A 56,631-nucleotide genomic window follows, 5' to 3' on the forward strand; every position below is an offset into this window, starting at 1 on the left:
CAGGGTGAAGGTCAGGCCATTGTGGCCGGTGACCGCCAGGCCCTGGGCATTGGTCAGGGTCACGGTGTAGGTGATCTGGCCACCTTCGGTGACGGTGGTCTTGTCCGCAGATAAGGTGGCGACAACTTCGCTGATGGTGTCGGTGATCTGAACCGAAGCATCACCGCCCAGCTCGAGGTTTTCGAAGGTTTTGCCGTCAACGGCGGCATCGGTGATGCCGACGGTCAGGGTGTCGCCGTCCTTGAAGACGTCGTCGCCCTGGGCTTTTGCCTTGTACTCGGTTTCGGTCTGGCCGGCCGGAATAACGACCTTGTCGCCGTTCGAGAGGGTGACGGTGAGGTCATGGTCCAGCTTCTGGCTGACTTTGACGGTGAACGCTGGCTGCTGGTCTTCGGTGACACCGCCTTTGCCAACGATGGTGACGGTGACTTTGTCGCCTTCGTTGTCGGTGCCCGGAGTGCCGGTACCCGGCTCGTCAGTCACAGTCGTGGTGATGGTGTTATCACCGAGGGTCAGCTTCTCGAAGTTGTCGTCGCCGACCACCGACTCGATCTTGTTGACGATGCTCGGCTGACCGCCAACGAACACATCGTCCGGCGCCGTGATGGTGAAGGTGCCACTGGCGCTACCAGCTGGGATGGTGACCTTGGTGCCATCGGTGAGGGTGAAGGTCAGGCCGTTGTGGCCGTTGACCGCCAGGCCCTGGGCGTTGGTCAGGGTCACGGTGTAGGTGATCTGGCCGCCTTCCGAAACCGTGGTCTTGTCGGCGCTCAGAGTCGCAACGACTTCACTGACGGTATCGCTGATCTGCACGGTGGCATCGCCACCGAGTTCCAGCTTCTCGAAGGTCTTGCCGGCAACGCTGGCGTCGGTCACGCCGAGGGTGACGGAGCCCGCGTCCTTGAATACGTCATCGCCCTGTGCAGGCAGGCTGTAGGTGGCCTCGGTCTGGCCCGCGGCGATGACCACGGTGGCGCCGTTGGACAAGGTCACGGTCAGGTCATGATCGAGCTTCTGGCTGACCGAAACGGTAAAGGTCGGCTGTTCGGCCTCGGTCACGTTGCCATTGCTGGCGATGCTCACGGTCACTGTGTCGATGCTGTCGCTGATCACGGTCTGCGTCGGCGTCGTGTCGGGCTCCAGCTTTTCGAAGTTGCCGCCGGTGGCGCCGGTGATGCTGGTAGAGACCGTGCTGCCATTGACGAATACATCGTTGGCCGGGGTCTGGAAGTCGACGCTGCCGGTCGACTCGCCCGCCTTCACGGTGATGGTCTGGCCATTGGACAGGGTGACGGTGACCTCGGTCTGGGCCGGGTTGGTCAGGGTCACGGTATAGGTGATCACGCCGCCCTCGGTCACGCTTGGGGTAGCGGTGAGGGTCGCTGTGGTCGTATCGACCGAGTCGGTGATGGTGGTCTGTGCCGGTGTCGGGTTTGCTACCAGGTTCTCGAAGTTGCCGCCCGTTGCCCCCGTGATCGTGGTGCTTACGTTGCTGCCGTTGTTATAGACATCGTTTGGCGGAGTCTGGAAATCGACACTGCCAGAAGACCTGCCCGCCTCGATGGTGACGGTCTGTCCGTTGGACAGGGTAACGGTCACTGGAGTCTGGGCTGGGTTGGTCAGGGTCACGGTGTAGGTGATCACGCCGCCTTCGGTCACGCTTGGCGTGGCGGTCAGGGTGGCGGTGGTGGTGTCGACGGTATCGGTGATCTGGGTCACCGCCGGCGTGGTGTCCGGGGTGATGATCAGTCCGTTGCCACCGCTGGTACCGGTGATGGTCGCGGAGATCTGGCCGCCATCGATATAAGGCGTGTCGTTGGCCGGAATGTTGACGTTGACGGTGCCGGTGGTCTGGCCGGCCGGGATCACGATGACCGCGCCGTTGGACAGGGTCACGGTCAGGTTGGTCAGCGGAGGCTGGCCGACGGTGGCGGTATAGACGACCACGCCACCCGCCTCGGTGATCGAGGGGGTGGCGCTCAGGGTCAGGCCTGTGGTGAGCGGTACATTGGTGGTGATGGTGTTGTTCGCATCCAGCCCGCCCACTTCCTCGCTACCTTGCCCCGTGGCGAAGCCTATGGGGCCGGTGGGGAAGCCGATGCTCGGGTCGACCACTCCGGCGGTCTCCTGCAGCATCACGAAGCTGTGTCCGCCGCCGACGGAGCCGCCGCCTGCCGCCGAAGGGCCGGCCGCGGTGGCTTCCAGCTCAGTGGTCGGGTCGGCGCCGGCGGCGATGGCCTGTTGCAGCTCTTCGACCGAGGGCGCTGCCTGTGCGGTGGCCTGGCTCAGGTCGGTGCTGCTGTCGGGGGTGTCGGCGCTCCACTGGGTCTCGCGACCCAGGTCGAGCAGGCGGCCATCGGCCAGTTCCAGGGTGACCGCGCCGCCCATGCCGGTGTCGACCTGCTCGCCGGCAAACAGACGGTCGCCTTCGATCAGTACGCGCCGGATGCCTTCTGGGGAAACTGCGATGACTTGGCCAACAATGCTTTTGACGATGGCAACAACAGTGCTCATTGGACTCTCCGGACTACCCGTTCAGTTGGCTTCCATGCCTGGCCGGCATTCGAAGGCGGCGACTGATGGAATGTTTCAATAATGTTTTGACGCGCTTTTGCGTCAATTTTACGTCTATAACTATTGGCGATTAACTTTATGCCAAACTATTGACCTTCTGGCTGCCATCCTAAACAATCGCCAACCTAATGTCACATTGATATTTGGCGACCTACAGCCCTTTCTTTCGTATTAATCGCACTGCCTATTCGGAAGCTTCCTACTCAAGGATCAGGGTTTGCCATTTTCCAGGGCAGGCACAGCTTCGGCTGTGATTTGGGACAACAGCTCTCTCGGGAACCAGTAAAAATGCGTGCGTCACTGCTCACCGCTCTTCCTTTCGCTCTCGCCGCCTCGTTCGTTCAAGCACAAACCTTGCCCGAAGCCATGCAGAAGGCGCTTGAGGTGCATCCAGAAATCCAGGCCGGCGTGAACGCCCGCGTGGCTGCCGACCATCAGCTGCGCGCCGCCCAGGGCGGCTATTTGCCGCGGGTGGATGTGACCGCCGGTTATGGTCGCGAGGGCACCGACAGCCCAAGCACGCGCAACCGCTGGGAGACGCTGAACCGTGGCGAGTCGGCCATTCGCTTGCGGCAGATGGTTTTTGACGGTTTCGCCACCTCCAGCGAAGTAGGGCGTCAACAAGCTACCGTCAATGCCCGCGCCTATTCCCTGCTGGGGACCTCCGAGCGCACCGCGCTGACCGTCGCCCAGGTCTACCTGGACGTGCTGGCCCGCCGCGAGATGGTGCGCCTGGCCGAAGACAACCTGCGCAACCACGACCGGATCCTCGACCAGATCAAGCTGCGTACCAGTCGTGGCGTGGGTCGCATGGCTGACCTCGACCAGGCCGAGGCGCGCCAGGCCCAGGCCCGCAACAACCTGCTCACCGAGCAGACCAACCTGGCTGACGCCAACACCAACTACCTGAGCGTCGTCGGACAAATGCCCGACCAGTTAAGCACGCCAGCGCCGTTTGTCGACCTGCTGCCGGCCTCGCTCGACGAGGCGCGTCATCAGCTGGTCGAGGACAGCCCGATCCTGCGCTCGGCCGAATCGGACATCGCTGCCGCTGAAAAGCAATACGAGGCTGCGAAGTCTACGTTCTATCCGCGTTTCGATGCCGAACTCGGACGAACGGCAGACAACAACCTCGATGGCGCCGTCGGCCACAACAACGAATGGCAAGCCATGCTGCGCATGAACTTCAACCTGTACGCCGGCGGCAGCAACAAGGCGGACCTGGAGTCGAAGTCGTACCTCGCCAACCAGGCGCTGGATATTCGCAACAACGCCTTGCGCCAGCTCAATGAGGAGTTAGGCTTGGCATGGAACGCTATGGAGAACGCCAACGCCCAGGTGCCGATCGCCCAGCAGTACGTCGACCACAGCAACCGCGTGCGCAGTGCCTACCAGCAGCAGTTCGGCCTGGGCGAGCGAACCCTGCTCGACCTGCTCGACAGCGAGAATGAAACCTTCACCGCCCAGCGTCGTCTGGTAGAGGTGAAGAACACACAAATGTTTACTCAGTACCGAATCAAGGCGACCATTGGCCAGCTGCTCAAGAGCCAGGGTGTCGTAGCCCCGATGGCATCCGTTGTGCAGAATGACCTGAAACCCAAGGTGAACCTGCCAGGCATGAACTGAACAGGCGCGCCTTGACCTAACCCGCAAGGATGAAGAGAGCGCCGCGTGGAATCCGAAGTCAGTCGAGTCCAACTCAGCCACGATCCACGCAGTCAGCATGACGACCCGCTGCTGGACAGTCTGCTGACCCTGTGTGTCCTGCATCAGAAACCCGCCAGTCGGGCCATGCTGACCACCGGGTTGCCCTTGCCCTCGCAACGCCTGACCGCCGAGCTGCTGCCCCGTGCCGCCGCCCGGTCGGGGCTGCAGGGCCGGCTCCTGCAACGCAAGCTCGAGCAGATCCCCAGCATCGCCATGCCGGCGATGCTGCTGCTAAAGGAAGGTCGCTGCGCCGTCCTGCTCGGTTGGGAGAACGAAGACACCGCCCGCCTGCTGCTCAGCGAGAGCGATGGCGGCGAGGTACACGTCACCCGTGAGGCGCTGCTTGGGGACTACAGCGGCAAGGTGTTCTTCGCCCAGCCGCAGCACAAGTTCGACGTCAACCACGGCAACCTGATCCCGCGCGCGCGCTCATGGTTCCGCGACACGCTGCTGCGCAGCAAATGGCTGTACATCGATGCCATCGCCGCCAGCCTGGTGATCAACCTGATCGCCCTGGCCGCGCCGCTGTTCGTGATGAACGTGTACGACCGCGTGGTGCCCAACCAGGCCACCTCGACCCTGTGGGTGCTGGCGATCGGCATCGCCGGCGCCTATGTCTTCGACCTGATCCTCAAGGGGCTGCGCAGCCTCTGCCTTGACCTGGCCGGCAAGAAGACCGACCTGATCATCTCGGCGACGCTGTTCGAGCGCATCGTCGGCATGGCCATGAAGTACCGGCCAGCGCGGGTCGGCAGCTTTGCCCAGAACATCCATGAGTTCCAGGGCCTGCGCGATTTCCTCGCCTCGCTGACCCTGACCAGTCTGATCGACCTGCCGTTCACCCTGCTGATTCTGATGGTGATCGCCATCATCGGCGGGCACCTGGTGTGGATTCCGATCCTGGCCTTCCCCTTGGCCCTGGGTATCGGCTATGCCCTGCAGAAGCCGCTGATGGCGACCATGGAACGCACCATGGCGCTGGCGTCCGAGCGCCAGTCGAGCCTGATCGAGACCCTCGCCGGGCTGGACGCGGTCAAGGTCAACAACGCCGAAAGCGAGCGCCAGTACATGTGGGAGCAGACTCTCGGCACGCTCAGCCGCCTGGAGCTGCGGGTCAAGGTGCTGTCGGGCCTGGCGATGAACATCACCGCGCTGATCCAGCAACTGGCCGGCGTGGCGATGATCTGCGTGGGCGTCTACCTGATCATCGACGGCAACCTCAGCATGGGCGGCCTGGTGGCCTGCTACATGCTCAGCGGCCGTGCCCTCGGCCCGCTGGGCCAGCTCAACGGCTTGCTGGCCCGCTACCAGCAGGCCAAGGTGACCATGGTCGCCACCAACCAGATGATGGAGCTGCCACAGGAGCGCAACTTCGAGGAGCGTCCGCTGAGCCGCCAGGTGCTGCAGGGCGCCATCGAGTTCCGCGGCGTCGAGTTCACCTACCCGAACCAGCAGAACAAGGCCCTCAAGGGCATCAATCTGAATATCCGCCCGGGCGAAAAGGTCGGCATCATCGGCCGCAGCGGTTCGGGCAAGAGCTCGCTGGCCAAGCTGATCGTCGGCCTGTACGAGCCCGACAACGGTTCGCTGCTGGTCGACGGCGTGGACATCCGCCAGATCGACGTCAGCGAGCTGCGCCACAACATCGGCTACGTGCCCCAGGACATCCAGCTGCTGGCCGGCACCCTGCGCGACAACCTGGTCAGTGGTGCCCGCTACATCGAGGACGAACTCATCCTGCAGGCCGCCGAGCTGGCCGGCGTGCATGAGTTCGCCCGCCTGCACCCCGACGGCTACGAGCTGCAGGTCGGCGAGCGCGGGCAGAACCTTTCCGGTGGCCAGCGGCAGAACGTCGCCCTGGGCCGCGCGCTGCTGCTCAACCCGCAGATCCTGCTGCTTGACGAACCCACCAGTGCCATGGACAACACCGGCGAAGAGCGCCTGAAGCAGCGCCTGGCGGCGGTGATCGAAAGCAAGACCGTCTTGCTGGTCACCCACCGTGCCTCGCTGTTGTCGCTGGTGGACCGGTTGATCGTCATCGATCGTGGACAGATCGTCGCGGATGGCCCGAAAGCCGCCGTCATGGATGCGCTGAAGAAGGGGCAGATCAGTGTTGCATAAGCTGGATATCGGGCGTTTCAAAGACAACCTGCGCCGCTATTTCAAGGGCTCTGAATCGCTTTCCGGACAGCCTCTTCCCGAGGTCAACAAGGCGCTGATCGAAGACGCGCCGCGCGTGGTGCGCCTGACCATCTGGGGCGTGATCGCGTTCTTCCTGTTCCTGATCGTCTGGGCCAGCGTCGCGCCCATCGACGAGGTGACGCGCGGGGAGGGCAAGGCCATTCCGTCGTCCAAGGTGCAGAAGATCCAGAACCTCGAAGGCGGCATCGTCGCGGAGATCTTCGCCAAGGAAGGGGAGATCGTCGAGGTCGGGCAACCGCTGCTGCGCCTGGATGAAACCCGCTTTGCCTCCAACGTCGGCGAGACCGAGGCTTCGCGCCTGGCCATGGCCTTGCGCGTGCAGCGCCTGACGGCCGAGGTCGAGGACAAGCCGCTGCAGATCGACGAAGAACTGCGCAAGGCCGCGCCGAGCCAGGCCGCCAACGAACAATCGCTGTACCAGAGCCGGCGCCAGCAGTTGCAGGACGAGATCGGCGGCCTGCAGCAGCAACTGGTGCAGAAGCAGCAGGAGCTGCGTGAGTTCAATTCCAAGCGCGCCCAGTACGCCAACAGCCTGCAGTTGTTGCGTCAGGAGATCGCCATGTCCGAGCCGCTGGTGGCCCAAGGCGCGATCTCCCAGGTCGAAGTGCTGCGCCTGCGTCGCGCCGAGGTCGAAAACCGCGGCCAGATGGACTCCACCGCGCTGGCCATCCCGCGTGCCGAGGCGGCGATCAAGGAGGTCGAAAGCAAGATCGAAGAGACCCGTGGCAAGTTCCGCAGCGATGCCCTTACCCAGCTCAACGAGGCCCGTACCGAGTTGAACAAGGCCACCGCCACCAGCAAGGCGCTGGATGACCGCGTGCACCGCACCATGGTCACCTCGCCGGTGCGCGGCATCGTCAAGCAGCTGCTGGTCAACACCATCGGCGGGGTGATCCAGCCGGGCAGCGACATCATCGAGATCGTGCCGCTGGACGACACCCTGGTGGTCGAGGCGAAGATCCTGCCCAAGGACATCGCCTTCCTGCACCCGGGCCAGGAGGCCACGGTCAAGTTCACCGCCTACGACTACACCATCTACGGCGGGATGAAGGCCAAGCTCGAGCAGATCGGCGCCGACACCATCACCGATGAAGACAAGAAGACCACCTACTACCTGATCAAGCTGCGTACCGAGAAGAGCCATCTGGGCACGGACGAGAAACCGCTGCTGATCATCCCGGGGATGGTGGCCACGGTGGATATCATGACGGGCAAGAAGACCATCATGAGCTACCTGCTCAAGCCGATCATCAAGGCGCGCAGCGAGGCGCTGCGCGAGCGCTGACAGTCATTACGCGATCCCTGTAGGAGCGGCCTTGTGTCGCGAAAGGGCTGCAACGCAGCCCCAGGATCTGCGTCGAGACAGAGATCGCCGGGGCCGCTTCGCGGCCCTTTCGCGACACAAGGCCGCTCCTACAGGTCGGCGCATGGCATCAAGGCGCAACCCCTTCATATGTATATGACGTAACGGTATTTAAAATCCTGTTCTTATGACTTTATAGTCACCCCCACTGCGTACCCGCCGACCAATCGGCGCGCCGCACGACTCGAACCCACACGGGCAATCCCCGTGCGTTTCCGATCGTTGCGCGCCCTGAAGTCGCGCACTGCGTGGGAGTGAACAATGCCAGCCGCCTCGAACGCCTTGTCGACCATCGACAGCGCCCTGCCGCAAACCTTCGACATCCGCCCGTTCCCCGGCGCCGTCGGTGCCGAGATCATCGGTCTCGACCTGGCCCGTGCGGTCAATGCCGAGGATTTCACCCGTATCCACCGCGCCCACCTGGACCATCACGTCCTGGTGTTTCGCGACCAGCGCATCACCCCCGAACAGCAGATCGCCTTCAGCCGCCGTTTCGGCGAGCTGCAGATCCATGTGCTCAAGCAGTTCCTGCTCGCCGGCCATCCCGAGATCCTGATCGTGTCCAACATCGTCGAGGACGGCCGCAACGTCGGCCTGGGCGATGCCGGCAAGTTCTGGCACTCGGACCTGTCGTACAAGGAGCTGCCGAGCCTGGGCTCGATGCTGCATGCCCAGGAGCTGCCCAGCGAGGGCGGCGACACCTTGTTCGCCGACATGCACAAGGCCTGGGACGCGGTGCCCGAGGCCCTGCGCCGGGTCGTCGAGGGCCGCAGCGCCGCCCACTCCTACACCGCCCGCTACGCCGAGACCAAATTCGCAGGCAACTGGCGCCCGACGCTGACCGCCGAGCAACTGGCCCAGGTCCAGGAGGTCATCCATCCGGTGGTGCGTACCCATCCGGAGAACGGCCGCAAGGCGCTGTTCGTCAGCGAAGGCTTCACCACCCGCATCGTCGGTCTGCCGGATGACGAGAGCCGCGACGTGCTGCAACAGCTGTACGCCCTGAGCGTGCTGGAGCAGAACATCTACCGCCATCAATGGCAGCCGCACGACCTGGTGTTCTGGGACAACCGCTCGCTGATCCACCTGGCTAGCGGCTGCCCCGCGCACCTGCGCCGCAAGCTGTACCGCACCACCATCCAGGGCGATGCCCCGTTCTGACGACTGAGGAAATACACCATGCGCAACTCCATCAGCCGCCTGGCGGCAAGTATCGGCCTGGGTGCCAGTCTGGTCTTCGGCAGCCTGGCGGCGCCCACCATGGCCCACGCCGAAGGGCAGATCCGCATCGCCGAACAGTTCGGCATCGTCTACCTGCTGCTCAATGTGGTGCGTGACCAGCAACTGATCGAGAAACACGGCAAGGAGCAGGGCATCGACATCAAGGTCGACTGGGCCCAGTTGTCCGGCGGCGCAGCGATCAACGACGCGCTGCTGTCAGGCTCGGTGGACATCGCCGGCGCTGGCGTAGGGCCGCTGCTCACCGTGTGGGATCGAACCCGCGGCCGGCAGAACGTCAAGGCCGTGGCCTCGCTGGGCAACTTCCCGTACTACCTGGTCAGCAGCAACCCCAATGTGAAGACCATTGCCGATATCTCCGACAAGGACCGTATCGCGGTCCCGGCGGTGGGCGTATCGGTGCAGTCGCGCTTCCTGCAGTACGCCGCCGCCCGGCAGTGGGGCGACAAGGAATACAACCGCCTCGACAAGTACACCCTGGCGGTGCCGCACCCGGACGCCACCGCGGCCTTGCTGGCCGGCGGCACCGAGCTCAACGGGCACTTCTCCAACCCGCCGTTCCAGGACCAGGTGCTGGCCAACAAGAACGTGCACGTGGTGCTCGACAGCTACGACCTGCTCGGCCCCAACTCACCGACCCTGCTGTTCGCCACCGAGAAATTCCGCAAGGACAACCCCAAGACCTACAAGGCCTTCGTCGATGCCCTCGCCGAAGCCGCCGACTTCGCCCAGAAGGACAAGGCCGCTGCCGCCGACACCTACATCCGCGTGACCAAGGCCAAGATCGACCGGGAGGCGCTGATCAAGCTGATCGACAACCCACGGTACGAATTCACGGTCACGCCGAAGAACACCTACAAGCTGGCCGAGTTCCTCTACCGGGTCGGCGCGATCAAGAACAAGCCCGAGTCGTGGAAGGATTACTTCTTCCAGGATGAACGCCCGCTGCAAGGGAGCTGACAGCCGATGACCGCCCCATTGCCAGGCCACACGGCCAGCAACCTGAGCCGTGTCGCCAGCCCACCGCTGCTGGCGGTGGACAACCTGAGCCTTGAATACCGCACCGCCCAGCGCGTGGTGCGGGCCACTCACCAGGTCAGCTTCGCGGTCGACCGCGCCGACCGTTTCGTCTTGCTCGGCCCGTCCGGCTGCGGCAAGTCCACCTTGCTCAAGGCCGTGGCCGGCTTCATCGAGCCACGGGAGGGGCAGATTCTGCTCCAGGGCCAGCCGGTGCGCGGCCCGGGGCCGGACCGTATCGTGGTGTTCCAGGAGTTCGACCAGCTGCCGCCGTGGAAGACGGTGAAGCAGAACGTGATGTTCCCGTTGCTGGTGTCCGGCCAGCTCAAGCGCGGCGAGGCCGAGGAGCGGGCGCTGCATTATCTGGAGAAGGTCGGCCTGGCCGCCTTCGCCGACGCCTATCCGCATACCTTGTCGGGTGGCATGAAGGCTCGTGTGGCCATCGCCCGGGCACTGGCCACGCAACCGAAGATCCTGCTGATGGACGAGCCGTTCGCCGCGCTCGACGCGCTGACCCGGCGCAAGATGCAGGAAGAACTGCTGCTGCTGTGGGACGAGGTGCGCTTCACCCTGCTGTTCGTCACCCACTCCATCGAAGAGGCGCTGGTGGTGGGCAATCGCATCCTGCTGCTGTCACCGCATCCCGGGCGAGTGCGGGCGGAGGTGCACAGCCACCAGTACGACCTCGGCAGCCTCGGTGGCAGCGACTTCCAGGCCAGCGCTCGGCGTATCCACCGGCTGCTGTTCGACGAGGCCGACGCCTCGGAGCAAGCGGGTGACCTGGGCTTCAACGACATCCGCATCGCTTACTGACAGGAGCCAGGGCATGACGACGACCCCTGTACGCCAGGAATACGAAGTGCAGCTGCAGCCTTTGCCCGGCGTGCCGCTGGAGCGCGAACTGCCGGTGGCGCAACGGCTGTGGCAACAAGGCTGGCTGCGCAAGGCGCTGATCCTGGTGCTGCTGGCGGTGCTGTGGGAGGCGGTGGCCCGCTATACCGGCAACGACCTGTTGTTGCCGAGTTTCCTGCAGACCGCCAGCGCATTGTGGGAAGGGCTGCTGAGCGGCGAGCTGCCGGCCAAGGTCGGCGTATCGCTGGTGGTGCTGCTCAAGGGCTATGTACTGGGCATTGTCCTGGCCTTCGGCCTGACCAGCCTGGCCGTTTCGACCCAACTGGGGCGTGATCTGCTCGGCACCCTCACCTCGATGTTCAACCCGCTGCCCGCCATCGCGTTGCTGCCACTGGCGCTGCTCTGGTTCGGCCTGGGTGACAACAGCCTGATCTTCGTGCTGGTGCACTCGGTGCTCTGGGCATTGGCGCTGAACACCTACGCGGGCTTTCTCGGCGTGTCCGAGACCCTGCGCATGGCCGGGCGCAACTACGGGCTGCGTGGCTTGCGCCTGGTGCTGCACATCCTGGTGCCGGCGGCGCTGCCGTCGATCCTGTCGGGGCTGAAGATTGGCTGGGCCTTCGCCTGGCGCACGCTGATCGCCGCCGAGCTGGTGTTCGGCGCCAGCAGTGGCAAGGGCGGCCTGGGCTGGTACATCTTCCAGAACCGCAACGAGCTGTACACCGACAAGGTGTTCGCCGGATTGGCGGTAGTGATCCTGATCGGCCTGCTGGTGGAGGGGCTGGTGTTCAACACCCTGGAGCGGCTGACGGTGCGGCGCTGGGGGATGCAGCGCTAGATATTCGGGCCGATCGCGGGGCAAGCCCGCTCCCACACACAGAGTCAGGGTCATCGTGGGAGCGGGCTTGCCCCGCGATTGGGCCTCCAGTCACTCCAGGTATTGCGCCGCCGCACTGGCCAATGTCCGCGCGATCTCATCGCGAAGCTCTTGCGGCGCCTCCACCACCAGCCCATCCCCCTGGCTCAGCAGCCACCAGCGCAGCGGCCAGCCATCCGCCACCGTCGCCCGCAACCGGTGCCCCTGCTGCAGGGCGGTCAGCTGCATGTCGGCGGTCAGCGGCGCCTCGCGCAGACGGCGAGCCAGCAGGTCGCTGACCCACGCCTGCAACTCGATGCCACCCTCATGCCCGGGTTGCAACGACTCGCCGCGCAGATACCCCTGCAGATCGAAGTTCCCGCGCAATTCGGCGCCCGCGTTGGCTGACCAGTGCCAGCCAAAGGGAATGCTCTTGTCGTTGCGTTCCAGCGGGAAAATCAGCGACAGCTCGTTGAGGTCGCGTTCCACCGTGCGCTTGCTGATATTGAAACCCACGTCACGCAGGCGCCACACCAGTTCGGCGCTGGTGATCCCGGGAGAGCGGCTGGGCAGTTGGCGCAACAACGCCCATTGGCGGCTGAGGGTGGCACGGGTGGTGGCGAACGGCAAAAGGAAACGTCCTTGTCTAGGCTTGCCGGCATAGGATGGCGGCACGGGCAGGGCATGGCAATTGGCCACAGCCTGCTCAGATCAAGGAAGATGCAATTGGTTGCCTGAGATCAAATCGTTCGCGACAGGTTTTGTCGTGCCATCGCGCAGAATCACGCCTCATCACAGTGGAGGTTGGAGCTGTGGGTCGTTCAATGAGGATGAACATGTCTGCCGCCAGCAATATCCATTCGCTGCTCGCCCGGCTGCTACCCGAGCGGATCGCCCCGGCGCCGGCCCGTCCGGGGCAGCGCCATCGGCTGTTTGCCGGGATCGGCATTCCCAGCCAGCAGGCGCTGTGCGGTGAGCGTTTCGGCCTGATCGATCGCCTGGACGAAGCGGTCGACCTGCAGGCGGTCTACTACGATCTTTGCCGCCAGGCTCTGCTGGGCAACGTCGCGGCGCTCAACGACCTGGGGTGGATCTGGCTCAACGGCAAGTACTGGCGTGGCGATACCGTGCTGGCCGGCCACTTGCTGCGCATGGCCGCCCTGCAGGGCAATGCCGCGGCATGGTTCAACCTCGGCCAGCAGCATTACTTCGGCAAGGGGGTGGAGATCTGCTACGCCAATGCCGCCGAGTACTACCGCCATGCCTTCGAGCGTGGCATGCCGCTGGCCGCCGCCGCGCTGGGCGACCTGTACGAGGAAGAGGTGTGCGATGGCGCTCAGGACTGGCAGGTCGATCCAGGCGAAGCCTACCAGTGGTTCCTGCGCGGAGCCCGGCAGGGCGAGACGCGTTGCCGTTTCGAGGTGGGGTATCGGTTGCTGCATGGCCTGTATGTCGAGGCGGATATCCGGGCCGCGCTGTACTGGTTGGAGCTGGCGGCGGCGACCGGGGTGATGCAGGCCGCCGAGGAGCTGGCTGTGCATTTCAGCAGCCGCGACGTGGCGCGTTACCTGGGGTGGCGCGACCAGGCGATCAAGCTGGGCAGCACGCTGGCGCTGACCATGAAGCTGGAAGATCAGATCCAGCCTTGACGGCGTGTCCCCTGTAGGAGCGGCCTTGCCGAGGCGTCGGACCGGTCGGAAAGGGCTGCGTAGCAGCCCCAGGATTTCAGCGTTGATGCGAAGATCGCTGGGGCCGCTTTGCGGCCCTTTCGCGACACAAGACCGCTCCTACAGGGATCGCGTTATCCGACCGGATGGCGGGCAGATGAACAACCTTTCATCCACTCCCTCCGTCACCCCTGGTTGACGACAGGGGGTGGGCAGGGCGTATATTGATAGTTAGCAAACTATGAATATCCTCGGTTCCCACATGTCCCTCGACGCACTGCACCTGAAAATCAGCAGCGGTATGGTCGTGGCCGCCCGGCATTGGCGTCGCCTGTGCCAGGGGGCCCTGACCGGCTACGGCATTTCCGAAGCCTGCGCCGTGCCGCTGCTGATGATCGTGCGCCTGGGCGACGGCGTGCATCAGGTGGCGGTGGCCCAGGCGGCCGGGCTGGAAAGCCCGTCGCTGGTCCGCCTGCTCGACCAGCTGTGCAAGGCCGGCCTGGTGTGTCGCAGCGAAGACCCCTTGGACCGTCGCGCCAAGGCCCTGAGCCTGACCGTCGAGGGCCGCGCCCTGGCCGAGTCCATCGAAGGCGAGTTGGTGCGCTTGCGCCGTGAGGTGCTCCAGGGCATCGACCAGGCCGACCTGGAGGCCACGTTGCGGGTCATCCACGCCTTCGAGCAGGCGGACATGCTGCCATGAACGGTTTCTTCAGCTCCGTGCCCCCGGCTCGCGACTGGTTCTACGGCGTGCGCACCTTCGCCGCGTCGATGATTGCCTTGTACATCGCCTTGCTGATGCAGCTGCCGCGCCCTTATTGGGCCATGGCCACGGTCTACATCGTCTCCAGCCCGTTCCTCGGCCCAACCACCTCCAAGGCGCTGTACCGTGCCCTGGGCACGTTGCTGGGTGCAGGCGGGGCGATCCTGCTGGTGCCGCCGCTGGTGCAATCGCCGCTGCTGCTGAGCATCGCCATTGCCTTGTGGACAGGTACCCTGCTGTTCCTCTCGCTGAACCTGCGCACCGCCAACAACTATGTGCTGATGCTGGCCGGCTACACCTTGCCGATGATCGCCCTGGCCGTGGTCGACAACCCGCTGGCGGTGTTCGACGTGGCCTCGTCCCGTGCCCAGGAGATCTGCCTGGGCATCGTCTGCGCGGCGGTGGTCGGCGCGGTGTTCTGGCCGCGTCGCCTGGCGCCGGTGGTCCTCGGCGCGGCCGACAGCTGGTTCAGCGAGGCCATCCGCTACAGCGACACCTACCTCGCCCGTGAGGCCGGCACCGACAGGGTCGGCGGCATGCGCGGGACGATGGTCGCCACGTTCAACTCGCTGGAACCGATGATCGGCCAGCTCGGCCACGAAGGCGCCGGCCCCCACACCTTGAAGAACGCCCGTGAACTGCGCGGGCGGATGATCCACCTGTTGCCGGTGATCGATGCCCTCGACGATGCCTTGATCGCCCTCCAGGCGCGCGCGCCCGAGCAGTTCAGCCAACTGCAATCGGTGCTCGACGCTGCCCGTGAATGGCTCAAGGGCACCGCCGACAGCGCCTCGGTGGCCCGTTGGACCGCCCTGCACGAACAGATCGACCGCTTGCAGCCCGGCGCCGCGGCTCTCGATCAGCGCGCCGAGCTGCTGCTGTCCAATGCCCTCTACCGTCTGACCGAATGGGTCGACCTCTGGCAGGACTGCTGCAGCCTGCAGCATGCCCTGCGCAAGGACGACGCCACGCCGTGGCGCGCGGTCTACCGCCACTGGCGCCTGGCCCGCCTGACGCCGTTCTTCGACCGTGGCCTGATGCTCTATTCGGTGTTCTCCACCGTCACCGCCATCGTCGTCGCCTGCGGCCTGTGGATCGGCCTGGGCTGGAACGACGGCGCCAGCGCGGTGATCCTCGCCGCCGTGTCGTGCAGCTTCTTCGCCGCCATGGACGACCCGGCGCCGCAGATCTACCGGTTCTTCTTCTGGACCCTGATGTCGGTGATCTTCTCCAGCCTGTACCTGTTCCTGGTGCTGCCCAACCTGCACGACTTCCCGATGCTGGTGCTGGCTTTCGCCGTGCCGTTCATCTGCGTCGGCACCCTGACCGTGCAGCCGCGCTTTTACCTCGGCACCTTGCTGACCATCGTCAACACCTCGACCTTCATCAGCATCCAGGGCGCCTATGACGCCGACTTCTTCACCTTCATCAACGCCAATCTGGCGGGCCCCGTGGGCCTGCTGTTCGCCTTCATCTGGACCCTGGTGGTGCGCCCGTTCGGCGTGGAGCTGGCGGCCAAGCGCATGACCCGCTTCGCCTGGCGCGACATCGTCGAGATGACCGAACCGGCCACCCTGGCCGAGCACCGCCAGGTCGGCGTGCAGATGCTCGATCGCCTGATGCAGCACCTGCCGCGGCTGTCGCAGACCGGCCAGGACAGCGGCGTGGCCCTGCGCGACCTGCGCGTGGGCCTGAACCTGCTCGACCTGCTGGCCTACATGCCCCGCGCAGGCCAGCAGGCCCGCGAGCGTTTGCGGACGGTGATCGAGGAGGTCGGCGCGCACTATGCCGCCTGCCTGCGCGCCAACCGTCGCTTGCATGCCCCGGCCACGCTGCTGCGCAACATGGAGGGTGCGCGCCAGGCGCTGAACCTGGACGAACTGTACGAACGCGGCGACGCCCGCACTCACCTGCTGCATGCCCTGAGCGGACTGCGCCTGGCGCTGCTGCCGGGTGTCGAGGTGATGCTCGAGCCTGCCGAACAAACGCAACTGCCCCCCGGCCTCGACGGAGCGCCCCTGTGATCGGTGAACTGGATATCAGCGGGGTGTTCCTGCCCACGCTGCTGGTGATGATGTTTGGCACCTACCTGCTGTTCCTCGGGGTGCATGCGGTGCTGGTGCGCCTGCATTTCTACCGCCTGGTCTGGCACCGGGCGTTGTTCAACGTTGCTCTGTATGCCGTGCTGCTTGGCGCGGTGGACCACTTTTGCCGAAGCCTGATGCTGCCATGAAAAAACCTTTGCTGACCCTGGGCCGCGTGGTCCTGACCTTGCTGGTAGTGACCTTCGCCGCCGTGCTCGTGTGGCAGATGGTGGTGTACTACATGTTCGCCCCCTGGACCCGCGACGGCCATATCCGCGCCGACGTGATCCAGATCGCCCCGGATGTTTCCGGGCTGATCCAGAAGGTCGAGGTGCGCGACAACCAGACCATCAAGCGTGGCGATGTGCTGTTCACCATCGATCAGGACCGCTTCACCCTGGCCCTGCGCCAGGCCAAGGCGACCCTGGCCGAGCGCCAGGAAACCCTGGCCCAGGCCTCCCGCGAGGCGCAGCGCAACCGCAAGCTGGGCAACCTGGTGGCGGCCGAGCAGCTGGAGGAGAGCCAGTCCCGCGAAGCCCGCGCCCGTTCGGCGGTCAACGAGGCCCAGGTGCAGGTGGATGTGGCCCAGCTCAACCTCGACCGCTCGGTGGTGCGCAGCCCGGTGGATGGCTACCTCAACGACCGTGCCCCGCGCGCCCACGAGTTCGTCAGTGCCGGGCGACCGGTGCTGTCGGTGGTCGACAGCGCCTCTTACCACGTCGATGGCTACTTCGAAGAGACCAAGCTCGGTGGCATTCATATCGGCGACGCGGTGGACATCCGTGTGATGGGTGACAACACCCACCTGCGCGGTCGCGTGCAGAGCCTGGCGGCCGGCATCGAGGATCGCGACCGCAGCAGCGGCGCCAACCTGCTGCCCAACGTCAACCCGGCGTTCAGCTGGGTGCGCCTGGCCCAGCGCATTCCCGTGCGCATCGCCTTCGACGACGTGCCGGAAGACTTCCGCATGATCGCCGGGCGTACCGCCACGGTGTCGATCGTCGAGGGCCAGCGCCCATGAAGCGACTGATCCTGGCGGGGCTGTGCCTGTCCCTCGGTGCCTGCATGATGGTCGGGCCTGATTACCAGCTGCCCAAGGATGCCGCCGTGCAGCGCGGCGACCTCAATGGCCCGTTGCGCCAGGACGCCGACAGCGTGGTCTCGGCGCCGGTGCCCGAGGACTGGTGGCAGCTGTACCAGAATCAACGGCTCAACGAGCTGGTGCGTCAGGCCCTGAGTGCCAACACCGAGCTACGCGTGGCCGCCGCCAACATCGCCAAGGCCCGCGCCCAGGTAGAGGTGGCCGAGTCCCAGGGTGGCTTCAATGGCGGCGTGAAACTGGGCGCGCAGCGCCTGCAGGAGTCCGGCGAAGCGTTCCTGCTGCCGGAGAAGGTGCCGGTGGCCAACATCGGCGAAGCGATCATCAGCGCCAGCTACCAGTTCGACCTGTGGGGCACCCTCAAGCGCGGCACCGAGGCCGCCAAGGCCAACGCCGACGCGGTGCAGGCCGCCGCCGATACCGCGCGCATCACCCTGGTGGCCGACGTGGTCAAGGCTTATACCCAGGTGTGCTCGGCCAACGAGGAGTATCACATCGCCCATGAGTCGCTGGACTTGCAGCAGCAGAGCGTGCAGCTGACCCAGCGCCTGCGCGACGCCGGGCGTGGCGACGAGACCCAGGTGACCCGTTCGCAAACCCAGTTCAAGTCGTTGCGCGCCGAGTTGCCACGCTTCAAGGCCGAGCGCGAGGCCGGGCTGTACACCTTGGCCGCGCTGCTGGCCAAGCCGGTCGAACAGCTGCCTGCCGGTACCGCCGATTGCGCCGAGCTGCCGCACCTGGCGCAATTGATCCCGGTCGGTGATGGCGCGGCCCTGCTCAAGCGTCGCCCGGACGTGCGCCAGGCCGAGCGCCAGCTGGCGGCGGCCACCGCCACCATCGGCGTGGCCACCGGCGCGTTGTACCCGGATATCAGCATCGGCGCTCAGGTGGGCACCATCGGCATCCTCGACAACCTCGGCGAGCCTGCGACCAACCGCTGGGGCTTCGGCCCGCAGATCAGCTGGAACATTCCCACCAATGGCACCCGTGCGCGCATCCGCATGGCCGAAGCCTCGACCCAGGCGGCGCTGGCGCATTTCGACGGAGTGGTGCTCAACGCCATTCGTGAAACCCAGACCCGCCTGGCGCAGTACAGCGCGCTGCTGGACCGGCGCGACGCACTGGCCGAGGCGGAGCGCTCCGCCAAGGAATCGGCGGACCAGACCCACCTGCGTTACCAGGTGGGACGTGAGTCGTTCCTGGCGGACCTGCAGGCGACGCGGACCTATACCGACGTACGCGCGCAGCTGGCGGCGGCCAACAGTCAGGTGGCGATGGGACAGATCGGGGTGTTCCTGGCGCTGGGCGGGGGCTGGAAAGGCAGCGCTCAGCGCTGAGGTTCGCAGCCCTGCCACGGTCAGTAGACCTGGTATTTCTGTCAGTCGATGTCATCTGAGCAGGGGCGTAATCTAGCGTGACTGACAGCTTGCCCAGGAGATAGTGATGACTCGGACGGTCAGGCAAAACCAGTTGCTGACAACAGACTGGCAGGGATCGATTCTAAGCGCATGTCTGGCCCGCCAGCCGTGCCCCTTTGCCTATCCACCCTACGGGTTCCGCCATGTCGAACGGATTGACGACAGCCTCCTTGGTTTCAACGGGGAACGGCAGGAGCCCGTGATTGGTCATTACCTGCTGGGCCAAGGTTTCCGGCTATACAACCCGGTCCTGATGCGATTCAACAGCCCGGACAATTGGAGTCCATTCGGTGAGGGTGGTGTGAATGCCTATGCATATGTTCTGGGGGATCCTGTGAACCAGACAGACCCTTCAGGGCATATGGGAAAAGGTAAGAAACCCAAGCCTCAGAGGTCTACATCCTTCGAAATGAGACTTGCTGCACTCGGCCACGGCGGGCGGACACCAGTACCAGCCACTGACATGAATGTCAGATCTTCTGCAAAAACCAAGAAAGGTTCGGCAGTATCACGGCAGGCAGAAAGTGCGGAACCAACGAACAAAATCGTATGGGAAGTGAACACGAACCGGCAGCGTGACGTACGGCCATTGAACCGTGCGTCACAAGCCAAGTTCGATAATTTCCTGGCTTATGTGCCTGAGTATGGCATGTACGATGCTGCCACCATGGTGGGAGACACTAATCTTAAACTTCTGCAATCGGATCAGTGGCAGATTCGGCTCAGTCAATCGGAGCGTGTGACGTTCCGCCTACTCGAATCAACCGACCCCAAGACAGAGGTAATAACGAAGATGGTTGAAATCCGAGATGTAGGTGGCCACACCTAATGACTCGCAGCTTCTGGCGACAAATGTGGCATTAGCACGGGGAAAGCCGTAATTGAAAACGCCCGACCTTTCGGTCGGGCGTTGACTACCCTCACTGCAGAATTCGCGCCGGCTCATCCGGCGGCAGGTTGTCCCGGCCACGCGGCTGCTTCGGCTGCCCGGGCACCGAGCCGCCCAACTGCTCGGCCAACTGCTGCGCCACATCCTCGCCCAGCGCCTTCGATACATCACGCACCACCCGCGGACGGTTCAGCGTCACGCGGCGGTCCTGGCCCTTGACCAGCTTGGTGTCCTGCCCTTCACCCATGGCGGTGAACGCCGAGGTGATCTCGTAGGTGCGGGTGTCGATCAGGCTGAAGTCGGCGACCACCGTCAGGCCCAGCACCGCCGAGTAGCTGTCGGTGTGGTCCAGCGAGTTGATGTCCTGCTGGAAGTCGATGTCCGACAGGGTGCCGAACAGCACGTAGTCGGCGCCCTTGAACGCGCCGTTCTTGATGCGCCGGATCACGTCGTACACGTCTTCCTTCGAGTCGGCGGTGTAGGGACGGCCCTGGACCAGCTGGAACATGCCGGTCTTGAGGATCTCACCCTTGATGTCGCCCCCGAACTTGCGCAGCTCGGTCTGCTCGATGTAGCTGTTGAGGCTCTCGTACTCGCTGTAGCTCGACTGGCCGCTGGCGTGGTACATGCCAGCCTGGCCGCTGCTCTGGGCGTTGATGGTGTGGATGTATTCCTCCACCTGCGCTTGATAGGCCAGGTCGGTCACCGCCACCTTGGGGGCCGCCTGCGCGCCGAAGGCGCAGGCCAGGCCGATGATTGCCATCCATGCACGCATCGATCAGCGCTCCGTGGTCTTGCGGATTTCTTTTTCGTCCATCCACTCGGCCAGGCCGCTTTCCACGTCGACCAACTGCAGGCTGAACTTGTAGAACACGTCCTTGTAGTCGCTGCTGCGCTTGACGATCGAACTGATCGAGCCTTCCAGACGGTACTTGGCGGCGATCATGTTGCCGGTCTTGGCCACGGTCTGCTTCTTGTACAGGCCGCTCTGGTTCTGCAGCTTGAGCTGGTCGATCTGGCTCTGCATGTCGGTGTTGTCGCTGGCGAAGCGGGCAGCGCCGGACTTCATCAGCTGGGTCTTGATCGAGGTGGTGATCTCGCGGGTATCGATGTACTCGCTGGTCTTGTTCTTCACGTCGTACACCTGCACCACCGGGCGCCCGTGCAGCACACCGGACTGGGCCAGGGAGCGGGTCATGCTCTCGGCGATCATCTGCAGGTCGGTGGAGCCGAACTCGTTGGTCACCAGCTCGACGGCCTTGCTGTCGCCGTAGCTGATGTTCTTGCCGCCGAGGACCGGCGATGGGGTGCTGCAGCCGCTGACCAGGGCGATGGCGACGGCGGCGAGGGAAAGGCGTGCGAACATGGAACGTGCTCCTGAAAGGGGTTACCGGGTGTGGACTTCGAAACGGAAGTCACGGGCAGCAGGGGTCGGGGCGATGGCGGGCAGGATCTTGGCCTGCTTGCCGTACAGCGGCAGGGCTTTCCAGCTCTCCTCGTCGGCCACCGGGAAGCCATCGCTGCCCAGCCAGGCGAAGCGATAGAAGAGGGTCTGGTTGCTGCGGCTGGTGTTGGTCAGCGCCACGCTGACGGTGAGAAAGCCGTTTTCGCGGGCGACGCGCATCTGGCCGACCTCGATGTCATCCAGTTGGCCCATGGTCACCACCTTGCTGGCGGCGCTGCCGGGAGCCGGGGGTGGGGTGGCGCAGCCAGCCAGGAGGGCGATGGCGGCCAGGGCGAGGCATGTTTTGCGCATGTTCGATCCTTGCGGTTACTTGAGGCTGGCGACAGCCTGGGCTGTGGCCTGCGGAGTGACTTCGACGGCCGGGCCGCCAGCGAATACGCGGCTGCCGATCACCCGCAGGCTCACCACCTGGTAGGGGCGATCGACGTTCACCGTGACCTGGGTGCCGCCAAGGTTCGACGGCAGGTTCAGGCGGTGTGCGCCGGACTTGAGGCGAACCCGTGCCACCTGGGTCTGGTCGGGCAGGGTGCGCCAGGTGCGGGTGTCGGCGCCTTCGAGCACGGTGGAGGCCAGGCCTACCACCAGCCCGGCCATCGGGTTGGTCTGGTTCAGGTTCTTTTGCGCCACGCCACGGCTGATGGCGCGCACGCTGGTGCGCAGGATGATGCCCGGCATGTCGTCGCGCAGGGCGCGGCGCGACATGGCGCTGGTGCTGTTGAGCGCGGTCAGGGCCAGGGCCTTGTCGTCGAGGCGGATCTCGCTCAGGGGCGCGGTGGACGTGTCTTCGCGCATGATCGGGAACGACAGCGGGGTGATCACCAGGTTGTCCTGGATCGGTAGCGGGATCGGGATGCGGATCGAATCGCGGGCTGGCGCCAGGCCGCTCTGCACCACGATCAGCACGTCGCTTTCAGCGGCCTTGGCGCTGTCGTGGTCCAGTTCGAGCAATGCCTGCTCCAGCAGCGGCGTGTTCGGCCGCAGCTCGGCGGCCTTGCGGTAGCCTGGGGCGGCCAGGCCTTTCTCGCCGAGGGCCTCGTAGACGAAACCGGACAGGTAGTGACTGAACGCGCTCTGGTAGCTGTTCTTCAGGCCGACCACCTCCGGCGCGTCGAGACTGGCGATTGGATAGCCCTGCAGCTCCTTGTACTCGGTCTTGATGCCTTGCTTCTCGGCCTCCTGCTCGCGCTTGAGGTATTCCTTGTCGCGCAGTTCGGCAATGACCGCCTCGCGCTCGTGGGTCTTCTTGATCTCGGTGCGGGCGCCGTCGAAGTCGTTCTGTGCCAGCAGGTTCAGGGCCATCTGCGTGGTCAGCATGACTTTTTCGTAGTCGTAGCCCTCGTAGCGGCGCACCTTGTCGTTGACCAGGTAGCTGCCGAACTGGCTGAGGTACTTGTCGGTGTCGAGCTTGACCGACTCCTCCCACTGGAACACGACGCTGTCGGCGTGGCGCCAGGCCTCCTGGCTACCCTTGAGGTCGCCCTTGGAGCGCAGCAGCTCACCCTTCTCGAAGTAGTAGAGCAGGTCTTTCTGCTCGCCTTTGTTGTTGCTTTCCAGCAGGGCGAGGGCGGCCTCGACGTTGCCGGTGGCCAGCTGCCGGTTGGTCTCCTGCAGTTCGCTGTCGTAGTTGCGGAAAACCGAGCAACCGGTCAGTTGCACGGCGGCGACCAGGGTCGCGAGGGTCAAGACACGGGATAACATCGGACTACTTCTTTCCCTGAAACAGTTGAGCCGCTTTGGCGGGGCGGGATTATATCCAAAGTAGTAGCGCGGTGATGGCTAATTGATTCGCATTTTTACGTGGGTGCCATCATTCGCGGAAAAAGACGGGTCAATACGTTTTATCAGTCAATTTCGTTGCAGGATTTTTCATGAAATCTGCCCGCCAGCCTTGAGCGATGGAGAGTGGAAGTGAACAATGTTCTCTTTCGTATTCCCGTCGAGACTGGCCATGATTTCCCGTTCCCGTCTGCTTGCCCTGGTACTTGGTCCGGTGTTGGCGCTGTGCAGCTCCCTGACGTTGGCCGAGGCGCCCGCCGATGCGACCAAGGCGTTGCACCTGCTGGACTACATCGGTGCCGACTACCCGCCCACCGTGCGCGACGGCAAGGTGGTGGACGACGGGGAGTACCGCGAACAGCAGGAGTTCAGCGGTGTGCTGGCCGAGCTGATCAAGGGCTTGCCGGAGAACGCCGAGCGTGGAGCGCTGGAGCAGGGCGTGCAGCATCTTCGCCAGGCCATCGACCAGCGCCAGGATGGTGCCGGTGTCGCGCGTCAGGCTCGCCAGTTGGGTGCCCGCCTGGCCGTGGCCTACGAGGTCAGTCAGGCGCCGGTGATCACCCCCGATCCGGCCCGGGGCGCGTCGCTCTATGCGCAGAACTGCTCGATCTGCCACGGCGATACCGGCCTGGGCGATGGCCCCGCCGGCGTGGGCCTGGAGCCGGCACCGGCCAACCTGCGCAGTGCCGAGCGCCTCGACCAGTTGAGCCTGTTCGACCTGTACAACACCCTGGGCCTGGGCATCGAGGGTACCGAGATGCCCTCGTTCGCCGACCAGCTGGACGAGCGCCAGCGCTGGGACGTGGCGGCGTACATCGCCAGTTTCACCGCCGATCCGCAGGCGGCCAAGGGCGACAAGACCTGGAACCTCGCCGACCTGGCCCGCCAGACCCCGGCCGAAGTCGCCGCCAGCGAAGGCCCTGGCGCCGTGGCCGCGTTCCGCGCCCAGCGTGCCCAGCCGCCGCAGGTCAAGCGCGGGCCGGCGCAACTGCTCGAATACACCGCCAGCACCCTGGACAAGAGCCTGGCGGCCTATCGCGCCGGCGACCACGACCAGGCCTACGACCTGTCGGTGGCGGCGTACCTGGAAGGCTTCGAGCTGGTGGAGAGCTCCCTCGACAACATCGACACCCAGGCGCGCAAGGATACCGAGAAATCGCTGATGGCCTACCGTCAGTCGCTGCAGGACGGCCTGCCGGTGGCCCAGGCCGAACAACGCCTGGGCGAAGCCAAGGCGCATCTGGATGAGGCCGCCAAGCTGCTGGGCAGCGATGGCCTGAGCTGGTCGCTGAGCTACATCTCCGGCCTGTTGATCCTGCTTCGCGAAGGGCTCGAAGCAATCCTGGTGCTGGCGGCGATCCTCGCCTTCCTGCGCAATACCGGCCAGCAGTCGGCTGTGCGCAGCGTCAATATCGGCTGGGGCCTGGCGCTGGTCGCCGGTTTCGCCACCTGGGCCCTGGCGGCCTATGTGATCGACGTGGGCGGCGCCCAGCGCGAGTTGCTGGAGGGCTGCACGGCGCTGTTCGCCGCGGTGATGGTGCTGTGGCTGGGCGTGTGGATGCATGATCGGCGCCACGCCGCCGCCTGGCAGGACTACATCAAGCGCAGCCTGGTCAGTGGCGGCGGGCGCTTCGGCTTTGCCTTGCTGGCGTTCTTCTCGGTGTACCGCGAGCTGTTCGAGGTGATCCTGTTCTACGAAACCCTGTGGCTGCAGGCAGGGCCGGCCGGGCACCAGGCGGTGCTGGCCGGTGGCGCCACGGCGCTGGTGCTGCTGGTGGGCCTGGCCTGGGTGATCCTGCGCGGCTCGGCCAAGCTGCCGCTGTCGCTGTTCTTCAGCATCAACGCGGCGCTGCTGTGCGCGCTGTCGGTGGTGTTCGCCGGGCATGGCGTCAAGGCGCTGCAGGAGGCCGGTGTGCTGGGCACGCGGCCGGTGGCGTTCTTCGAGTTCGACTGGCTGGGGATCCATGCCGATGCCTATTCGCTGGGGGCGCAGGCGGTGGCGTTGCTGGCGATCGTGCTCCTGTATGGGCGCAGCTGGCTGGCCGGGAAGCGCAGGGCTGCCGCCAGCTAAGCTCGTGGGCGCGGGAATCGTGGGAGCGGGCTTGTCCCGCGATGACGGCAGGGCTGGCATAATGCACGTCAATCCAGGCCGCATCGCGGGGCAAGCCCGCTCCCACGAGGTTACTGGCCCGTAGTACAGGAACAATCCCAATGCGTATATGGATCGATGCCGACGCCTGCCCCAAGGCGGCCAAGGACCTGATCGTCAAGTTCGCCCTCAAGCGCAAGCTGGAGGTGGTGATGGTCGCCGGCCAGCCACAGATCAAGCCGGCCTTCGCCTGCGTGCGGCTGATCGTGGTGCCCAGTGGCATGGATGCAGCCGACGACTATCTGGTGGAAAACGCCGTGCCGGGCGAGCTGGTGATCTGCAGCGACGTGCCGCTGGCCGACCGCCTGATCAAGAAGGGCGTGGCGGCGCTGGATCCGCGCGGGCGTGAGTTCGACGAGCGCAACATGGGCGAGCGCCTGGCGGTGCGCAACCTGTTCACCGAACTGCGCGAGCAGGGCCAGGTCGGCGGTGGCCAGGCGCCCTATGGCGAGCGCGAGAAGCAGGCGTTCGCCAATGCCCTGGACCGGATCCTGACCCGCTTGTCGAAGGCGTAGCTGCCCGGGCCTGCTGCGCAGGCCATCGCGACACAAGGCCGCTCCTACAGGTTCAGCGCATTTCTGTAGGAGCGGCCTTGTGTCGCGAAAGGGGCGCAAAGCGCCCCCGGGGATCTACTGGTCGTTCTCGTGGGTCAGTTCCAGCACCCGGTCCACCAGCTTGTAGATACCGCCCGCCGCTTCGCTGATGGACTTGGCCTCCATGTACGCTGGGGTCGTCACCAGCTTGCGCTGCACGTCCTCGACGATGTCATGCACATCGCACTCTTCATGGGTACCGCCCATCTTGACCACCGCCGCCGCCGTGCCAGCGTCATTGCCGATGGTGCAGACCACGCCCGGCCCATAGATCTTTGCCGCCAGGGCCGGCGAGATGCAGATCAGGCCGACCGGCTTGCAGGCATCGGCGAATGCCTCGGCCAGGTCCAGCACGTCCGGTTGCACGGTGCAGTTGGCGCCTTCGACGGCGAAGTTGGACAGGTTCTTCGCCGCGCCGAAACCGCCTGGAACGATCAATGCGTCGAAGTCCTCGACCCTGGCTTCACGAATGTCCTTGACCTCGCCCCGGGCAATGCGCGCCGACTCCACCAGGACATTGCGCGATTCGGGCATTTCTTCCCCGGTCAGATGATCAATCACGTGCATCTGCGCGATGTTCGGCGCGAAGCACTGCACCTGGGCGCCACGCTGGTCGAGGCGCAGCAGGGTGATCACGCTCTCGTGGATTTCGGCGCCGTCGTACACGCCGCAACCGGACAGAATCACCGCAACTTTTTTCGTCATGCTCATTACTCCAGTGTCGAGGCGCTAAATGTCCTCTAGTTTGGCAGATGTATCCATGGGATTTGCCTCCCGGGCGGCCTAATCTTCATGGATGACCTTGGAGGTGGCCGTTCATGGACCTGATTCTGCTGGCCGTGCCGTTCTTCTTCGTGCTGATCGCGGTGGAGCTGATCGCCGACCGCGTGCGCGGGCGGCGCAACTATCAGCTCGCCGATTCGATCAACAGCCTCAGCACCGGCGCGCTGTCCACCAGCACCGGTCTGCTGACCAAGGGCGTGGGGCTGGTGACCTACGCGCTGGCCTGGGAACACCTGGCCGTGCTGCGGCTGCCGGCGGACGCCTGGTGGGTGTGGCTGGTCGCCTTCGTGCTCTACGACCTCTGCTATTACTGGCTGCACCGCCTGGGCCACGAGCGCAACGTGCTGTGGGCGGCGCATTCGGTGCATCACCAGAGCGAGGAGTACAACCTCACCACCGCGCTGCGCCAGACCAGCAGCGGCTTCATCTTCTCGTGGATTTTCTACCTGCCGCTGGCGCTGCTGGGCGTGCCACCGCTGGTGTTCATCACCGTGGCATCGCTGAACCTGCTGTACCAGTTCTGGGTGCACACCCGCCATGTGCCCAAGCTGGGCTGGCTCGAGTGGCTCTTCATCACGCCGTCCAACCATCGTGTCCACCATGCGCAGAATCCTCTGTACTTGGATCGCAACTACGGTGGCGTGTTCATAATCTGGGACCGGCTGTTCGGCACCTTCCAGGAAGAGGACGAACGCGAGCCGGTGATCTTCGGCGTGACCACGCCCCTGGCCAGCTGGAACCCGTTGTGGGCCAACGTGCAGTTCTACGCCCAGCTCTGGCATGACGCCCGGCGCGCCGGCAGCTGGTGGGACAAGCTGCGCATCTGGTTCATGCCCACCGGCTGGCGTCCGGCGGACGTGGCGGCGGCTTATCCACAGCCCAAGCAGGACCTGGGTGCGTTTTGCAAGTTCGCCATCCCGCTGGGCGGCGCGCAGCAGCTCTACGTGACGGCGCAGTTCGCGGTCTATGTGGCGCTGGGCAGTTATCTGATGGAGGTGGCGGAGCGGGTACCGGCCACGGCGCTGGTGCTGGGCTGGGCGGTGATGGCGTTCGGCCTGTTCGTGCTCGGTGCCATGCTGGAGAACCGGCCCTGGGCGGGGCGGCTGGAACAGCTGCGGTTACTGCTCAATGCGCCGGCTCTCTACCTGGCCGGCGCGTTCGGATTAGCGTTGGTCACGCCGTTGTTCTGGCTGCTGCTCGTGGTCTACAGCCTGCTCAGCCTCGGTGGCCTGGCTCTCTGCCGCCGCGCGGCGCTCGGCGCGGCTGTTGCGAAAGCGCCGGCGCAGCCAGAGCAGCAGGCCCAGCACCAGCAGGCCGCCGAGCACCCATAGCTCGTACTTCTTGATGCTGCCGAGCATGCCTTCGAGGATGGCGCCGAAGTGGTAGGCCGCCAGGCCCAGGGCCAGGGCCCAGACCGCGGCGCCGATGCCGTTGAGCAACAGGTAGCGGCGCGGCGGATAGCCCGACAGGCCGATGGCCACCGGCATCACCGTGCGCAGGCCGTAGACGAAGCGGAAGCTCAGCACCCAGATGTCCGGATGGCGGCGGATGTGTTCCAGCGCCCGGTCGCCCATGGCCTGCCAGCGCGGCTTGCGGGCAAGGATCTTGCGCCCGTGGCGGCGCCCCATGAAGTACCACAGCTGGTCACCGGCATAGCTGCCGCAGAAGGCCACCAGGACCACCAGCTTGATATCCATGTATTCGCGAAACGCAAGAAACCCCGCGAGTACCAGGATGGTCTCGCCTTCGAAGAACGTGCCGAGAAAAAGGGCAAAGTAGCCGAAATCGTTCAGGAATTGTTGAAGCATTTTCAGGCGTGCTGGCGAAATGAACGCGCAGCCTACCCCTTCGGGCGCGATCGGGAAAGTGTCCTAATGCGTCTCGACGTGAAGATCCCCTGCACGGACAATGACTGCGGCCACAAGTCGCAGGGTTGCCCTTAGGTGTAACACAGGCGTCATAATGGCCGCTTATAACTGTCGCGCTAGCCCGCCTGCGCGGGCTCAGGAGTCTGCCGTGAGCTTTACCCCCGCCAATCGTCTGTTTCCTGCCACTCGTCTGCGTCGCAACCGTCGGGACGAATTTTCCCGTCGCCTGGTTCGCGAAAACACCCTGACCGTCGATGACCTCATTCTTCCGGTATTCGTGCTGGACGGCGAGGGTCGTCGCGAGGAAGTGCCGTCCATGCCAGGTGTCGAACGCCTGTCGATCGACTTGCTGCTGGAGGCCGCACAGGGCTGGGTGGAGTTGGGTATTCCAGCGCTGGCGCTGTTCCCGGTGACCCCAACCGAGAAGAAATCCCTCGACGGCGCCGAAGCCTGGAACCCGGACGGCATCGCCCAGCGCGCCACCCGCGCCCTGCGTGCCCGCTTCCCGGAGCTGGGGGTGATCACCGATGTGGCCCTGGACCCGTTCACCACCCATGGTCAGGACGGCATCCTCGATGAAGAGGGCTACGTGCAGAACGACATCACCGTCGAGGCCCTGGTGCGTCAGGCGCTGTCCCACGCCGAGGCCGGCGCCCAGGTGGTGGCCCCGTCGGACATGATGGACGGCCGGCTCGGCGCGATCCGTCAGGCCCTGGAAGAGGCCGGCTACGTCAACGTGCGCATCATGGCCTACTCGGCCAAGTACGCCAGCGCCTACTACGGTCCGTTCCGCGACGCGGTCGGCTCGGCGCTGAACCTGGGCAAGGCCAACAAGGCTTCCTACCAGATGGACCCGGCCAACAGCGACGAGGCCCTGCACGAAGTGGCCACGGACCTGGCCGAAGGCGCCGACATGGTCATGGTCAAGCCGGGCATGCCGTACCTGGACATCGTTCACCGCGTGAAGGCCGAGTTCAAGGTGCCGACCTTCGCCTACCAGGTGAGCGGCGAGTACGCCATGCACATGGCAGCGATCCAGAACGGCTGGCTCGGCGAGGCCGTGATCCTCGAATCCCTCACCGCATTCAAACGGGCAGGCGCCGATGGCATCCTGACCTATTTCGCCGTGCGTGCCGCTCAATTGATGAGAGGGCAGTAACGCTCTCCAGGAACGTCAGATGAACAACGAAGAGCTCAACCCTGTCGCTATCAAGGAAGTCCAGGCCGTGCCCGAAGAGATGCTGCAGACCCCGCCTGATCTGCCGGCGCCCCCCGAGCCGGTGGCGGAAGCCGCCGCGCCCGCTCCGGCCCCGGCCCCGGCGATCGCCGTGCCAAGCCTGGACGACAGCAGCCTGTACATTCATCGCGAGCTGTCGCAGCTGCAGTTCAACATCCGCGTGCTGGAGCAGGCGCTGGACGAGTCCTACCCGCTGCTCGAGCGCCTGAAGTTCCTGCTGATCTTTTCCAGCAACCTGGACGAGTTCTTCGAGATCCGCGTGGCCGGCCTGAAGAAACAGATCAATTTCGCCCGTGAGCAGGCTGGCGCCGACGGTCTGCAGCCGCACCAGGCGCTGGCGCGCATCAGCGAGCTGGTGCACAGCGAGGTGGATCGTCAGTACGCGATTCTCAACGACGTGCTGCTGCCTGAGCTGGAGAAGCACGCCATCCGCTTCATCCGCCGTCGCTACTGGACGCCCAAGCTCAAGACCTGGGTGCGTCGATTCTTCCGCGACGAGATCGCCCCGATCATCACCCCGATCGGCCTCGACCCGACTCACCCGTTCCCGCTGCTGGTGAACAAGAGCCTCAACTTCATCGTCGAGCTCGAAGGTGTCGATGCCTTCGGCCGCGACTCTGGCCTGGCGATCATCCCGGCGCCACGCCTGCTGCCACGGGTGATCCGTGTGCCGGAGGAGGTCGGTGGCCCGGGCGACAACTACGTGTTCCTGTCGTCGATGATCCACGCCCACGCCGATGACCTGTTCCAGGGCATGAAGGTCAAAGGCTGCTATCAGTTCCGCCTGACCCGCAACGCCGACCTGGCGCTGGACTCCGAGGAAGTCGACGACCTTGCCCGCGCCCTGCGGGGTGAACTGTTCTCGCGGCGCTATGGCGATGCCGTGCGCCTCGAGGTGGCCGACACCTGCCCGAAACATCTGTCGGACTACCTGCTCAAGCAGTTCAGCCTGAGCGAGAGCGAGCTGTACCAGGTCAACGGCCCGGTCAACCTGACCCGCCTGTTCAGCATCACCGGCCTCGACAGCCACCCGGAGCTGCAGTACACACCGTTCACCCCGGCGATCCCCAAGCTGCTGCAGAACGCCGACAACATCTTCAGCGTGATCGGCAAGCAGGATGTGCTGCTGATGCACCCGTTCGAGTCGTTCACCCCGGTGATCGACCTGCTGCGCCAGGCCGCTAAGGATCCGCACGTGCTCGCCGTGCGCCAGACCCTGTACCGCTCCGGGGCCAACTCGGAGATCGTCGACGCCCTGGTGGACGCGGCGCGTAACGGCAAGGAGGTCACCGCGGTGATCGAGCTGCGCGCGCGCTTCGACGAAGAGTCCAACCTGCAGATGGCCAGCCGCCTGCAGGCTGCCGGCGCGGTGGTGATCTACGGCGTGGTGGGCTTCAAGACCCACGCCAAGATGATGCTGATCCTGCGTCGCGAGCAGGGCGAGATCGTCCGCTACGCGCACCTGGGCACCGGCAACTACCACGCCGGCAACGCCCGCCTCTACACCGACTACAGCCTGCTGACCTCCGACGACGCCCTCACCGAGGACGTCGGCAAGCTGTTCAGCCAGCTGATCGGCATGGGCAAGACCCTGCGCATGAAGAAGCTGCTGCACGCGCCCTTCACCCTGAAGAAAGGCATGCTCGACATGATCGCCCGGGAGACCCAGTTCGCCCTGGAAGGCAAGCCGGCGCACATCATCGCCAAGTTCAACTCGCTGACCGACGCCAAGATCATCAAGGCGCTGTACAAGGCCAGCCAGTCGGGCGTGCGCATCGACCTGGTGGTGCGCGGCATGTGCTGCCTGCGCCCGGGCATTGCGGGGGTGTCGCACAATATCCACGTGCGCTCGATCATCGGTCGCTTCCTCGAGCACACCCGGGTGTTCTACTTCCTCAATGGCGGCGAGGAGCAGATCTACCTGTCCAGCGCCGACTGGATGGAGCGCAACCTCGACAAGCGCGTCGAGACCTGCTTCCCGGTGGAGGGCAAGAAGCTGCTGCTGCGGGTGAAGAAGGAACTGGAGCTGTACCTGACCGACAACACCCAGGCCTGGACCCTGCAGCCGGACGGGCGCTACGTGCGCAGCACGCCGACCGGCAACCAGAACCCGCGCAGTGCCCAGGCGACGCTGCTTGAGCGGCTGAGCAATCCGGTGCTGAACGTTCGCTAGTACCGACATGGGGGGCCGCTTTGCGGCCCTTTCGCGACACAAGGCCGCTCCTACAGGCGATCGCGATTCCCTGTAGGAGCGGCCCTGTGTCGCGAAAGGGGCGCAAAGCGCCCCCCCTTTGGTCTTTAGCGCACGCTCAGCACAAACCCAACCCGCGCCAGCCACTCCGCCTCGTTGGCGAAGTCGGCCTGGGTCAGCTGGTTCTGTTCCAGCCAGCCTTCGGGGAATACGACCTCCAGGCTGTTGTCGCCCGCCTGCAGCACCACTTTCGGCATCTGCTGGGTGCCACGGATGTGGTGGAACAGGATGGCGAAGCGCAGCAGCACGCACAGGCGCAGCAGCTTGATGCCTTCATCGCCGAGTTCGTTGAACTTGTCCTTGGGGATGTTGCGGCGATGGCCGCGCACCAGCAGCGCCATCATCTGCTGATCTTCGCGAGAGAAGCCGGACAGGTCGGAGTGCTCGATCAGGTAGGCGCCGTGCTTGTGATAATGGTAATGAGCGATATCCAGGCCGATTTCATGGATTTTCGCCGCCCAGCCCAGCAGATCGCGCCAGTTTCCCTCTTCCAGGCCCCATGCCTTGGCTACTTGGTCGAAGGCATGCAAGGCCTTGCGCTCCACGCGCGCTGCCTGGCCCTGGTCGACGTGGTAACGCTCCATCAGCGAGTTGAGGGTGCGTTCGCGCACGTCTTCATGGTGGTGGCGACCCAGCAGGTCGAACAGCACGCCCTCGCGCAGGGCGCCGTCGCAATGCTCCATGCGCTGCAACTCCAGCGCGTCGAAGATCGCCTCGAGGATAGCCAGGCCCGCCGGGAAGATGGTCCGGCGATCGGGCTTGACCCCTTCGAAGTCGATCTTGTCGGTGTCCCCGAGCTTGAACAGCTTGCGCTTGACCCACGCCAGGCCCTCGGCGTTGACCTCGCCATTGCCCAGCCCGCCAGACTTGATCGCCGCACCGATGGCGCGGATGGTCCCGGACGAACCGATGGCCTCGTCCCAGGTCAGGCGGTGCAGGGCGTTCTCGATGCTCATCAGTTCCAGGCGCGCGGCGGTGTAGGCCTGGGCGTAGCGCGCCGGGGTGATCTTGCCGTCGCGGAAGTAGCGCTGGGTGAAGCTGACGCAGCCCATCTGCAGGCTTTCGCGCAGCAGCGGCTCGAAGCGCTGGCCGATGATGAACTCGGTGCTGCCACCACCGATGTCGGCGACCAGGCGCTTGCCGGGGGTGTCGGCCAGGGTGTGGGACACGCCCAGGTAGATCAGGCGCGCCTCTTCACGGCCGGAGATGACCTCCACCGGGTGGCCGAGAATGGCCTCGGCGCGCTGGATGAACTCGTTGCGGTTGCGGGCCTCGCGCAGGGCGTTGGTGCCGACGATGCGCACCGAGCCCTGCGGCATGCCGTTGATCAGCTGGGCGAAGCGCTTGAGGCATTCGAGCCCGCGCTGAATGGCTTCTTCGCTGAGCTTGCGTTCGTCGTCTATGCCGGCAGCCAGCTGAACCTTCTCGCCAAGCCTTTCAAGAATGCGGATTTCCGTATGATGGGCCTTGGCCACGACCATGTGGAAGCTGTTGGAGCCTAGGTCGATGGCGGCGATCAGAGACAGGTTCTTCGCGGTGGTATGCGGCATGATCTGGAGGTTCTCGGTCGTTAACCCGGCAATCGTGCCACGATCGCGGCCATACGCCAACGCGCGGCACTGCGCGGCTTGATGCATGGCAATGTCATAGCAATGTTATGACCGCGACATGACGGTTTCGATTCGCGGTGTCTTGCACAACTATAGTTACACTCAATCGTCCGTGGCTTCCTGTCGCGCCTGGGTGCGGCTATGATGGGCAACGTTTTTTTGTGCTTACGACCTGGAGATATCCATGAGCAGCGATCTTATCAAACATGTCACCGACGCCAGCTTCGAAGCCGACGTACTGAAGGCCGAAGGCGCGGTGCTGGTCGACTACTGGGCTGAATGGTGCGGCCCATGCAAGATGATCGCGCCGGTACTGGACGACATCGCCGCTGAATACCAAGGCAAGGTGACCATCGCCAAGCTGAACATCGACGAAAACCAGGAAACCCCGGCCAAGCACGGCGTGCGTGGTATCCCGACCCTGATGCTGTTCAAGAACGGCAACGTCGAGGCCACCAAGGTCGGCGCACTGTCCAAGTCGCAGCTCAAGGCGTTCCTCGACGCCAGCCTGTGATTTGATGAAGCCCCGCAGATGCGGGGCTTTTCTTTATCTGTCGTAGGTATTTTCCGTGAGGGCCGGCGAGCCCCGCTATCGTGCCCATCCAGACGGATGGCCCCGGAAAACGGTGGCCAAAACCACTAGACGTCGAAAAAAGCAAGTGTTACATTCGGCCTCGCACTGCTTCTCCAGTGCCCTCTGCACGCCGTCGCCGAAGCATCCCTAATTCGAATCAGTACGCGATCCTGTCGCCATCTTGCGGCGCGGCCTCATTAAGCCAACGCTTAATTTCTCCCTTCCTTACATGATTACGTCACTCCCCTTATGAACCTGACAGAACTCAAGCAAAAGCCGATTACCGATCTTTTGGAAATGGCCGAACAGATGGGCATCGAAAACATGGCCCGTTCGCGCAAACAGGACGTGATTTTCGCCCTGCTGAAAAAGCATGCGAAAAGCGGCGAAGAGATCTCGGGTGACGGCGTGCTGGAGATTCTCCAGGATGGTTTCGGTTTCCTGCGTTCGGCGGATGCCTCTTACCTGGCCGGCCCTGACGACATCTACGTTTCGCCCAGCCAGATCCGTCGCTTCAACCTGCGCACCGGCGACACCATCGTCGGCAAGATCCGTCCACCGAAGGAAGGCGAGCGTTACTTCGCCCTGCTGAAGGTCGATACCATCAACTTCGACCGTCCGGAAAACGCGAAGAACAAGATTCTCTTCGAAAACCTGACGCCGCTGTTCCCCAACAAGCGCCTGAAGATGGAAGCCGGCAACGGTTCCACCGAAGACCTCACCGGTCGTGTCATCGACCTGTGCGCCCCGATCGGCAAAGGCCAGCGCGGCCTGATCGTCGCCCCGCCGAAAGCGGGCAAGACCATCATGCTGCAGAACATCGCGGCCAACATCACCCGTAACAACCCCGAGTGCCACCTGATCGTCCTGCTGATCGACGAGCGCCCGGAAGAAGTGACCGAGATGCAGCGCACCGTGCGCGGCGAAGTGGTCGCCTCGACCTTCGACGAGCCGCCGACCCGCCACGTGCAGGTTGCCGAGATGGTCATCGAGAAGGCCAAGCGCCTGGTCGAGCACAAGAAGGACGTGGTCATCCTGCTCGACTCGATCACCCGTCTGGCCCGTGCCTACAACACCGTGATCCCGAGCTCCGGCAAGGTGCTGACCGGTGGTGTCGACGCCCACGCCCTGGAGAAGCCGAAGCGTTTCTTCGGTGCCGCGCGTAACATCGAGGAAGGCGGTTCGCTGACCATCATCGCCACCGCGCTGGTCGAGACCGGCTCGAAGATGGACGAAGTGATCTACGAAGAGTTCAAGGGTACCGGCAACATGGAGCTGCCGCTGGACCGTCGCATCGCCGAGAAGCGCGTGTTCCCGGCCATCAACATCAACAAGTCCGGTACTCGCCGCGAAGAGCTGCTGACCGCCGACGACGAACTGCAGCGCATGTGGATCCTGCGCAAGCTGCTGCACCCGATGGACGAGATCGCCGCCATCGAGTTCCTGGTCGACAAGCTCAAGCAGACCAAGACCAACGATGAGTTCTTCCTGTCGATGAAGCGCAAGTAAGCGTTTCAGACTGGAACCGAATGGGGCTGCTGCGCAGCCCATCGCGACACAAGGCCGCTCCTACAGGATTATCCATCCCCCTGTAGGAGCGGCCTTGTGTCGCGATGGGTCGCGAAGCGGCCCCTTTTCATTTTTGCCCCCAAACCAGGTGTGAACGGCGCTACACTCTGCACCCCCGACCGATACGCCCAACATGAGGCCCTTGCATGCAGTATCGCGACTTGCGCGACTTCATCCGTGGCCTGGAACAGCGCGGTGAACTCAAGCGCATCCAGGTTCCCATCTCCCCTGTCCTGGAAATGACCGAAGTCTGCGACCGCACCCTGCGCGCCAAGGGCCCGGCGTTGCTGTTCGAAAAGCCCACCGGCTTCGACATCCCAGTGCTGGGCAACCTGTTCGGCACCCCCGAGCGCGTGGCCATGGGCATGGGCGCCGAATCGACCGAGGAACTGCGCGAGATCGGCAAGCTGCTGGCGTTCCTCAAGGAGCCTGAGCCGCCGAAGGGCCTGAAGGACGCCTGGTCGAAACTGCCGATCTTCAAGAAGGTCGTGTCCATGGCGCCGAAGGTGGTCAAGGACGCGGTGTGCCAGGAAATCGTGGTCGAAGGCGACGACGTCGACCTGGGCCAGTTGCCGATCCAGCACTGTTGGCCGGGCGACGTGGCGCCGCTGATCACCTGGGGCCTGACCGTGACTCGCGGGCCGAACAAGGACCGCCAGAACCTGGGTATCTACCGCCAGCAGGTGATCGGCCGCAACAAGGTGATCATGCGCTGGCTGAGCCATCGCGGTGGGGCGCTGGACTACCGCGAATGGTGTGAAAAGCACCCAGGCCAACCATTCCCCGTGGCCGTTGCCCTCGGTGCGGACCCCGCGACCATTCTCGGCGCGGTGACGCCGGTTCCAGACACCTTGTCCGAATACGCTTTCGCCGGTCTGTTGCGCGGCAACCGTACCGAACTGGTCAAATGCCGTGGCAACGACCTGCAGGTGCCGGCTACCGCCGAGATCATCCTCGAAGGCGTGATCCACCCCGGCGAGATGGCCCCGGAAGGCCCTTACGGCGACCACACGGGTTACTACAACGAGGTGGACAGCTTCCCGGTATTCACCGTCGAGCGCATCACCCACCGGCAGAAACCGATCTACCACAGCACCTACACCGGTCGACCACCGGATGAACCCGCGATCCTCGGCGTGGCGCTGAACGAAGTGTTCGTGCCGATCCTGCAGAAGCAGTTCCCCGAGATCACCGACTTCTACCTGCCGCCCGAGGGCTGCTCGTACCGCATGGCGGTGGTGACCATGAAGAAGCAGTACCCAGGCCACGCCAAGCGCGTCATGCTGGGTGTGTGGTCGTTCCTGCGACAGTTCATGTACACCAAGTTCGTTATCGTCACCGACGACGACATCAACGCCCGTGACTGGAACGATGTGATCTGGGCCATCACCACGCGCATGGACCCCAAGCGTGATACGGTGATGATCGACAACACCCCGATCGACTACCTCGACTTCGCGTCGCCGGTGTCGGGCCTGGGGTCGAAGATGGGCCTGGACGCCACCCACAAGTGGCCAGGCGAGACTACACGCGAATGGGGCCGGGTCATCGTCAAGGACGAGGCCGTCACCCGCCGTATCGATGAGTTGTGGGATCAGTTGGGAATAGATTGATGCAGGTAACCTTGCAGCCTTCCGGGGCGGTACTGGCGGTCGAACCGGGTGAAAGGATTCTGGATGCGGCGCGGCGCCTGGGCTACGACTGCCCAAGCAGCTGCCGCAACGGCAACTGCCATGTGTGTGCCGCGCTGCTGGTGGAAGGCAGTGTTCGCCAGGAAGGCCAAGTCCGCGATCACGGTGAACTGTTCACCTGCATCGCCGAGCCGCTGGAGGACTGCGTGTTGCTGTGGGATGGTGTGCTGGCCCTGGGCGAGCTGCCGGTGCGCAAGCTGGCCTGTACCGTGAGCGAATGCGTCGAGGTCGGTGGCGACGTCTGGCGCGTGCGCCTGCGCGCGCCAGCCGGCAAGCCGCCGCGCTACCACGCGGGGCAGTACCTGATGATCGAGCGCGAGGGCATGGACAAGGCGGCCTTCTCCCTCGCCTCGGCGCCCCACGGTGGTCGTGACCTGGAGCTGCATGTGCTGGCCCGGGAAAGCAGCGCCGTGCAGTTGATCGAGCAACTGCGGCGCAGTGGCCTGGCGCGTATCGAACTGCCGTTCGGCGACGCCCACTTGGCGGAGCTGCCCGACGGCCCGCTGGTGCTGATCGCCGCTGGCACCGGCATGGGCCAGATGCACAGCTTGCTCGAACACTGCCGTGCGCAGGGCTTCAAGCATCCGGTGCACCTGTATTGGGGGGTGCGCCGGCCCGAGGATTTCTATGAGATCGAGCACTGGGACGAGTGGGAGCGCCTGCCCAACCTGTTCCTGCACAAGGTGGTCAGCGACCTCTGCGGCTGGGAAGGGCGCTGTGGCCTGTTGCACGAGGCGGTTTGCGAGGACATCAGCGACCTGAACCAGGTGCACGTCTACGCCAGCGGCTCGCCGAACATGGTCTACGCCACCCTCGATGCGTTGGTCGAGGCCGGCATGGATGCCCACCGCATGCGCGCCGATGTCTTTGCATACGCGCCGCGGGGTTAATAACCGAAGTTTTTCCTGTTGATTATATGGCGTGCATTGTTGCCGATAGGGTTAATAACTTTCGCTATACTCGAAACATTACTTCCCGTTCGGCGGAAGATTGCATGAAATTATCTGTTCGGGCTTGAGCCAGAAGTGCGTTCTCCCTTACGTTAGGCGCCAGGGCCTTCGCGGGTAAACCCGCTCCCACAGGTCCTGCAGTGCCTCTGTGGGAGCGGGGTTACCCGCGAAAGCGACAGCCAAGCCTCTGCAGTAACAGCAGTGCAACGCGTAACTTCGTAGTCCACAGGACATATTGGCGGCAGCTCATGTCGACACTTGAAAGTTCATCCTGGCAAGTCTCCTATCCGCCGTCGCTCGACTTCGGTCAACAACTCACCCCCGAACAATTGCAGCGCTCGATGCGCGAGACCATGTCCCAGCACGAGGGTGGCCCAGTCTGGTTGTTCGCCTACGGCTCGCTGATCTGGCGCCCTGAATGCAGCTCGGTCGAACGCCAAAGGGCCCGGGTACATGGCTATCACCGTGGCCTGTACCTGTGGTCCCACGAACACCGCGGTACCCCGGAGTGCCCGGGGCTGGTATTCGGCCTGGACCGCGGTGGTTCCTGCAGTGGGTTCGCCTACCGCCTCGATGAAAGCAACCTGGACGACTCACTGATGGCCCTGTGGCAACGCGAGATGCCATACCCAGCCTACCGTCCGCACTGGCTGAGCTGTCGCCTGAGCGACGGCAGCAAGGTGCAGGCCTTGGGCTTCGTGTTGGAGCGGCACCTGCCGTGCTATGCCGGCAACTTGCCGGACACCTTGCTCAGCCAGATCCTCGCCAGCGCCAAGGGGCGCTATGGCACGACGCGCGAGTACGTGGAACAGACCCTCAATGCCCTGCGCAGCCACCAGATGCCGGATCGCAGCCTGGAGGCGCGCTTTCGGCGCTGCCACAACTTGCGCGAGGTGTGAGCCCCGCGCAACCGGCTCACTCCTGGGCGGCGGCAGTGCCAAGGAACTTGCGCAGGAACTGGCGGGTGCGCTCTTCCCTCGGGTTGGCGAACAGCGCCTTGGCCTCGCCCTGTTCGACGATCACACCCTTGTCGAAGAAGATCACTCGGTTGGCCACGTCGCGGGCGAAGCTCATTTCGTGGGTGACGATGATCATCGTGCGCTTTTCCTCGGCCAGGCCGCGGATGGTCTCCAGCACTTCACCCACCAGTTCGGGGTCGAGCGCCGAAGTGGGCTCGTCGAACAGAATCACCTCAGGCTCCATGGCCAGGGCGCGGGCGATCGCCACCCGCTGCTGCTGGCCACCGGACAGGCGCCGTGGGTAGGCGTCTTCCTTGCCCGCCAGGCCGACCTTGGCCAGCAGGCGCTTGCCCAGCTCGATGGCCTTGTCCCGAGGCGTCTTCTTGACGATCACCGGCCCTTCGATGACGTTCTCCAAGGCTGTGCGATGGGGGAACAGGTTGAAATTCTGGAACACGAACCCGGCCTGCTGGCGCAAGCGACGGATCGCACTCTGCTGACCGCCCAGGGGGCGGTTGGCGTCGATGCTGATGTCGCCGATCTGGATGCGCCCGGCGTCGGGCGTTTCCAGCAGGTTCAGGCAGCGCAGGAAGGTGGTCTTGCCCGAGCCGCTCGGGCCGATGATGGCCACCACTTCGCCGGGCTGCACGGTCAGGTCGATGCCGTTGAGCACGGTATGGCCCTTGAACCGTTTGGTCAGGCCTTCTACGACGATCATCTCAATGCTCCTGGTCGTGCTGGTTGACCCGCGCTTCCATGCGGTTCTGGAAGTGTGCGAGGATGCTGCAGAGGATCCAGTAGACCACCGCGACAGCCAGGTACATGGTGAAGACCTCGAAGGTCCGCGCGGTGATGAGCTGGGCCTGGCGGAACAGCTCGGGCACCTGGATGGTCGCCGCCAGGGCTGTGTCCTTGACCAGCGAGATGAAGCTGTTGCCCAGCGGCGGCAGCGCGGTGCGCAGCGCCTGTGGCAGGATCGCTCGGCGCATGGCCTGGGTACGGGTCATGCCGATGCTGGCCGCCGCTTCCCACTGGCCACGGTCGATCGACGAGATCGCCGCCCGGAGGATTTCGCAGATGTACGCCGCCATGTTCAGCGACAGGCCGATCAGCGACGCCGGGATCGGATCGAGCTCGATGCCGATCTGCGGCAGGCCGAAATAGATCACGAACAGCTGCACCAGCAGCGGCGTGCCGCGGAAGAACGACACGTAGATGCGGGCGATCCAGTCCAGCGGCAGGATCTTCGACAGGCGCATCAGCGCCAGGGCGAAGCCCAGCACCAGGCCGAAGAACATGCCGCCGACGCTGAGCAGCACGGTATAACCCGCGCCCTTGAGCAGGAAGGGCGCGGAATCGACAACGAGTTGCAGGCTTTCAGCGATCATTTGGTGACATCGGCACCGAAGTATTTCTCGGACAGCTTGGCCAGCGTGCCATCGGCCTTGAGCTTGTCGATGGCCTTGTTCAGCGCGTCGAGCAGTTCAGGCTCGCCCTTGCGCAGGGCCACGCCCGATTCCAGCTTGGAGAATTTCTCGCCGGCCAGCGCGGTCGGCTTCTTGTCCTTGGCGGTTTTCTGCACGTACTCGAGCGCGGCCAAGCGGTCGATCAGGATGGCGTCGATACGGCCGTTGCGCAGGTCGGCGAACTTGGTCGGGTCGTCTTCGTAGGTGCGGACATCGGCTGTCGGCACGTCCTGTTTCACCCATTGCTCGTAGTTGGTGCCCAGGCCGACGCCGACCTTCTTGCCACCGAGGTCGGCGGCAGTCTTGATGTTCTTCTCGTTGTCGCTGCCCTTGAGCACCAGGGCCTGGATGCCGGAAACGGTGTAGGGCTCGGAGAAGTCATACTTCTTCTTGCGCTCGTCGGAGATGGTCACCTGGTTGATCACCACGTCCAGGCGCTTGGACTCCAGGGCGGCGAGGATACCGTCCCACTTGGTCGGCTGGACCTTGGCCTTGACCCCCAGCTCCTTGGCCAGCAACTCCGACAGCTCGACCTCGAAGCCGGTCAGCTTGCCGTTCTCGTCCTGGAAGCTGAATGGCGGGTAGGTGCCTTCCAGGCCGACGTTGATCACGCCCTTCTCCTGGATGGTTTTCAGCTGCTCGCCGGCGAAGGCCTGGCCGAGCAGGCCGGCACCGAGCAGGAGCGCCAGGCTGGCGTTGATAAGGGGTTTGGCGAATTTGGTCATGGCATGCCCCGCGCTTGTTGTGGAAGTAGTGAGGTGGCGACTATAGAGGTGGGCTTTATAGGTCGGGAAATAATAAAAAATCAGGTTGTTATTCCTGTTTTTCATTTTTCATGGGCTTATGCCCGACTTAGCTCAGGATGGAATAAAGCGTTGTTTTTTCCAAGAGGCAGATTTGACGTATCGTGGCTTACACCCTCCCTGTAGGAGCGGCCTTGTGTCGCGAAAGGGGCGCGCAGCGGCCCCGGCGATAGATGCTTCTGCGCGAAGATCCCAGGGCTGCTGCGCGGCCCTTTCGCGACACAAGGCCGCTCCTACAGGGAACGTGTACATATCGAGAAAGCCGCCTGGCAGGAGAAACACCGTGAGCGAACAACCATCAACCGGGCACTGGCAACTGCAGGGCATCGTCAGCGGCCTGCGCAGCGCCCGTGAACAATGGCGCAGCAGCAATGGCCGCAGCAGCGGCGAGCAGGGTGGGCGCGAGCTGCCGTCGCGCGAGGCGCTGCGGCAGATTCTCGAGCAGCTGTGCGGCGCGCTGTTCCCCATGCGCCTGGGCCCGGTGGACCTGCGTGAAGAGAGCGAAGACTTCTATGTCGGCCACACCCTCGACGCCGCGCTCACCGCGCTGCTGGCCCAGGCCCGCCTGGAGCTGCGCTACGCGGCGCGCCATGGCAAGACCGAAGTCAGCGACGTCGATGGCCACGCCCTGCGCCTGATCCAGGACTTCGCCGCGGCCCTGCCGGCCCTGCGCGTGCTGCTGGACACCGACGTGCTCGCCGCCTACCACGGCGACCCGGCGGCGCGCAGCGTCGACGAGGTGCTGCTGTGCTACCCCGGCATCCTGGCGATCATCCACCACCGCCTGGCCCATCATCTGTACCGGGCCGGCCTGCCGCTGCTGGCGCGTATCAGTTCGGAGCTGGCGCACTCGGCCACCGGCATCGACATCCACCCCGGCGCGCAGATCGGCCCGAGCTTCTTCATCGACCATGGCACCGGCGTGGTGATCGGCGAGACCGCGATCATCGGCGAGCGGGTACGCATCTACCAGGCCGTGACCCTGGGCGCCAAGCGCTTCCCCAGCGACGAGTCGGGCACCCTGCACAAGGGCCTGGCACGCCATCCGATCGTCGAGGACGACGTGGTGATCTATGCCGGTGCGACCATCCTGGGGCGGATCACCATCGGCAAGGGTTCGACCATCGGCGGTAACGTGTGGCTGACCCGCAGCGTGCCGGCGGACAGCAACATTACCCAGGCCAACCTGCAACTGGATTGCCAGGACAAGAGCTGAGCTCTGCCCCGGCTTTTTTCGCGGGTAAACCCGCGAAAGGGCCGCCGCCGATGCCCCGCCCAGCGGCATCGGGTCGCATTGAAAGCCGATCCATGTTTAACTTGAACGCTTGTTCAACGAAAAACGCTGGTCCATTGCCGGTGTTCAAAAGGAGGAATCGCCTTTGCTGAACCCGTTCAATCCGAACCTCACGTCCTTCGACGAGGTGCCCGTTCGATGAGTGCACCGACCCCCGACCTTGCCAATGGCAAGATCCGCATGAACCCCCCCGTGTTCTACTTCGCGGCAAGTTTCATCCTCCTTTTCGGCCTGGTGGTCATCGCCTTCCCACAAGCGGCGGGTGAATGGTTGCTGGCGGCGCAAAACTGGGCGGCCAACACGGTCGGCTGGTACTACATGCTGGCCATGACCCTGTACCTGGTCTTCGTGGTGGTCACCGCCTTGTCCGGCTACGGCAAGATCAAGCTCGGTGCCGACCACGACGAACCCGAGTTCAGCTACCTGTCCTGGGCCGGCATGCTGTTCGCCGCCGGCATCAGCATCACCCTGTTCTTCTTCTGCGTCTCCGAGCCGCTGACCCACATGCTCCAGCCGCCGCAAGGCGAGGCGGGCACGGCCGAGGCCGGACGCCAGGCGATGCAGGTCCTGTTCCTGCACTGGGGCCTGCACGGCTGGGGCGTGTTCGCCTTCGTCGGCATGGCGCTGGCCTACTTCGCCTATCGGCACAACCTGCCGCTGGCGCTGCGTTCGGCGCTGTACCCACTGATCGGCAAGCGCATCAACGGTCCGATCGGCTACGCGGTGGATGGCTTCGGCATCATCGCCACGGTGTTCGGCCTGGGTGCCGACATGGGCTTCGGTGTGCTGCACCTGAACGCCGGCCTGGACTACCTGTTCGGCATCAGTCACAGCCAGTGGGTGCAGGTGATCCTCATCACCCTGATGATGGGCGCGGCAGTGGCCGTGGCCGTCGCCGGGGTGGAGAAGGGCGTGCGGGTGATGAGCGACATCAACCTGTTCCTGGCCTGCGCATTGCTGCTGTTCGTGCTGTTCGCCGGCCCCACCCAGCATCTGTTCAACACCTTGATCCAGAACCTTGGCGATTACCTCGGCGCCTTGCCGCGCAAGAGCTTCGATGTCTACGCCTACGGCGAGAACCGCGACTGGCTGGGTGGCTGGACGGTGTTCTACTGGGCCTGGTGGATTGCCTGGGCGCCGTTCGTGGGGCTGTTCATCGCCCGCATCTCCCGGGGCCGGACCATTCGCGAGTTCGTCTTCGGCGTGTTGCTGATCCCGCTGGGCTTCACCCTGGCGTGGATGTCGATCTTCGGCAACAGCGCGCTGGACCAGGTGCTCAATCACGGCATGACCGCCCTCGGCCAGTCGGCCATCGACGACCCGTCGATGAGCCTGTACCTGCTGCTGGAAACCTACCCGTGGAGCAAGACGGTGATCGCCGTGACGGTGTTCATCAGCTTCGTGTTCTTCGTCACCTCGGCCGACTCCGGCACCGTGGTGCTGTCGACGCTGTCGGCCAAGGGTGGCGGCGCCGACGAGGACGGCCCGAACTGGCTGCGCATCTTCTGGGGCGCGATGACCGCGCTGGTCACCATCGGCCTGCTGTTCGCCGGCAGCATCGACTCGCTGAAATCGGCGGTGGTGCTGACCTCGCTGCCGTTCTCGCTGATCCTGCTGTGCATGATGTGGGGGCTGCACAAGGCTTTCTACCTGGAAAGCCAGCGGCAGATCGCGCAGATGCACTCGCTGGCGCCGTTCGCGCAGACTCGGCGCGGTCGTGGCGGCTGGCGTCAGCGCCTGAGCCAGGCGGTGCATTTCCCGTCACGGGACGAGGTGTATCGCTTCATGGACGACGTGGTGCGTCCGGCGATCGCCGAGGTGCGCGAGGTGTTCGAGCAGAAGGGCCTGATGCTGATCACCCAGGACGACCCGAGCCACGACAACGTCAGCCTGAAGATCGGCCATGGCGAGGAGCAGCCGTTCATCTACCAGGTGCAGATGCGCGGCTACTTCACGCCGTCGTTCGCGCTGGGTGGGCTGGGGACGCAAGAGTTGAAGAACCGCCGTTACTACCGGGCCGAGGTGCACTTGAGCGAAGGCAGCCAGAACTATGATCTGGTGGGCTACAGCAAGGAACAGATCATCAACGACATCCTCGACCAGTACGAGCGGCACATGCAGTATCTGCATCTGGTCAGGTAGACCTGTTCCGGCCTGTTCGCGGGTAAACCCGCTCCCACAAGGACTGCACAGACCCTGTGGGAGCGGGTTTACCCGCGAATGCGATGGCGCTGGCAAAGCCCATCTTTCAGAACGGCGCATCCCCCAGAATGGTTGCCCGATGCATCACCCGCCGGTTCGGCCGGTAGTCATCCACCGCGAAATGCTGGGTCACGCGGTTGTCCCAGAACGCCACGTCATTTTCCTGCCAACGCCAGCGAATGCTGAACTCCGGCCGCGTCGCATGGGCGAACAGCAGCTTGAGCAGCGCCTCGCTCTCCTGCTCGTTCAGCTCGTTGATCCGCGTGGTGAAACCTTCATTGACGAACAGCGCCTTGCGCCCGCTGACCGGGTGGGTGCGCACCACCGGGTGCGACAGCGGCGGGTTGTTGCGCCGGGTCGCTTCCCAGCGCGCCAGGTCCTCGGCGGTGGTGCCGAAGCGCTCCAGCGGGAACGACTTGGTGAAATCGTGGGTGGCGGTCAGGCCATCGAGCATTTCGCGCAACGGCGCCGACAGCGCCTCGAACGCGGCGATGCCGCTGGCCCACAGGGTGTCGCCACCAAAGGCCGGCAGCTGCTTGGCACTGAGCACCGCGCCCAGCGCAGGGGTGGGCAGGAAGGTCACGTCGGTGTGCCATACGGCGTTGTCGCGCACATCGGTGACCGCGGTGTCGAGGATCAGCACCTGCGGGGTTTCCGGCACGTTGGGGTAGATCGGGTGGATATGCAGGTCGCCGAAGCGGGCGGCGAAGCGGGCCTGCTGCTCGGGGGTGATCGGCTGGTCGCGGAAGAACAGCACCTGGTGCTGGAGCAGCGCCTGCTCGATGGCGTCACGCTGTTCGAGGGTGATGTCGCGGCTGATGTCCACGCCGCTGATCTGCGCGCCCAGTGCCGGGCTCAAGGGGGTAACGGTCAGGCTCATGTCGGTCTCGCTTGAGTGTTCGTGTGCCAAAGGGGCGAAAATCGCGTGGGCTTCTTCGCGGGCAAACCCGCTCCCACAGGGAAATGCGGTGACCATTGTGGGAGCGGGTTTACCCGCGAAGAGGTCTGATCTCAGTGGCTCTGGCCATGCCACGGCACCAGCTTGCGCTGCAGGGCGCGCAGGCCCATTTCCAGGGCGAAGGCGATCACGGCGATCAGCAGGATCCCCAGCACCACCACGTCGGTGACCAGAAACTGCGCCGCCGACTGCACCATGAAACCCAGGCCGCTGGTGGCGGCGATCAGCTCGGCGGCGACCAGGGTCGACCAGCCCACGCCAAGGCCGATGCGAATGCCGGTGAGGATGTCCGGCAAGGCACTGGGCAGGATCACGTGGCGGATCAGCTGGGCCTTGGTCGCCCCCAGCGACTGCGCGGCGCGCAGCTTGGCCGGGTCGACGGTGCGCACGCCGGTGGCGGTGGCGATGGCGATCGGGGCGAAGATCGCCAGGTAGATCAGCAGGACCTTCGACAGTTCGCCGATGCCGCACCAGATGACGATCAGCGGCAGGTAGGCCAGTGGCGGAATCGGTCGGTAGAACTCGATCAACGGGTCGAGGATGCCACGGGCCACGCGGTTGTAGCCGATGGCCAGGCCGACCGGGATGGCGGTCAGGGTCGCCGCCACCAGCGCCACGCCGATGCGGCCCAGGCTCGCGCCCAGGTGCTGCCACAGGCTGGCGTCCATGTAGCCTTGGGTGAGCAGCGTCCAGCCCTTGGCCAGGATATCGGCGGGCGAGGGCAGGAACAGCGGCTCGATCCAGCCGGCGGCGGTCACCAGCCACCAGGCCAGCAGCAGGGTGGCCAGGGTGAGGGCGCTGATCCAGCGGGTCGGCAAGGGCTTGCGGGTTTTCACGACCGGAGGCGTGCGTGGTGCCTGCTTGGTGGCGGCCGGCAATTCGATGCTGCTCATGCGCACTCCTGACGTTGCGAGAACACCCGCGCCAGCACGTGCTCGCGGGTATCGATGAAGCGCGGATCCGACTTTATCGCCCGGGCCGATTCGCCCGCGGCGTAGCGCTGGCCGAAGTCCAGGTGCAGGCGCTCGACCACGCGCCCGGGATTGGGCGCCAGGAGCACCAGCTCGCTGGCGAGGAAAACGGCTTCCTCGATGTCATGGGTGATCAGGAACACCGGCTTGGCGGTGCGCTGCCAGACCTGCAGCAGCAGCTCCTGCATCTGTTCGCGGGTAAAGGCATCGAGGGCGCCGAACGGCTCGTCCATCAACAGCACCCGTGGGTCGGCGGCCAGTGCGCGGGCCAGGCCCACGCGCTGCTTCTGCCCGCCGGACAATTGCCAGATGCGCCGGTCGCCGAAGCTGGCCAGATCGACCAGCGCCAGCATCTCGCGGGCCTTGGTTTCACGCTGGGCACGGGGCACGCCGGCCAGCTCGAGGCCGAAGGCGACGTTGCCGAGCACGTCCTGCCAGGGCAGCAGGGCATCGTCCTGGAACACCACGCCGCGCTCGGCGCCAGGGCCTTGCACCGGCACGCCATCGAGGCTGATGCGCCCGCCACTGGGGGCGACGAAGCCGGCGATCAGGTTGAGCAGCGAGGTCTTGCCGCTGCCGGACGGCCCAAGGGCCACCAGCAGCTGGCGCGGGCCCAGGCTCAGGTTGATGTCGTCCAGCACCGGGGTGGTGGCGCCGGGGTACTGTGCGCTGATGCGCTCCAGTTCGAGCAAGGCCATGACAGGCTCCGGATCAGTTGGGCAGGTATTGGGCGCTGACGTAGGGCGAGTAGTCCGGCAGCACGGCGTCGACCTTGCCTTGCTGCTTGAGGAAGGTGGCGGTGTCGGTCAGCGCCTGGGTGGTCGGCGCGCCGAGCGCGCTGGCCTGGTCGGCGGCCAGCGGGTAGACGTTGCCCTGCAGCAGCACCGGGATATCGGCAGGCTTGGCGCCGGACAGCTTGACCAGCTTGGCGACGTTGTCCTTGTCGGCCAGCCAGGCTTGAGGGTCCTTGCGGTAGTCGGCGTAGGCGTCGAGGGTCACCTTGGCGAACGACTTGACGATTTCCGGGTGCTTGGCGGCGAAGTCCTTGCGCACGATCCAGGCATCGAAGGTCGGTGCGCCTTTCTCGGCCAGCTCGCCCGAGGTGATCAGCACCTTGCCGTTCTCCTTGGCCACGCCCAGTGCCGGGTCCCAGACATAGGTGGCGTCGATGTCGCCACGTTTCCAGGCGGCGATGATGGCCGGGGGCGCAAGGTTGAGAATCTGTACCTTCGACGGGTCGATGTTCCAGCTTTTCAGCGCGGCGAGCAGGCTGTAGTGGCCGGTGGAGACGAACGGCACGGCGACTTTCTTGCCGATCAGGTCTTGTGGGGTCTTGATGCCGTCACGGGCGACCAGGGCTTCGCCGGCGCCGATCTGGGTGGCGATCAGGAAGGTCTCGACCGGCAGCTTGCGGGTCGCGGCGGCGGCCAGTGGGCTGGAGCCGAGGTAGCCAATCTGCACGTCGCCCGAGGCGACGGCGGTGATCACGTCGGCGCCGTTGTCGAACTTGCGCCAGTCGATGCTGGCCTTGCTGTCCTTTTCATAGGCGCCATCGACCTGGGCCACCTTGGCCGGATCGACGGTGGTCTGGTAGGCCACCGTCAGGTCGGCGGCCTGGGCCAGCCAGCTGGCACTGGCGAGGGTCAGGGCGGCGAACAGGCGCAGCGGAGCGTGCGGGATCATGGTTGAACCTCTCGTCAGGCATTCGGGGGTGGATGGCGAGAAGACTAGATGATCTAAGAAATCTAAAATAAATAACTTTTTAGCATTAGCTTAAAAGCCAAATGCTCTGAAGGCCTGCCGGCTCTCAGGGAACCCGTCGTACTTCATTGATTCAGCTTGCCCCTGTGGGAGCGGTTACCTGGGCGATCCCCAACGGACTGGCGCAATGCGGATCTCCTGCTAGCCTTTTTCGGCTGCGCTTGGCGGGGATCGGCCCGCTCTACGGCAAACGTTTGCAAATAACCTAAAGGTATGATTGACGTCGTCGATACAACTAATGGCAGTAAAGGTTCCAAAGTTATTCCGTAAAAATCTTACAGATTCATAAAACGGTCATTTTGGATTTATAGGATTGTCATTATCCTGTAGCGCAGGTCGGCGGGTTAGACCAAAGTCGCAGATCGATCGTTAACGATTGACTTGGCGGTCACGCTTTGGTGCTAAATCGCCAATCCGGGCGAGTGGGGCAGTAGATCCCGCCGCTTGAGACGCACAAAAATTAGAACGTAGAGGAGCAAAACATGTACAAGTCCAGCCTGGCTCTGGCCGTGGCAATGGGGGTTCTCGCCCAACAAGCAGGCGCTGCAGGTTTCATCGAGGACAGCAAGCTGTCCCTGAGCTCGCGCACCATGTACTTCAACGACGACAACCGTGAAGTCAACCTGCCGGACAGCGCACGCGGTCGCGGTGGTGACAACCGCGAAGTCGGCCAAGGCTTCAAGCTGGACTACCTGTCCGGCTTCACCGAAGGCACCGTAGGCTTTGGTGTCGATGTTCAGGCGCTGTGGGGCATTCACCTGGATGGCGGCCGTGGTCGTCACCCGAACAGCAGCACCTTCTTCCCGAGCGATACCGACGGTTCCTCGTCAAGCCAGTGGGCACGCATCGGCGGTAACGCCAAGGCGCGGTTCTCCAAGACCGAAGCTCACTTTGGTAGCGCGCTCGCGCCTAACCTGCCGATCCTGGTAGCCAACGATGGTCGTCTGCTGCCGCAGACCTTCGAAGGTGGCACCATCACCTCGAAAGAAATCGACAACCTGACCATCAACGCCGGTCAGCTGACCCATGCCATGGGGCGTGCTTCGAGCAACCGCACCGGCCTGTCGGTCAACGGCGCTACCGCCGACAGCAACAAGTTCCGTTACGGCGGCCTGGACTGGAAGGTCACCCCGGACCTGACCCTGCAGTACTACTACTCGAACCTGGAAGACTTCTACAAGCAGCACTTCCTGGGTGCCACTCACGTCTTCAAGATCGCTGACGACCAATCGTTCAAGACCGACCTGCGCTACTTCGACAGCAGCAGCGACGGCAAGAACGGTGGCCCTGGCGCGTACAACTTCAACAACAACGGTGGCTACGAGAAGAACGACGGCAAGGTCGACAACAAGACCTGGTCCGCGATGTTCACCTACACCCTGGGTGGTCATGCGTTGATGCTGGGCCACCAGCAAGTCAGCGATGACGGTGGTTTCGTCTGGTTGAACCAAGGTTCGGTCACCGATGGCAATGGTCGTCCGGAAGGCGCTGGCGGTGCCAGCTTCTACCTGTTCACCGACAGCATGATCAACCAGTTCGCCCGCGCCGGTACCAATACCACCTTCGGTCAGTACAGCTACGACTTCGCACGCGTTGGCGTACCGGGCCTGAAGGCGGCCATCTCCTATCTGCGTGGCGATGACATCCGTAACGTGTCGGGCAACGGTACCTACCACGAGTGGGAGCGTGACGCCCGCGTCGACTACGTGATTCAGGAAGGTACTCTCAAAGGCCTGGGCGCCAGCCTGCGTCACGGTATCTACCGCGGCGAGGGTGAAGCCCCGGTCGACAAGGATCAGACCCGTCTGATCTTCAACTACACTTACAACTTCATGTAAGTCGTCGTTGCACAGAAGAAGCCTCGCCTAGTGCGAGGCTTTTTTGTGCCTGCAGTTTCGTATGCAAAATAGTTATAAATAAATCGATATTTATTCTTTTTGTTTTTTATCCAGTGCAGGCACATTGAACCCACAAGGCCAGACACAGCACAGGAGCCGCTTCCATGAGCCTCAAACTCGGCGACATCGCCCCCGATTTCGAACAGGATTCCAGCGCCGGCAAGATCCGCTTCCACGAATGGCTGGGCAACAGCTGGGGCGTGCTGTTCTCCCACCCGGCCGACTTCACCCCGGTGTGCACCACCGAGCTGGGCCTGACCGCCAAGCTCAAGGAAGACTTCGCCAAGCGTGGCGTAAAGGCCATCGCCCTGTCGGTCGATCCGGTCGACTCGCACCACAAGTGGATCGACGACATCAACGAGACCCAGAACACCGTGGTCAACTTCCCGATCATCGCCGACGCCGACCGCAAGGTCTCCGACCTGTACGACCTGATCCACCCCAATGCCAGCGACACCTTGACCGTGCGCTCGCTGTTCGTCATCGATCCGAACAAGAAGGTGCGTCTGACCATTACCTATCCGGCCAGTACCGGGCGCAACTTCAACGAGATCCTGCGGGTGATCGACTCGCTGCAGCTGACCGACAACTACAAGGTCGCCACGCCAGGCAACTGGCAGGACGGCGACGAGGTGGTGATCGTGCCGTCGCTCAAGGACGAGGACGAAATCAAGCAGCGCTTCCCGAAAGGGTATCGGGCCGTGAAACCCTATCTGCGTCTGACCCCGCAACCCAACCGCTGAGGAATTCTTCGTTGCATTGCTCTTAGCCAAGCAGGGATCTTCGGGCCGTTTCGACGGCCCTTTTTTATGTCTGTCAGAAAGCTACGCATATCCCCCTGTAGGAGCGGCCTTGTGTCGCGAAAGGGCCGCAATAGCGGCCCCGGCATTTTCTGCACCTCTGCTGAGATTCTGGGGCCGCTGCGCAGCCCTTTCGCGACACAAGGCCGCTCCTACAGAGGTATGCCTCAATATCTCCAAGTGGAATAAATAAATACGAAAATATGATTTATAGATATATGTGACGAGCTGTTAATGTCACTTCCATCCAGCGGGGCCAACCCCTCGCGGCCCTGCAATCGAATCGAAGGAAGCGCTTTCAATGCTGGTTGTTTCTGTCGGTGGTAGCCCCAGTCTTCGTTCACGCTCCGGTGTGCTGCTAGAACGCTCGCGCGACTGGCTGCAGGAGCGTGGCGTCGAGGTGGTGACCTTCCAGGTGCGGGAGTTCCCCGCCGAGGACCTGCTCCACGCGCGCTTCGACAGCCCGCAGGTGCGCCACTTCAACGAACTGGTGGCCCAGGCCGACGGCCTGGTGGTCGCCACCCCGGTGTACAAGGCATCGTTCGCCGGCGCGCTGAAGACCCTGCTCGACCTGCTGCCCGAGCGCGCCCTGGAGCACAAGATCGTACTGCCGATCGCCACTGGCGGCAGCATCGCCCACATGCTGGCGGTGGACTACGCACTCAAGCCGGTGCTGTCTGCTCTCAAGGCGCAGGAGACCCTGCAAGGGATCTTCGCCGACGACGGCCAGATCGCTTACGGCGAAGGCGGCAAGCCCGCGCAACTGGCACCGGCGCTGGAGCAGCGTCTGCAAGATTCGCTGGAAACGTTCCACGGCGCCCTGGCGCGCCGGCCTCGGCCAGTCGCGCCGGGGCTGCTCAACGAACGCCTGCTCAGTGCCCGCTGGAGCATCTGAACCAGGCCTGACCGTTTCATCGCTGTTCCCACCTTACTCGCCCGCCAACGAGGCAAGCAGGTGCTACCCGAACCCAACTCGCACAGGAGAGCGCCATGCGCACCATCTTCTTGCGTCGTGGTCTGGTCGCCCTGTTCGCGGCGGCTGTGTCCTTCGGCGCCATCAGCCAGGCCCAGGCCGAAAGCCTGCGCATCGGTTACCAGAAATACGGCACCCTGGTGCTGCTCAAGGCCAAGGGCACGCTGGAGAAACGCCTGGCCGAGCAGGGCATCCAGGTGCAATGGACCGAATTCCCCGGCGGCCCGCAGCTGCTCGAAGGGCTCAATGTCGGCTCGATCGACTTTGGCGTGACCGGTGAAACGCCACCGGTGTTCGCCCAGGCCGCGGGCGCCGATCTGCTCTACGTCGCCTACGAGCCGCCCGCGCCGCACAGCGAGGCGATCCTCGTGCCGAAGGGCTCGCCGATCCAGTCGGTGAAGGAGCTCAAGGGCAAGAAAGTCGCCTTCAACAAAGGCTCCAACGTGCATTACCTGCTGGTCCGCGCCCTCGAGGACGCCGGCCTCACCTATGCCGACATCAAGCCGGTCTACCTGCCCCCCGCCGATGCCCGCGCCGCTTTCGAGCGTGGCAGTGTCGATGCCTGGGTGATCTGGGACCCGTACCAGGCCGCTGCCGAACAACAACTGCAGGCCCGCACCCTGCGTGACGGCAAGGACCTGGTCGACAACCACCAGTTCTACCTGGCCACTCGCGGCTACGCGACCCAGCACCCGGCCGTGATCAACACCCTGGTCGAGGAAGTGCGTGCCGTGGGCGAGTGGTCCCAGGCCAACCCGCAGCAGGTCACGGACCAGGTGGCGCCGCTGCTTGGCCTGCCCGCCGACATCACCCTGACCTCGGTCAAGCGCCAGGGCTACGGCGCCGCGCCGCTCACGCCCGAGGTGATTGCCGCGCAGCAGAAGATCGCCGACACCTTCCAGGCCCTGAAGCTGATTCCCAAGCCCTTGAGCATCAAGGACGTGATCTGGACACCCCCGGCCAAGGTCGCCAGCGCGCCTTGAACGATTCGCCGCGCCGGGGCGTCGCCCCGGCATGAGCCACCCCTGAGGAGACAACTCCAATGAGTCTGAACATTTTCTGGTTCCTCCCCACCCATGGTGACGGCAAGTACCTGGGTACCAGCGAAGGCGCCCGCGCCGTCGACCATGGCTACCTGGCGCAGATCGCCCAGGCTGCGGATCGCCTGGGCTTCGGCGGTGTGCTGATCCCCACCGGTCGCTCCTGCGAGGACTCCTGGCTGGTGGCCGCGTCGCTGATCCCGGTGACCGAGCGCCTGAAATTCCTGGTGGCCCTGCGCCCGGGGATCATCTCGCCGACAGTGGCCGCGCGCCAGGCCGCCACCCTGGATCGCCTGTCCAATGGCCGGGCGCTGTTCAACCTGGTCACTGGCGGTGACCCGGACGAACTGGCCGGCGACGGCCTGCACCTGAACCACCAGGAGCGCTATGAAGCGTCGGTGGAGTTCACCCGCATCTGGCGCAAGGTGCTCGAAGGCGAAACGGTCGACTACGACGGCAAGCACATCCAGGTGAAGGGCGCCAAGCTGCTCTACCCGCCGATCCAGCAGCCACGCCCGCCGCTGTACTTCGGCGGCTCGTCGGACGCCGCCCAGGACCTGGCCGCCGAGCAGGTCGAGCTGTACCTGACCTGGGGCGAGCCACCGGCCGCCGTGGCCGAGAAGATCGCCCAGGTGCGCGAGAAAGCCGCCGCCCAGGGGCGCGAAGTGCGCTTCGGCATCCGCCTGCACGTGATCGTGCGGGAAACCAATGAAGAGGCCTGGGCCGCCGCCGACAAGCTGATCTCGCACCTGGACGACGACACCATCGCCCGCGCCCAGGCTTCCCTGGCGCGCTTCGACTCGGTCGGCCAGCAGCGCATGGCCGCCTTGCACGGCGGCAAGCGCGACAAGCTGGAGGTCGCCCCAAATCTGTGGGCCGGTGTCGGCCTGGTGCGCGGCGGTGCCGGCACGGCGCTGGTGGGCGATGGCCCGACCGTCGCGGCACGGGTCAAGGAATATGCGGACCTGGGCATCGATACCTTCATCTTCTCCGGCTATCCACACCTGGAAGAGTCGTATCGAGTCGCCGAGCTGCTGTTCCCGCACCTGGACGTGCAGCGCCCCGAGCAGCCCAAGAGCGGCGGCTACGTGAGCCCGTTCGGCGAAATGGTCGCCAACGACATCCTGCCCAAGTCCGTGTCGCAGAGCTGAGGGGCGGAACATGAGTCGTGCATCCTCGACCACCTGGCCGCAACGCCTGGCGCCCTGGGCCCTGCCGTTGCTGCTGCTGGCCGTCTGGCAGCTGGCGGTCAGCGCCGGCTGGCTGTCGACTCGCATCCTGCCGGCGCCGAGCGCAGTGTTGAGCGCCGGCGTCGAGCTGGTGCGCAGCGGCGAGATCTGGACCCACCTGGCCATCAGTGGCTGGCGCGCCGGCCTGGGCTTTCTCATCGGCGGCAGCCTTGGCCTGCTGCTCGGCTTCATCACCGGCCTGTCGCACTGGGGCGAGCGCCTGCTCGACAGCTCGGTGCAGATGATCCGCAACGTGCCGCACCTGGCACTGATCCCGCTGGTGATCCTGTGGTTCGGCATCGACGAGTCGGCGAAGATCTTCCTGGTGGCGCTGGGCACGCTGTTCCCCATCTACCTCAACACCTATCACGGCATTCGCAACGTCGATCCGGCGCTGGTGGAAATGGCGCGCAGCTATGGTCTGTCGGGCTTCGCCCTGTTCCGCCAGGTGATCCTGCCGGGGGCGCTGCCGTCGATCCTGGTCGGCGTGCGCTTCGCCCTGGGCTTCATGTGGCTGACGCTGATCGTCGCCGAGACTATCTCGGCCAATTCCGGCATCGGCTACCTGGCGATGAATGCCCGCGAGTTCCTGCAGACCGACGTGGTGGTGCTGGCCATCGTGCTGTACGCGGTGCTCGGCAAGCTCGCCGACCTCGCCGCCCGAGGCCTGGAACGGGTGTGGCTGTGCTGGCACCCGGCGTACCAGGTGGCGAAGAAGGAGGGCGCATGATGACCGTGCTCAAGGAACAGCCGCCGCGCCTGCTGCGTGGCATCCCACTCGCCGCCAACGACCTGCGCCGGACCTTCGGCCAGCGCGAAGTGCTGCGCGGTATCGATTTGCACATCCCGGCCGGCCAGTTCGTCGCCATCGTCGGTCGCAGCGGCTGCGGCAAGAGCACCTTGCTGCGCCTGCTGGCGGGCCTCGACCAGCCCAGCGCCGGTGAGCTGCTGGCTGGGGCGGCGCCGCTGGCCGAGGCCCGCGAGGATACCCGGCTGATGTTCCAGGACGCGCGCCTGCTGCCCTGGAAGAAGGTGATCGACAACGTTGGCCTGGGCTTGTCCGGCGACTGGCGCCCCCGCGCCTTGCAAGCCCTGGAGGCGGTCGGCCTGGCCGAGCGCGCCAACGAGTGGCCGGCGGCCTTGTCCGGCGGCCAGAAGCAGCGGGTAGCCCTGGCCCGGGCCTTGATTCACCAGCCGCGCCTGTTGCTGCTGGACGAACCGCTCGGCGCGCTGGATGCCCTGACCCGCATCGAGATGCAGCAACTGATCGAGCGCCTGTGGCGCCAGCATGGTTTCACCGTGCTGCTGGTCACCCACGATGTCAGCGAAGCCGTTGCCGTGGCCGACCGGGTGATCCTGATCGAAGACGGCGCCGTCGGCCTCGACCTGGTGGTCGACCTGCCCAGGCCCAGGGTGCGTGGTTCGCACCGCCTGGCGGCGCTGGAAAGCGAAGTGCTCCACCGTGTCCTGTCCGTCCCGGGCACCCCGCCCGAGCCGGAACCTGTAGCCCCTTTGCCCACGCAGCTGCGTTGGGCTCACTGAACCCCCGAAGACCGAAAAAGGAAATCAGCCATGACCATCAAAGCCATCAACGTTCGCAACCAGTTCAAAGGCACCGTGAAGGAAATCCTCGAAGGCCCGGTGCTGTCGGAAATCGACGTGCAGACCGCCTCCGGCATCGTCACTTCGGTGATCACCACCCGCTCCGTGAAGGAGCTGGAATTGCAGGTGGGCAGCGAGGTGATCGCCTTCGTGAAATCGACCGAGGTGTCCATCGCCAAGCTCTGAAGTCTTGCACGGTCCCTGTAGGAGCGGCCTTGCCGAGGCGTCGGACCGGTCGGAAAGGGGCGCGGAGCGGCCCCAGGATTTCAGCGTTGATGCAACGATCGCCGGGGCCGCTTTGCGGCCCTTTCGCGACACGAGGCCGCTCCTACAGGATTTTTGCAGGGCTCAGGATCAGCGCTTGGCCAGATAAGGCGGCAGATACAGCCCCAGGTACGCCTCAAACACCCGCATGCCCTCTTCGGCCATGCG

General features: G+C 64.5%; 50 protein-coding genes and 1 pseudogene (1 of these 51 only partly in view). 34 read left to right on the top strand and 17 right to left on the bottom strand.

Annotated features, from left to right (window positions below):
- A partial coding sequence (locus tag N5D48_RS07460) for a retention module-containing protein (protein WP_279882730.1) occupies window positions 1-2,514 on the bottom strand: 2,514 nt, incomplete at its 3' end.
- 348 nt (window positions 2,515-2,862) lie between these two features.
- Between N5D48_RS07460 and N5D48_RS07465 the strand changes: the two genes are divergently transcribed.
- The 7 genes from N5D48_RS07465 (at window position 2,863) to N5D48_RS07495 (ending at window position 11,792) form a co-directional block, all read left to right on the top strand.
- Complete coding sequence (locus N5D48_RS07465; protein ID WP_279882732.1) at window positions 2,863-4,200, top strand: TolC family outer membrane protein; 1,338 nt, start codon at window positions 2,863-2,865, stop codon at window positions 4,198-4,200.
- Between the two features lie 45 nt (window positions 4,201-4,245).
- Window positions 4,246-6,402, top strand: coding sequence for a type I secretion system permease/ATPase (locus N5D48_RS07470; RefSeq protein WP_279882734.1), 2,157 nt, complete (start codon window positions 4,246-4,248; stop codon window positions 6,400-6,402).
- Complete coding sequence (locus N5D48_RS07475; protein ID WP_279882736.1) at window positions 6,392-7,768, top strand: HlyD family type I secretion periplasmic adaptor subunit; 1,377 nt, start codon at window positions 6,392-6,394, stop codon at window positions 7,766-7,768. Before N5D48_RS07470 ends, N5D48_RS07475 begins: the two co-directional genes overlap by 11 nt.
- A gap of 339 nt (window positions 7,769-8,107) precedes the next feature.
- Entirely contained in the window at window positions 8,108-9,007 is a 900-nt protein-coding gene (locus tag N5D48_RS07480) for a TauD/TfdA family dioxygenase (RefSeq protein WP_279882738.1), read from the top strand.
- 18 nt (window positions 9,008-9,025) lie between these two features.
- Window positions 9,026-10,045, top strand: coding sequence for an ABC transporter substrate-binding protein (locus tag N5D48_RS07485; RefSeq protein WP_279882740.1), 1,020 nt, complete (start codon window positions 9,026-9,028; stop codon window positions 10,043-10,045).
- A gap of 6 nt (window positions 10,046-10,051) precedes the next feature.
- Complete coding sequence (locus N5D48_RS07490; RefSeq protein WP_279882742.1) at window positions 10,052-10,915, top strand: ABC transporter ATP-binding protein; 864 nt, start codon at window positions 10,052-10,054, stop codon at window positions 10,913-10,915.
- Between the two features lie 13 nt (window positions 10,916-10,928).
- Window positions 10,929-11,792, top strand: a complete 864-nt coding sequence (locus N5D48_RS07495; RefSeq protein ID WP_279882744.1) for an ABC transporter permease — start codon at window positions 10,929-10,931, stop codon at window positions 11,790-11,792.
- Between the two features lie 90 nt (window positions 11,793-11,882).
- Here the strand turns inward: N5D48_RS07495 and N5D48_RS07500 are convergent, their stop codons facing one another.
- Complete coding sequence (locus tag N5D48_RS07500) at window positions 11,883-12,440, bottom strand: WYL domain-containing protein (RefSeq protein WP_279882746.1); 558 nt, start codon at window positions 12,438-12,440, stop codon at window positions 11,883-11,885.
- A 206-nt stretch (window positions 12,441-12,646) separates the two neighbouring features.
- Between N5D48_RS07500 and N5D48_RS07505 the strand changes: the two genes are divergently transcribed.
- The 7 genes from N5D48_RS07505 to N5D48_RS07535 all read left to right on the top strand — a co-directional run bounded on the left by N5D48_RS07505 (window position 12,647) and on the right by N5D48_RS07535 (window position 19,667).
- Window positions 12,647-13,459, top strand: coding sequence for a tetratricopeptide repeat protein (locus tag N5D48_RS07505; protein ID WP_279882748.1), 813 nt, complete (start codon window positions 12,647-12,649; stop codon window positions 13,457-13,459).
- Between the two features lie 280 nt (window positions 13,460-13,739).
- On the top strand, window positions 13,740-14,177 hold the full coding sequence (locus N5D48_RS07510) for a MarR family transcriptional regulator (RefSeq protein WP_279882750.1): 438 nt from the start codon (window positions 13,740-13,742) through the stop codon (window positions 14,175-14,177).
- On the top strand, window positions 14,174-16,261 hold the full coding sequence (locus N5D48_RS07515) for an FUSC family protein (protein WP_279882752.1): 2,088 nt from the start codon (window positions 14,174-14,176) through the stop codon (window positions 16,259-16,261). Before N5D48_RS07510 ends, N5D48_RS07515 begins: the two co-directional genes overlap by 4 nt.
- Window positions 16,258-16,470, top strand: coding sequence for a DUF1656 domain-containing protein (locus tag N5D48_RS07520; protein ID WP_016392395.1), 213 nt, complete (start codon window positions 16,258-16,260; stop codon window positions 16,468-16,470). The genes N5D48_RS07515 and N5D48_RS07520 overlap by 4 nt, the downstream gene beginning before the upstream one ends.
- On the top strand, window positions 16,467-17,342 hold the full coding sequence (locus N5D48_RS07525) for an HlyD family secretion protein (RefSeq protein WP_279882754.1): 876 nt from the start codon (window positions 16,467-16,469) through the stop codon (window positions 17,340-17,342). The genes N5D48_RS07520 and N5D48_RS07525 overlap by 4 nt, the downstream gene beginning before the upstream one ends.
- Complete coding sequence (locus N5D48_RS07530) at window positions 17,339-18,757, top strand: TolC family protein (protein ID WP_279882756.1); 1,419 nt, start codon at window positions 17,339-17,341, stop codon at window positions 18,755-18,757. Before N5D48_RS07525 ends, N5D48_RS07530 begins: the two co-directional genes overlap by 4 nt.
- A 106-nt stretch (window positions 18,758-18,863) precedes the next feature.
- Window positions 18,864-19,667 carry an RHS repeat-associated core domain-containing protein gene (locus N5D48_RS07535; RefSeq protein ID WP_279882758.1) on the top strand — a complete coding sequence of 268 codons (804 nt, stop codon included), beginning with the start codon at window positions 18,864-18,866 and terminating at the stop codon, window positions 19,665-19,667.
- A 91-nt stretch (window positions 19,668-19,758) separates the two neighbouring features.
- Here the strand turns inward: N5D48_RS07535 and N5D48_RS07540 are convergent, their stop codons facing one another.
- From N5D48_RS07540 to N5D48_RS07555, 4 genes are read right to left on the bottom strand one after another with little or no spacing between them, the layout of a single operon-like run.
- On the bottom strand, window positions 19,759-20,502 hold the full coding sequence (locus tag N5D48_RS07540) for a penicillin-binding protein activator LpoB (protein ID WP_279882760.1): 744 nt from the start codon (window positions 20,500-20,502) through the stop codon (window positions 19,759-19,761).
- A 3-nt stretch (window positions 20,503-20,505) separates the two neighbouring features.
- Window positions 20,506-21,093, bottom strand: coding sequence for a penicillin-binding protein activator LpoB (lpoB, locus tag N5D48_RS07545; RefSeq protein ID WP_279882762.1), 588 nt, complete (start codon window positions 21,091-21,093; stop codon window positions 20,506-20,508).
- 21 nt (window positions 21,094-21,114) lie between these two features.
- Window positions 21,115-21,483 (bottom strand): YcfL family protein, encoded by a 369-nt coding sequence (locus tag N5D48_RS07550; RefSeq protein ID WP_279882764.1) that lies wholly within the window; start codon window positions 21,481-21,483, stop codon window positions 21,115-21,117.
- A gap of 15 nt (window positions 21,484-21,498) precedes the next feature.
- The gene (locus N5D48_RS07555) at window positions 21,499-22,890 is read right to left on the bottom strand and encodes a hypothetical protein (protein WP_279882766.1); all 1,392 of its coding nucleotides are present in this window, start codon (window positions 22,888-22,890) and stop codon (window positions 21,499-21,501) included.
- 217 nt (window positions 22,891-23,107) lie between these two features.
- On the opposite strand from N5D48_RS07555, the gene N5D48_RS07560 reads away from it, so the two are divergent.
- Window positions 23,108-25,039 carry a cytochrome c/FTR1 family iron permease gene (locus N5D48_RS07560; protein ID WP_279882768.1) on the top strand — a complete coding sequence of 644 codons (1,932 nt, stop codon included), beginning with the start codon at window positions 23,108-23,110 and terminating at the stop codon, window positions 25,037-25,039.
- 140 nt (window positions 25,040-25,179) lie between these two features.
- Complete coding sequence (locus tag N5D48_RS07565; protein WP_279809131.1) at window positions 25,180-25,632, top strand: YaiI/YqxD family protein; 453 nt, start codon at window positions 25,180-25,182, stop codon at window positions 25,630-25,632.
- Window positions 25,633-25,746: 114 nt separating this feature from the next.
- Here N5D48_RS07565 and elbB read toward each other — a convergent pair whose 3' ends face one another.
- Window positions 25,747-26,415 carry an isoprenoid biosynthesis glyoxalase ElbB gene (gene elbB, locus N5D48_RS07570; RefSeq protein ID WP_279882770.1) on the bottom strand — a complete coding sequence of 223 codons (669 nt, stop codon included), beginning with the start codon at window positions 26,413-26,415 and terminating at the stop codon, window positions 25,747-25,749.
- Window positions 26,416-26,528: 113 nt separating this feature from the next.
- On the opposite strand from elbB, the pseudogene N5D48_RS07575 reads away from it, so the two are divergent.
- Window positions 26,529-27,155, top strand: a pseudogene (locus tag N5D48_RS07575) (sterol desaturase family protein); the annotation flags it as partial.
- Between the two features lie 501 nt (window positions 27,156-27,656).
- Here N5D48_RS07575 and N5D48_RS07580 read toward each other — a convergent pair.
- Window positions 27,657-28,301: a DedA family protein gene (locus tag N5D48_RS07580; protein WP_279882772.1), complete on the bottom strand. Its 645-nt coding sequence runs from the start codon at window positions 28,299-28,301 to the stop codon at window positions 27,657-27,659.
- Window positions 28,302-28,509: 208 nt separating this feature from the next.
- On the opposite strand from N5D48_RS07580, the gene hemB reads away from it, so the two are divergent.
- Together hemB and ppk1 are read left to right on the top strand one after the other, a co-directional pair.
- Window positions 28,510-29,520 (top strand): porphobilinogen synthase, encoded by a 1,011-nt coding sequence (hemB, locus tag N5D48_RS07585; protein WP_279882774.1) that lies wholly within the window; start codon window positions 28,510-28,512, stop codon window positions 29,518-29,520.
- Between the two features lie 19 nt (window positions 29,521-29,539).
- A complete protein-coding gene (ppk1, locus tag N5D48_RS07590) occupies window positions 29,540-31,771 on the top strand; it encodes a polyphosphate kinase 1 (protein WP_279882776.1) in 2,232 nt (743 codons plus the stop codon).
- Between the two features lie 125 nt (window positions 31,772-31,896).
- Here the strand turns inward: ppk1 and ppx are convergent, their stop codons facing one another.
- Complete coding sequence (gene ppx, locus N5D48_RS07595) at window positions 31,897-33,399, bottom strand: exopolyphosphatase (RefSeq protein ID WP_279882823.1); 1,503 nt, start codon at window positions 33,397-33,399, stop codon at window positions 31,897-31,899.
- A 244-nt stretch (window positions 33,400-33,643) separates the two neighbouring features.
- Between ppx and trxA the strand changes: the two genes are divergently transcribed.
- The 5 genes from trxA (at window position 33,644) to N5D48_RS07620 (ending at window position 39,142) form a co-directional block, all read left to right on the top strand.
- A complete protein-coding gene (gene trxA, locus N5D48_RS07600; RefSeq protein WP_279882778.1) occupies window positions 33,644-33,973 on the top strand; it encodes a thioredoxin TrxA in 330 nt (109 codons plus the stop codon).
- A 309-nt stretch (window positions 33,974-34,282) separates the two neighbouring features.
- Entirely contained in the window at window positions 34,283-35,542 is a 1,260-nt protein-coding gene (gene rho / locus N5D48_RS07605) for a transcription termination factor Rho (RefSeq protein ID WP_011536308.1), read from the top strand.
- Between the two features lie 206 nt (window positions 35,543-35,748).
- Entirely contained in the window at window positions 35,749-37,215 is a 1,467-nt protein-coding gene (gene ubiD / locus N5D48_RS07610; RefSeq protein WP_186660587.1) for a 4-hydroxy-3-polyprenylbenzoate decarboxylase, read from the top strand.
- Window positions 37,215-38,183 (top strand): CDP-6-deoxy-delta-3,4-glucoseen reductase, encoded by a 969-nt coding sequence (locus N5D48_RS07615; protein ID WP_279882780.1) that lies wholly within the window; start codon window positions 37,215-37,217, stop codon window positions 38,181-38,183. Before ubiD ends, N5D48_RS07615 begins: the two co-directional genes overlap by 1 nt.
- Window positions 38,184-38,491: 308 nt before the next feature.
- A complete protein-coding gene (locus N5D48_RS07620) occupies window positions 38,492-39,142 on the top strand; it encodes a gamma-glutamylcyclotransferase (protein WP_279882782.1) in 651 nt (216 codons plus the stop codon).
- A gap of 16 nt (window positions 39,143-39,158) precedes the next feature.
- Here the strand turns inward: N5D48_RS07620 and tcyN are convergent, their stop codons facing one another.
- The 3 genes from tcyN to tcyJ are packed head-to-tail and all read right to left on the bottom strand — an operon-like array spanning window position 39,159 to window position 41,393.
- Window positions 39,159-39,920, bottom strand: a complete 762-nt coding sequence (tcyN, locus tag N5D48_RS07625) for an L-cystine ABC transporter ATP-binding protein TcyN (RefSeq protein WP_279882784.1) — start codon at window positions 39,918-39,920, stop codon at window positions 39,159-39,161.
- Window position 39,921: 1 nt separating this feature from the next.
- The gene (tcyL, locus tag N5D48_RS07630) at window positions 39,922-40,590 is read right to left on the bottom strand and encodes a cystine ABC transporter permease (RefSeq protein ID WP_110735554.1); all 669 of its coding nucleotides are present in this window, start codon (window positions 40,588-40,590) and stop codon (window positions 39,922-39,924) included.
- Window positions 40,587-41,393 carry a cystine ABC transporter substrate-binding protein gene (tcyJ, locus tag N5D48_RS07635; protein ID WP_279882787.1) on the bottom strand — a complete coding sequence of 269 codons (807 nt, stop codon included), beginning with the start codon at window positions 41,391-41,393 and terminating at the stop codon, window positions 40,587-40,589. The genes tcyL and tcyJ overlap by 4 nt, the downstream gene beginning before the upstream one ends.
- 361 nt (window positions 41,394-41,754) lie before the next feature.
- Between tcyJ and epsC the strand changes: the two genes are divergently transcribed.
- Complete coding sequence (epsC, locus tag N5D48_RS07640) at window positions 41,755-42,687, top strand: serine O-acetyltransferase EpsC (RefSeq protein ID WP_279882789.1); 933 nt, start codon at window positions 41,755-41,757, stop codon at window positions 42,685-42,687.
- Between the two features lie 258 nt (window positions 42,688-42,945).
- Complete coding sequence (gene betT / locus N5D48_RS07645) at window positions 42,946-44,907, top strand: choline transporter BetT (RefSeq protein ID WP_279882825.1); 1,962 nt, start codon at window positions 42,946-42,948, stop codon at window positions 44,905-44,907.
- Between the two features lie 106 nt (window positions 44,908-45,013).
- Here betT and tauD read toward each other — a convergent pair whose 3' ends face one another.
- The 4 genes from tauD to tauA form a co-directional block, all read right to left on the bottom strand.
- Window positions 45,014-45,847, bottom strand: a complete 834-nt coding sequence (gene tauD, locus N5D48_RS07650) for a taurine dioxygenase (RefSeq protein ID WP_279882791.1) — start codon at window positions 45,845-45,847, stop codon at window positions 45,014-45,016.
- A gap of 131 nt (window positions 45,848-45,978) precedes the next feature.
- Complete coding sequence (tauC, locus tag N5D48_RS07655; RefSeq protein ID WP_279882793.1) at window positions 45,979-46,818, bottom strand: taurine ABC transporter permease TauC; 840 nt, start codon at window positions 46,816-46,818, stop codon at window positions 45,979-45,981.
- Window positions 46,815-47,594, bottom strand: a complete 780-nt coding sequence (gene tauB, locus N5D48_RS07660) for a taurine ABC transporter ATP-binding subunit (RefSeq protein WP_279882795.1) — start codon at window positions 47,592-47,594, stop codon at window positions 46,815-46,817. Before tauB ends, tauC begins: the two co-directional genes overlap by 4 nt.
- Window positions 47,595-47,607: 13 nt before the next feature.
- On the bottom strand, window positions 47,608-48,579 hold the full coding sequence (tauA, locus tag N5D48_RS07665; RefSeq protein WP_279882797.1) for a taurine ABC transporter substrate-binding protein: 972 nt from the start codon (window positions 48,577-48,579) through the stop codon (window positions 47,608-47,610).
- 560 nt (window positions 48,580-49,139) lie between these two features.
- Between tauA and N5D48_RS07670 the strand changes: the two genes are divergently transcribed.
- From N5D48_RS07670 to N5D48_RS07705, 8 genes are all read left to right on the top strand, one after another.
- Entirely contained in the window at window positions 49,140-50,495 is a 1,356-nt protein-coding gene (locus N5D48_RS07670) for an OprD family outer membrane porin (RefSeq protein ID WP_279882799.1), read from the top strand.
- 164 nt (window positions 50,496-50,659) lie between these two features.
- Window positions 50,660-51,298: a peroxiredoxin gene (locus N5D48_RS07675; protein WP_213659137.1), complete on the top strand. Its 639-nt coding sequence runs from the start codon at window positions 50,660-50,662 to the stop codon at window positions 51,296-51,298.
- A gap of 358 nt (window positions 51,299-51,656) precedes the next feature.
- Entirely contained in the window at window positions 51,657-52,250 is a 594-nt protein-coding gene (gene ssuE, locus N5D48_RS07680; RefSeq protein WP_279882802.1) for an NADPH-dependent FMN reductase, read from the top strand.
- A 95-nt stretch (window positions 52,251-52,345) separates the two neighbouring features.
- Window positions 52,346-53,311 carry a sulfonate ABC transporter substrate-binding protein gene (locus N5D48_RS07685; protein WP_279882803.1) on the top strand — a complete coding sequence of 322 codons (966 nt, stop codon included), beginning with the start codon at window positions 52,346-52,348 and terminating at the stop codon, window positions 53,309-53,311.
- 59 nt (window positions 53,312-53,370) lie between these two features.
- Window positions 53,371-54,519 carry an FMNH2-dependent alkanesulfonate monooxygenase gene (ssuD, locus tag N5D48_RS07690; protein ID WP_279882805.1) on the top strand — a complete coding sequence of 383 codons (1,149 nt, stop codon included), beginning with the start codon at window positions 53,371-53,373 and terminating at the stop codon, window positions 54,517-54,519.
- 10 nt (window positions 54,520-54,529) lie between these two features.
- Window positions 54,530-55,327 (top strand): aliphatic sulfonate ABC transporter permease SsuC, encoded by a 798-nt coding sequence (gene ssuC / locus N5D48_RS07695; protein ID WP_279882807.1) that lies wholly within the window; start codon window positions 54,530-54,532, stop codon window positions 55,325-55,327.
- Entirely contained in the window at window positions 55,327-56,139 is an 813-nt protein-coding gene (gene ssuB / locus N5D48_RS07700) for an aliphatic sulfonates ABC transporter ATP-binding protein (RefSeq protein WP_279882827.1), read from the top strand. The genes ssuC and ssuB overlap by 1 nt, the downstream gene beginning before the upstream one ends.
- A gap of 30 nt (window positions 56,140-56,169) precedes the next feature.
- On the top strand, window positions 56,170-56,385 hold the full coding sequence (locus tag N5D48_RS07705; protein WP_008095172.1) for a molybdopterin-binding protein: 216 nt from the start codon (window positions 56,170-56,172) through the stop codon (window positions 56,383-56,385).
- A 168-nt stretch (window positions 56,386-56,553) separates the two neighbouring features.
- On the opposite strand, the gene N5D48_RS07710 is transcribed toward N5D48_RS07705, so the two are convergent.
- Window positions 56,554-56,631 carry the end of a TetR/AcrR family transcriptional regulator gene (locus N5D48_RS07710; RefSeq protein ID WP_279882809.1) on the bottom strand. It continues 549 nt past the right edge of the window, so only the last 78 of its 627 coding nucleotides appear in the window; its start codon lies beyond the right edge, outside the window; the stop codon is at window positions 56,554-56,556.

The sequence above is a fragment of the Pseudomonas sp. GD03858 genome, from assembly GCF_029840925.1.
Taxonomy (GTDB): Bacteria; Pseudomonadota; Gammaproteobacteria; order Pseudomonadales; family Pseudomonadaceae; genus Aquipseudomonas.

What these genes read in the sequence shown, in the direction of transcription:
- N5D48_RS07465 (WP_279882732.1), top strand. Translation starts at nt 2,863, where the DNA reads ATGCGTGCGTCACTGCTCACCGCTCTTCCTTTCGCTCTCGCCGCCTCG.
- N5D48_RS07480 (WP_279882738.1), top strand. Translation starts at nt 8,108, where the DNA reads ATGCCAGCCGCCTCGAACGCCTTGTCGACCATCGACAGCGCCCTGCCG.
- N5D48_RS07485 (WP_279882740.1), top strand. Translation starts at nt 9,026, where the DNA reads ATGCGCAACTCCATCAGCCGCCTGGCGGCAAGTATCGGCCTGGGTGCC.
- N5D48_RS07490 (WP_279882742.1), top strand. Translation starts at nt 10,052, where the DNA reads ATGACCGCCCCATTGCCAGGCCACACGGCCAGCAACCTGAGCCGTGTC.
- N5D48_RS07495 (WP_279882744.1), top strand. Translation starts at nt 10,929, where the DNA reads ATGACGACGACCCCTGTACGCCAGGAATACGAAGTGCAGCTGCAGCCT.
- N5D48_RS07505 (WP_279882748.1), top strand. Translation starts at nt 12,647, where the DNA reads ATGTCTGCCGCCAGCAATATCCATTCGCTGCTCGCCCGGCTGCTACCC.
- N5D48_RS07510 (WP_279882750.1), top strand. Translation starts at nt 13,740, where the DNA reads ATGTCCCTCGACGCACTGCACCTGAAAATCAGCAGCGGTATGGTCGTG.
- N5D48_RS07515 (WP_279882752.1), top strand. Translation starts at nt 14,174, where the DNA reads ATGAACGGTTTCTTCAGCTCCGTGCCCCCGGCTCGCGACTGGTTCTAC.
- N5D48_RS07525 (WP_279882754.1), top strand. Translation starts at nt 16,467, where the DNA reads ATGAAAAAACCTTTGCTGACCCTGGGCCGCGTGGTCCTGACCTTGCTG.
- N5D48_RS07530 (WP_279882756.1), top strand. Translation starts at nt 17,339, where the DNA reads ATGAAGCGACTGATCCTGGCGGGGCTGTGCCTGTCCCTCGGTGCCTGC.
- N5D48_RS07535 (WP_279882758.1), top strand. Translation starts at nt 18,864, where the DNA reads ATGACTCGGACGGTCAGGCAAAACCAGTTGCTGACAACAGACTGGCAG.
- N5D48_RS07540 (WP_279882760.1), bottom strand. Translation starts at nt 20,502, where the DNA reads ATGCGTGCATGGATGGCAATCATCGGCCTGGCCTGCGCCTTCGGCGCG.
- lpoB (WP_279882762.1), bottom strand. Translation starts at nt 21,093, where the DNA reads ATGTTCGCACGCCTTTCCCTCGCCGCCGTCGCCATCGCCCTGGTCAGC.
- N5D48_RS07550 (WP_279882764.1), bottom strand. Translation starts at nt 21,483, where the DNA reads ATGCGCAAAACATGCCTCGCCCTGGCCGCCATCGCCCTCCTGGCTGGC.
- N5D48_RS07555 (WP_279882766.1), bottom strand. Translation starts at nt 22,890, where the DNA reads ATGTTATCCCGTGTCTTGACCCTCGCGACCCTGGTCGCCGCCGTGCAA.
- N5D48_RS07560 (WP_279882768.1), top strand. Translation starts at nt 23,108, where the DNA reads ATGTTCTCTTTCGTATTCCCGTCGAGACTGGCCATGATTTCCCGTTCC.
- N5D48_RS07565 (WP_279809131.1), top strand. Translation starts at nt 25,180, where the DNA reads ATGCGTATATGGATCGATGCCGACGCCTGCCCCAAGGCGGCCAAGGAC.
- elbB (WP_279882770.1), bottom strand. Translation starts at nt 26,415, where the DNA reads ATGACGAAAAAAGTTGCGGTGATTCTGTCCGGTTGCGGCGTGTACGAC.
- N5D48_RS07580 (WP_279882772.1), bottom strand. Translation starts at nt 28,301, where the DNA reads ATGCTTCAACAATTCCTGAACGATTTCGGCTACTTTGCCCTTTTTCTC.
- ppk1 (WP_279882776.1), top strand. Translation starts at nt 29,540, where the DNA reads ATGAACAACGAAGAGCTCAACCCTGTCGCTATCAAGGAAGTCCAGGCC.
- ppx (WP_279882823.1), bottom strand. Translation starts at nt 33,399, where the DNA reads ATGCCGCATACCACCGCGAAGAACCTGTCTCTGATCGCCGCCATCGAC.
- trxA (WP_279882778.1), top strand. Translation starts at nt 33,644, where the DNA reads ATGAGCAGCGATCTTATCAAACATGTCACCGACGCCAGCTTCGAAGCC.
- rho (WP_011536308.1), top strand. Translation starts at nt 34,283, where the DNA reads ATGAACCTGACAGAACTCAAGCAAAAGCCGATTACCGATCTTTTGGAA.
- ubiD (WP_186660587.1), top strand. Translation starts at nt 35,749, where the DNA reads ATGCAGTATCGCGACTTGCGCGACTTCATCCGTGGCCTGGAACAGCGC.
- N5D48_RS07615 (WP_279882780.1), top strand. Translation starts at nt 37,215, where the DNA reads ATGCAGGTAACCTTGCAGCCTTCCGGGGCGGTACTGGCGGTCGAACCG.
- N5D48_RS07620 (WP_279882782.1), top strand. Translation starts at nt 38,492, where the DNA reads ATGTCGACACTTGAAAGTTCATCCTGGCAAGTCTCCTATCCGCCGTCG.
- tcyN (WP_279882784.1), bottom strand. Translation starts at nt 39,920, where the DNA reads ATGATCGTCGTAGAAGGCCTGACCAAACGGTTCAAGGGCCATACCGTG.
- tcyL (WP_110735554.1), bottom strand. Translation starts at nt 40,590, where the DNA reads ATGATCGCTGAAAGCCTGCAACTCGTTGTCGATTCCGCGCCCTTCCTG.
- tcyJ (WP_279882787.1), bottom strand. Translation starts at nt 41,393, where the DNA reads ATGACCAAATTCGCCAAACCCCTTATCAACGCCAGCCTGGCGCTCCTG.
- betT (WP_279882825.1), top strand. Translation starts at nt 42,946, where the DNA reads ATGAACCCCCCCGTGTTCTACTTCGCGGCAAGTTTCATCCTCCTTTTC.
- tauD (WP_279882791.1), bottom strand. Translation starts at nt 45,847, where the DNA reads ATGAGCCTGACCGTTACCCCCTTGAGCCCGGCACTGGGCGCGCAGATC.
- tauC (WP_279882793.1), bottom strand. Translation starts at nt 46,818, where the DNA reads ATGAGCAGCATCGAATTGCCGGCCGCCACCAAGCAGGCACCACGCACG.
- tauB (WP_279882795.1), bottom strand. Translation starts at nt 47,594, where the DNA reads ATGGCCTTGCTCGAACTGGAGCGCATCAGCGCACAGTACCCCGGCGCC.
- tauA (WP_279882797.1), bottom strand. Translation starts at nt 48,579, where the DNA reads ATGATCCCGCACGCTCCGCTGCGCCTGTTCGCCGCCCTGACCCTCGCC.
- N5D48_RS07670 (WP_279882799.1), top strand. Translation starts at nt 49,140, where the DNA reads ATGTACAAGTCCAGCCTGGCTCTGGCCGTGGCAATGGGGGTTCTCGCC.
- N5D48_RS07675 (WP_213659137.1), top strand. Translation starts at nt 50,660, where the DNA reads ATGAGCCTCAAACTCGGCGACATCGCCCCCGATTTCGAACAGGATTCC.
- ssuE (WP_279882802.1), top strand. Translation starts at nt 51,657, where the DNA reads ATGCTGGTTGTTTCTGTCGGTGGTAGCCCCAGTCTTCGTTCACGCTCC.
- N5D48_RS07685 (WP_279882803.1), top strand. Translation starts at nt 52,346, where the DNA reads ATGCGCACCATCTTCTTGCGTCGTGGTCTGGTCGCCCTGTTCGCGGCG.
- ssuD (WP_279882805.1), top strand. Translation starts at nt 53,371, where the DNA reads ATGAGTCTGAACATTTTCTGGTTCCTCCCCACCCATGGTGACGGCAAG.
- ssuC (WP_279882807.1), top strand. Translation starts at nt 54,530, where the DNA reads ATGAGTCGTGCATCCTCGACCACCTGGCCGCAACGCCTGGCGCCCTGG.
- ssuB (WP_279882827.1), top strand. Translation starts at nt 55,327, where the DNA reads ATGACCGTGCTCAAGGAACAGCCGCCGCGCCTGCTGCGTGGCATCCCA.
- N5D48_RS07705 (WP_008095172.1), top strand. Translation starts at nt 56,170, where the DNA reads ATGACCATCAAAGCCATCAACGTTCGCAACCAGTTCAAAGGCACCGTG.